Here is a 53424-nt window from a genome sequence, read left to right on the forward strand (position 1 = left end):
ATGTCGCGACGCTGGTGGGGTTGTTGTCCGAGCCGGCGTACCTGCATGGGCACGGGCTGATCGATCCGGAGCTGGCGCGCAGGCTGGCGGCGGACGGGACCTGGCAGGCCCTGCTCACCGAGGCACTCAACCTGGCCGAGGAGCTGGGCCTGATCGCCCACGACGAGGACGCCGCCAGTGATGCCAACGGCAACGGCGACCGTGCGGCCGCAGAAACTGTCAATGACATTGCCCCGGAGCCGGAGCCGGAGCCGGTCGCGGACACCGACGAGAAACCCGAAACCGAAACGCATAGTGAGAAGTCTGTCCACATCAAGGCCGACGCACCCGGCCCCGACACGCCGCCACCACCACTACCGCCGCGGTTCTGCGTGCGCTCATATTTAGCCCGCGGAAGTCGCCGAAAAGCCGGCTACATCCCCGATTTCGGGACGCTTGCTCCACCGCATCCGAGCACTTCACCACCACCGGCCCCGACCAGCATCGGCACCATCACCGACGCGATCCTCGCCGCCATCGATGCCGACCCCACCCTGGCCCGACCGGAACACCCCGACGGACACGGCGGCCTGACCGCCCCACCCGACGGCGCCCTCACCTACCGCCCCGACGCCGCCACCACCGCACTCGTCCACGCCCGCGACGGACACTGCCGATTCCCCGGCTGCACCCGCCCCGCCGCCGGGTGCCAACTCGACCACATCATCGAATACCGGGCCCACGACCCGATCACAGGTGGCTGGACCATCGTCACCAACCTGCACTGCCTCTGCCAGTTCCACCACCAACTCAAAACCCTCGGCCTCTGGACCGTCACCGCACTACCCGGCCACGCAATGCTCTGGACCTCCACCACCGGCACCACCGCCCTCACCCTCCCCACCGGCGCCCACGGCAGCCACACCCTCACCACCCCGACCCCACGCATCACCGGCCGCCGCGGCCACACCCCGCCTCTGAAACCGAAAACACCGCCGTTGCCGCCACCGTTCTGAACGCAAACGTCCCCGCGGCCACCAGCGTGACCACGGGGATGTTCAGCGGTGAGGCTCGCGCGACTACTGCTCGAGCATCGACTTCATCTGGTCGATCTCGTCCTCCTGGCCGGCGATGATCTTCTTCGCGAGCTCCTGGACCTGCTCGCTCTGTCCGTCAGTCAGGATCGCGGACGAGGACTCCACCGCGCCCTGATGGTGGGCGATCATCATCTCCAGCCACGCCCGGTCGAAATCGGCTCCCGAGGCCTGCTCGAGCTGCGTCATCTGCTCCGCTGTCATCATCCCGTCGCCGCCGTCGCCATGGCCCATATCGGCGTGGCTCATGTCGGCTGCCATCGTCGGCACGCCCCACTCGGCGAGCCATCCCGTCATCTGCACGATCTCGGGGTCCTGGGCGGCCTTGATCTGGCCGGCCAGCGCCAGCAGTTCCGCATTCTCGGTGCGGCCCTCGGCCAGCGCCGCCATCTCCACGGCCTGCTGGTGGTGCGGGATCATCATCTGCACCCACATGACATCGGCGTTGTTGTGCGTGCCCGATGACGCGGACTGCTCAGAACTCGAGGACATCGACATCGAGCCCATCGAATCCATCGGGTGGCCGGATCCGGAGTCGTCGTTGGAACAGCCCGCGATCAGGGCGACGGTGGCAGCGGCCGCGGCGATCATGCCGGTGGTCTTGGTACGTGTGTTCATCGTTCTTCCTTGGTCTTTCGAGTGCGGATCAGTGGCCGAACTGCGTCGAGCACGACGCAGTGGCCCTGTCAGACCCGCAGAAGGCACAAGGTGGCAAGGCGATTCGAGGTGGGCGCGGCAAAGGGCGGCCCGCGACCGGTGTAGGTGACCGCGGACCGGCCGCGGCGCATCCGGGTGCCCGCGCCCGTCGGGAGCCCGAACGCGATCAGGGACATCGCCAGCAGCACTGCCGAGAGCAGGACGGCGACGCACGCGTTGAGCATGTGGTGGCCGCCGGTGTGATCGGCCGGCTGCTGGTCCGCGGGCGCGGCATGGGCCGACGTCTCGGGTAGCGACGCCGGCCGATCCGGCGCCATGGCGTTGGACGCGGATCCGGTCATCGCCCCGTGGGCTGCGTTCGGGGTTCCCGCGTCGTGCGTATCCACCGCATGCGCGCTGACCGCAGTCGGCGAGCCGTGAGCCGGCCCGGCGCCCTGCACGGCCGCCGCCACGTGATGCATCGCCAGCAGGCCGAACACCAGCGCGCCGAGCAGCAACGCGCACGAGAGTGCGGCGCGCTGTGGGGCGATGCGGAGCCGGTCCATGCCTAGACCATACCCTGCGGGGGTCAGGTAGTGAGCTCCAGCGGCCACCGCGCGGGTGCGGGACCGAAGGCGTCGCGCGCGTTGTTGATCACGCCCTTGCCGATCACCCGGTTGCCGGTGCCGCCGATCGCGGCGCCGATACCGGCGGGTACCAGCTTGCCCAGGATCAGCGCACTACGGCGGGCCGCGTACTTGGTGACGAATTTGTGGATCAGCTTCCGGTTCATCCCGGTCATGGTCTGCGCCGGGAGCCGGTTGGTGATGAGCGAGCCCCAGTTCTTCGTGGTCGCGCCGACGGCCTTCTCCACGATCTCCATACCCGAGGCGCCCAGCGCCACCGCGAGTACCAGCGCCCGGCGCTGCTCGTGCTGCTGCACCGAGATGCCGTGCACCGAGGCGATCGCCAGTGTCAACAGGGCCGAGGCCTCCAAGAAGAACACCGACTCGGCGCCGACCGCCGCGATGGAGCCGACCGTGCCGATGCCGGGCACCGCCGCGGCCGCGCCCACCGCGCCGCCGCTGCCGGTCACAGCGGTGAGGAAGATCTTCTCCATCCGCTCGACGATCTGCTGAGGGTTCTCGTCGGGGTGGGCGCGGCGAACCCGGTCCACGTACTTCTGGATCGCGGGTCCCTGCAGCTTGGCGCCGTTGTCGAGCAGCGACACTATGACCTTCTCGATGCGTCCCAGCTTGTCCGCCATGGTCTTCCCCTCCGTCACGGCCAGCACCGTTCGCGGCCGAACCTAGGTCCAACGGTCGGCCTCGTCGTGTTTGTTCCTGGCCCGGGCACGTCATCCCTGGATGCGACGCAGATCACTGCCTACGCTGAGTTCATGACCGGGCACTCGGAGGGTAGACGGGCATCGCCCGCGCAGGCCCTGCGCCCGTTCGTCGGTCCCTACGAGGGCTATCGGCTGACCGGGTTCGAGCCCGGCTCGCACCTGGGTCTGCCCTCGCCGTACCTGACGGTGATCATCGCGCTCGACGCCCCGCTCGAACTCGCACGGATGTCCGATCCGCGGCAGCAGCCCGGCGCCTGGGGCACCCTCGCCAGCGGCCTGTCCACTGCGCCGGTCACGATCCGGCACGACGGCAACCAGCACGGTGTCCAGCTCGCCCTCACCCCGGCCGGTTCCAGGGCGCTGCTCGGTGTGCCCGCCGCCGAGCTCGGCGCCTGGGTCGTCGAGCTCGAGGACCTGCTCGGCACCGACTCCGAGGAGTTGAGCGACCGGATCGCCGCGCAGCCCTCCTGGGAGGCCCGCTTCGCGGTGCTCGACGAGGTGCTGTCCCGCCGCCTCGCCGACGCCGAGATCGATCCGCACCTCGAGCACGCGTGGCAGCTCCTGACGGCCGCCGAGGGTGTGGTCCGGGTCGGCCAGGTGGCCCGCGAGATCGGTTGGAGCAGACGGCACCTGGTCGGACGGTTCGCCGCGGAGTTCGGAGTCAGCCCCAAGGAGGCGGCCAAGCTGGCTCGATTCCACCGCTCGCATCAACTCCTGCGGAGCCGGCCGTCCATCTCGCTCGCCGACGCCGCCGCCCGGTGCGGCTTCTACGACCAGGCCCACCTGGCGCGCGATTGGCGGGACATCGTCGGGATCCCGCCCTCGAGGTGGCGGGCCGAGGAGCTGTTCTCATTCATCCAAGCGGACCAGACATCGGAAGGAGCAGTGTCGAGGGCATGAGCACACAGACGACCAACACCACCACGATCTGGCCCACGCTCAGCTACGCGAACGCGCGAGGGGCCATCGCGTTCCTCGTGAACGCCTTCGGATTCGTCGAGACCGCCGTCTACGGCGAGGGGGAGCGGGTCGACCACGCCCAGCTCGACTGGCCGGGCGGCGGCGGCATCATGCTCGGCTCGCAACGCCCGGATTCCGCCGTCGGGGACCTGCCGACGGGGGTCGGCTCGGTGTACATCGTCGTGCCGGACCCCGACGCGCTGTACCGGCGTGCCGTCGATGGCGGGGCCACCATCGTGAAGGGGCTGACCGACGAGGACTACGGCTCCCGCGGGTTCACCTGCCGCGACCCCGAAGGCGTGTACTGGAGCTTCGGAACCTACGCGGGGGAGCCGCCAAGGACCCAGTGATCGGCGGGGACCACCTCGTCGGGCTTCGGTGGATGCGGCGGCGTGCCATCGCCGAACGGTCTGCCGCCCAACGCTTCCCGTCCATGCGGCTCGAGCCAGTTGGCGAGATTCGGTCCCTTGGGGATGATCTGGGTCGGGTTCACGTCGGAGTGCACCACGTAGTAGTGCTTCTTGATCTGCGCGAAGTCGATGGTGTCGCCGAAGCCCGGCGTCTGGAACAGGTCCCGCGCGTAGTCCCACAGCACGTGCATCTCGGTGAGCTTGCTGCGGTTGCACTTGAAGTGCCCGTGGTAGACCGGATCGAACCGGACCAGGGTGGTGAACAGTCGGACGTCCGCCTCGGTGATGGTGTCGCCCACCAGGAATCGCTGCGTCGCCAGCCGGTGGGTCAGCCAGTCCAACCTCGCGAAGAGACGGTCGTAGGCCTCTTCGTACGACTCCTGGGTGCCGGCGAATCCGCAGCGGTACACGCCGTTGTTGACGTCCTTGAACACCAGCTCGGCGACCTCGTCGATCTCCGGTCGCAGCGCCTCCGGGTACAGGTCGGGTGCGCCCTCGCGGTGGAACTGCTTCCACTCGGTCGAGAGATCGAGGGTGATCTGTGGATAGTTGTTGGTCACCACCTGACCGGTCGGGATGTCGACGATCGCGGGCACCGTGATCCCGCGCGGATAGTCCGGGAAGCGGGCCAAGTATGCGTCCTGCAGTCGCGGGATCTTCAGCACCGGGTCCAGTCCGCCCGGATCGAGGTCGAAGGTCCAGCTCCGCTGGTCGTGGGTCGGCCCGCAGATGCCCATCGACAGGACGTCCTCGAGGCCGAGCAGGCGCCGCACGATGATGGCCCGATTCGCCCAGGGGCAGGCCCGCGCGACGACGAGTCGGTAGCGGCCGGGTTCGACCGGGTAGCCGTCGCGGCCGTCCGCGGTGATCCGGGTGTTGATGTAGCGGGTGTCGCGGGTGAACTCCTGGCCCGCTTCGACATACGACCCGGTCGTGCTGTTCTCGTCGGTCACTGTTCATCAACTCCGTCGACGGTGGGCAACAATCACACGGTACTTCGCGGGAGCGTGGCCGCGGTATGGACGCCCAGTTCCTCGTAGCCCAGCGACGCGGCAAGCCGGCGCGAGGCCGTGTTGCCGGGGTGGCTGCGCCACTGCGGGATCAGGCCGACGTCGATCGCGTCGTTCGTCGTCAGCCGGGCCACCACGGCTCCGTGTCCGCGTCGGCGATGGTCCGGCGACGTGAGCGTGCCCATGTGGGCCAGAATGCCCTGCCATTCCGCATACCCGGACGAGGACAACGGCGTGCCGGCGGCATCGACGAGCGTGAACCAGTTCCGCTTGCCGGTGAGGTCGGCCTCCGCCGCGTCGTCGGGCGGGCAGGCCGACTGCAGGGCCAGCACGTGTTCGAGGTCGTGCGAGATCAGTGGGTCCTCGCGGCCGATCTCGGTGCCCACGTCGGCGGCGAACGACAGCAGCCGCGGGCCCGAACATTTGCCGCCGTGGTCCTTGGTGATCGTGAGTATCGTCGCGCCGTCGGTCAGCTCATCGTCGCTGTAGTGCTCCGCCCGCTCGATCGCCCAGTCCGGGCCCACCAGAGCGCTCGCTCCAGCCAGCCGGAGGAACCGGACCCGGTCGGAGCTCTGGTCCACCCGGATATGCCGGGTGCCCGGCCGGGCCAGGCCGAGGTCCGGCAGTCCCAGTTCCCTGGCCCAGGCCAGGGCGATGATGTCGATCTGATGGGCGTCCACCCTCGCCACGGTATCGGTCCCGGCGCGCGGCGCACGCCGGCCACAGCAACGCCGCCCAGCCGACGACGACGAGCACCGCGGCGATCACGTCGCTCGGCCGGTGCCACTGGCAGATCATCACCGCGGACCCGGCGGCGGCGGCCCCACACATCAGCGCGGCCGCCGCCGACCGCGAGCCCGGGGTCAGGACCATCGCCAGCCCGACCGCCAGCGAGGTGATCACGGTGACGTGCCCGCTGGGGAGCGTGTTCTGCGCGCCCCAGCCGAGGTACGGCCGGTCGAGCAGCACCTTGACCGCCTGCGTGGTGAGGTTCGCGCCCGCGATCACCGCAAGCGCGACGACGATCGAGCGCGGTCGACGACGGATCAGCCCGATGAGGACGATCGCGCCGATCACCGCGGCGATGACCGTCGCGTTCACCGCACCGAGCAGGGCGAAGCCCGCCTCGTGCCAGGAGTCGGGTGCGGCGTTCGCGGTGCGCATGAACCGCTGGTCGAGGAGCTGGCCGCCCTCGGTGGTGACGAACACCGAGTGCACGAGCATCAGCGCGATCGCGCACATCGCCGCGATCGTCGCGCCCGGAATGAACCGCGATACGCGGCCACGGGCCTTCGCCTTCGGGGTCCCCATTCGGATCAGGATGCCGCGCCCACATGAGAGCTTCATGAGAAAGCTGTTGCCGACCATCCCTCCGCGCCGTATATTCCATCTGGATTAATTGGTGCGGAATAGGAAGGCGTGAACGTGGCGGCAACGGCGTTGACTCCCCTCGGGATCACGGTGCTTGCGCTGCTGTTCGAGCGGCCCATGCATCCGTACGAGATGTACCAACTGCTCATCCAGCGGCGCGATGATCGGCTGGTGAAGATCCGGCCGGGCTCGCTCTATCACACCGTCGACCGGCTGGAGCGGCAGGAACTCGTCGCAGTGCTCGGCACGGAGCGTGAGGGCAACCGTCCCGAGCGCACCACCTACGCCATCACCGAGGCAGGCCGGGCGGCGCTGACCGTGCGGATCCGCGAGATCCTGGCCACCCCGGTCAGCGAATACCCGCAGTTCCCGGTGGCCCTCGCGGAGGCGCACAATCTCGACGCGGGCACCGTCTGCGAGCTGCTCGGCGAACGGGTGTCCCGGATCGACGAGGACATCCGGGAACTCGAGGGGATGCGGCAGGCGGTGGTGGCCGAGGACATCCCGCGGGTCTTCTGGTTCGGGATGGACTACCTGCGGGCCGTCGCCAAGGCCGAGGCCGACTGGCTGCGGGGTCTGATCGTGGAGATCGAGAGCGGCGAACTGCCTTGGCTCACAGAGGAACTCATCAGTAAGCGCAATCCCCAACTTGCGAAGGATTGACATGCAAACCGAGATCAAGCAATGGCCGGCGCTGTGGGCGCTGTGCCTCGGGTTCTTCATGATCCTGGTGGACTCCACCATCGTCGCGGTCGCGAACCCGGCGATCATGGAGGATCTGCAGACCGACATCAACAGCGTCGTGTGGGTGACCAGTGCCTATCTGTTGGCCTACGCGGTCCCCCTACTCGTCACGGGCAGACTCGGTGACCGATTCGGTCCCAAGAACCTCTACCTGGTCGGGCTCACGCTGTTCACCGCGTCCTCACTCTGGTGCGGTCTGTCCGGCAACATCGAGATGCTCATCGTCGCCCGCGTGTTCCAGGGCTTCGGCGCCGCGCTGATGACCCCGCAGACGATGGCCGTGATCACCCGGATCTTCCCGCCGGACAAGCGCGGTACCGCGATGGGGCTGTGGGGTGCCGTCGCCGGTGTCGCCACCCTGGTCGGCCCGCTCGCGGGCGGCGTCCTGGTCGACGGACTCGGCTGGCAGTGGATCTTCATCGTCAATGTCCCGGTCGGCATCATCGCCTTCTTTGCCGCGTGGCGGTTCGTGCCGTCGCTCGAGACCCATCAGCACCGTTTCGACATCCCCGGCGTGATCCTGAGTGCCGCGGGCATGTTCTTCCTGGTCTTCGGTCTGCAGGAGGGCAACACCTACGACTGGTCCGCGCTGGTCTGGCTGTCGATCGTCGCCGGCATGATCCTGCTCGCGGTCTTCATCTGGTACCAGTCGTGGAACAAGAACGAGCCCCTGCTGCCGCTGGGACTGTTCAAGGACCGCAACTTCTCCCTGGCCAATATCGCGATCACGTCGATGGGCTTCTCGATCACCGCGATGGTGGTGCCGCTGATGTTCTACGCGCAGGCCGTCCGTGGGCTCTCGCCGACCGGTTCGGCGCTGCTGATGGTCCCGATGGCGGTGCTCACCGGCGCGCTGGCGCCGAACGTCGGCAAGCTGGTGGACCGGGTGCACCCGCGCTATATCGCCGCGCCCGGCTTCCTGATGCTCTCCATCTCGCTCGGCTGGCTCGGGTTGGTGATGAAGCCGGACGTCGCGATCTGGGAGCTGCTGCTGCCCATCGCCCTGATGGGCGTCGCGAACGCCTTCATCTGGTCGCCGCTGGCGGCAACCGCCACCAGGAACCTGCCGATGAACGCGGCGGGTGCGGGCTCCGGTGTGTACAACACCACGCGCCAGGTCGGTGCGGTGCTCGGTAGCGCAGGCATCGGTGCCCTGATCACCTCGCGGCTGACCGCCAATGGCGTACCCACCGGTGGTGAGCACGAGGCGGGCGGTGCGATGCCGAGCTTCATCGTGGACGGGTTCAGCACCTCGATGGCGCAGGCGGTGCTGCTGCCCGCGGGCGTGCTGCTGATCGGTTTCGTTGCGTCGCTGTGCTTCTCGAGGCCGATCCGTGAGGGCGACAAGCCCCCGGTCGACGTCGAGCAGCAACGCGTCCAGGCCTAGGCCGCGCGGGCTCGGGTGTGGCAGGCTGACGCCATGACTGCGTCGTTCCCGCCTGCCGGTTCCGAGCCCGCCCAGCCGACCCGGCTGGAGCGCATCACCACGGACGCAGGCGCCGAGATCGCCGTGCTGACCTTCGCGCACGGACCGTTGAACCTGTTCGACCAGGCAATGTTCGACGCGATCACCGCCGACGTGGACGCACTGAGCGCGGCCCCGCCGCGTGCGGTGCTGCTGCGCGCGGAGGGCAAGGTCGTCTCCGGCGGCGTGGACGTGCACGTCTTCGAGGGGTTGAGCACCGAGCAGGGTGCCGAGCTGTGGCGGACCCTGTTCGCGGAGATCATCCACCAGATCGAGGCCCTGCCCTGCCCGGTGGTGTACGCCGCGCACGGGCTGACGCTCACCGCCGCGTTCGAGATCGCGCTCGCCTGCGACATCATCCTCGCCGCGCCCAGGGCCAAGTTCGGTCTCGTCGAGACGGTGGTCGGGTTGACGCCGTCGATGGGCGGGCCGCAGCGGCTCGCCGAGCGCGCCGGTTCGGGCCGGGCCAGGGAACTGGTGATGACCGGCGATCTGTACGACGCCGCGACATTGGCCTCCTGGGGGGTCGTCAACGCGGTGCACGAGGACGTCGACACGGCCGCCCGCGCCCTGGTCTCGCGGCTCGCGGACGGCCCAACCCGTGCGCACCACGCCACCAAGCAGATCATCGAGGCCTGGCGCTCCGGCGGTGTGGCACACGCGGACTCGATCACCCCGGAGGTCTCGGGCCGGCTGTTCGGTACCGAGGACCTCGCGGGCGCGGTCCGTAGCTTCCTCGATGTCGGACCCGGCAAGGCCACCTACACGGGGCGCTGAGCGCGGAGTCGGCTCGCGTCGGCGCGGCAGCGCCTAGGGTGGGCGGCATGTCTGATGAAGTGCTGCTCGAACGTCGTGGCCGCATCCTGGTCATCACCATCAATCGCCCGCAGGCGCGCAACGCGATCAACGCCGCGGTCAGCAATGGGCTCGCGGCCGCGGTCGACGAACTCGACGCCGATCCGGACCTGTCGCTCGCCGTCCTGACCGGCGCCGGGGGCAACTTCTGCGCGGGCATGGATCTCAAGGCGTTCGTCGCGGGCGAGAACGTGATCGCCCCCGGCAAGGGGCTCGGCTTCACCGAGGCGCCGCCCCGCAAGCCGATCATCTCCGCCGTCGAGGGATACGCGCTCGCGGGCGGCACCGAGCTGGTGCTGGCGACGGACCTGGTGGTCGCGTCCTCGGAGGCCAGGTTCGGCATCCCCGAGGTCAAGCGGGGACTGGTCGCCGCCGGTGGCGGCCTGCTGCGGCTGCCGAAGCGGATTCCGTACCAGAAGGCGCTCGAATTGGCGCTCACCGGAGACAGTTTCACCGCCGAGGAGGCGCATGGCTACGGTTTCGTCAACCGGCTGACCGAACCCGGCAAGGCGCTCGACGGCGCGCTGGAGCTCGCCGAGCGGATCACGGCCAACGGCCCGCTCGCGGTCGCCGCCACCAAGGAGGTGATCGTCAAGTCGTCCGGCTGGACCGACGAGGAAGCGTTCACGCGGCAGCTCGAGCTGATGGGACCGGTCTTCGCCTCGGAGGACGCGCAGGAGGGGGCGATCGCCTTCGCACAGAAGCGCGCCCCGGTCTGGAAGGGCCGATAGGAGTGCGCCGACGTCGGGTGGCGGTGCTGTCGACACTCGTGCTGATGGCCGGACTACTCGGCGGGTGCGCCTCGCAGGAACAGGATTCGGCGAAGGCGCCTGCAGACGTCGCGGCCGACGGCTACGTCTACGGCTACGCGCCGATCGCCCTGGCCCGGACCCGGGCCAACATGATCTGCCTGCTGCCGGTCAACCAGCTCTACAGCCAGGCCGCCATGTCGGGGCCGGAGACCAGGGTGGTCGTCGCCCCGAACGCGGACACCCTGTACTCGATCGCCTGGCTCGACCTCCGGTCCGGCCCGGTGCTGCTGACCCATCCGGAGATGGGGGAGCGGTACTTCGATTTCCAGCTGCTCGACATGTACACCAACGTGTTCGGCAACATCGGCACCAGGGAGACCGGGCAGGCGGCGGGCTCGCACGTGATCGTGCCGCCCGGCTGGCACGGCGAGACGCCCGCGGGCGCCGCGGTGATCGAGTCGCCCACCTGGGATGCCTGGATGATCGGGCGCACCCTTGTGGAGTCCGATGCGGACCTCGCCGCGGCTCGCGCCGCCCAGCACCAGTACAAGATGACCGTGCTCGCCTCCCTGATCCCGGACGCGCCGCCGCCGCTGCCCCCGACCGACTGCGGCAACAACCCGGCGCCGCAGGCGATCGCGGGCTCCGGGCCGAAGGTCTTCGACGAACTGTCCGCGGTCCTCGCGGCCAACCCGCCGCCCGCGGCGGACGCACCGATGCTCGAGCAGCTCGCCACCCTCGGCGTGACGCCAGGCGCGACCCCCAGCGGCGGCGAGCCGGACGACGTCGCGGCCCTGGCGGCGGGGGTTGTCCGCGGCGACAAGCAGATCGTCGGGCTCGCGACCACCTCGTTCGGTGGCGACGGGCCGTGGAGCTCGCTGCAGGACGCGGGCCGGTACGGCACCGACTACCTGCACCGCGCGGGGGTCGCGAAGATCGGGCTCGGGGCGAACGTGCCCGAGGAGTCGATGTACTACGTCGCCAGGACCGACTCGGGCGGCGCCGCGTTGCGCGGAGACGGTGGCGGCTATCGGCTGCACTTCCCGGCGGGCGGGCTGCCGCCGATCGACGAGCGCGGCTTCTGGTCCGTCACCCTGTACGGACCGGACATGTTCTTCGTGGCGAACCCGTTGGGCCGCTATGCGATCGGTGACCGCACCCCCGGACTGGTGCGGGGCGCCGACGGCTCGCTCGACCTCTGGATCGGAGACGAGCCGCCCGCGTCCGGTCCGTCCAACTGGTTGCCGGCCCCGCCCGGCGAGTTCGTTCTCATGCTGCGCTCCTACCTGCCGACCGACCAGTCGTGGACGCCGCCGAGTCCGGACCCGGCGCGCTGACGCGGGATACTGGACGCCTGACGACCTCAGGAGGACACCGTGTCGACCCCGCTCGCCGAGCTGCACATGCACATCGAGGGATCCCTCGAACCGGAGCTGATCTTTGCGCTCGCCGAGCGCAACAAGGTGGAGTTGCCCTACCGGGACCTCGATGACCTGCGCGGCCGCTACGAGTTCAGCGACCTGCAGTCCTTCCTGGACCTCTACTTCGCGAACATGGCGGTGTTGCGGACCGAGCAGGACTTCGCCGACCTGGCCCGCGCCTATTTCGCGCGTGCGGCGGCGGGCGGTGTCCGGCACGCGGAGATCTTCTTCAACCCGCAGGCGCACACGGTCCGCGGGGTGCCGCTGCGCGCGGTCCTCGACGGGCTGGCCGATGCCGTCCGCGCCAGCGAGGCCGAGTTCGGGGTGTCCAGCGACCTGATCGCGGCCGTGCTGCGGGACCGGCCGGTGCCCGAGGCCGAGGCGATGCTGGACGAGGTGCTCAGGCTGGACGTCCCGGTCCTCGGTCTCGGCCTTGACTCCGCCGAGGTCGGCTATCCGCCGTCGCTGTTCGTCGACGTGTTCGCGCGGGCGCGGGCGAACGGGCTGCGCACGGTGGCACACGCGGGGGAGGAGGGCCCGCCCGACTACATCTGGCAGGCGCTGGATCTGCTCGAGGTGGAGCGGATCGACCACGGCGTGCGGTGCCTGGAGGACGAGGCCCTGATCGCGCGACTCGTGGACGAGCAGATCCCCCTGACCGTCTGCCCGCTGTCGAACGTGCGGCTGAAGGTGGTCGACACCCTGGCCGAGCATCCGCTGCGCCAGATGCTCGAGGCGGGACTGCTGGTCACGGTGAACTCCGACGACCCCGCCTACTTCGGCGGGTACGTCGACGACAACTTCGCCCGCCTGCAGGCGGAGCTCGGGCTCACCGAGCAGGAACGGGAGACCCTGGCCCGCAATTCCATCCGGGCCTCGTTCGCCTCGCCGGAGCGTAAGGCGGCGCTGCTCGGCTGAACTGTGAGCGATTTGCACCCCAACCGGGGTGCAAATCACTCACAGGCGCGGAGCGCCGTTATCCCAGTACCTGGCGCAGGTAGGCGTTGTCGAACACCCGGGCCGGGTCGTACTTGTCCCGCACCGAACGGAACTCGTCGAAGTGCGCGTAGGTCGGCTGCAGGTCCGCTGCGGTGCGCGAGTGCAGCTTGCCCCAGTGCGGTCGTCCGTCGACGGCGCGGGCGATCGACTCCACGGCGTTGAAGTACTCGCCGTGATCGCGACGGTGGTACTGGTGCACGGCGATGTAGGCGGTGGCGCGGCCGTTCGCGGTCGAGAGCCAGACATCGTCGGCCGCCGCGAAGCGGACCTCGACCGGGAAGGCGACCCGGAAGTCGGACTTCTGCAGCCAGCCGTCGATCTCGCGAAGTGTCTCGGGCAGCGCCTCGGCGGGGATCGCGTACTCCATCTCGCGGAACCGCACCCGGCGCGGGGAGGCGAACACCGCGTAGTTGCGATCGGTGAACTCGCGCGCCGAGAGTGCCCGTGAGGAGAGGTTGTTGATCCGCGGGATCGCGGCCGGGAACCGGGCGGCGACGCGGTTGACGCCCTCGAACAGGGTGTTGGAGAGCAGTTCGTCGTCGATGTAGCCGCGGACCTTGTTGACGGGGGTGAGCGGGGTGTCCCCGGGCAGGCGGGTGTTGTGCTTGGTCAGCACCCGGTCGGTGTGCGGGAACCAGTAGAACTCGAAGTGGTCGACGCCGTGGGCGTGCTCGTCGATCCGTTCCATGGTCTCGCTCAGTCGCGCGGGGGCCTCGACCGCGCGCATGGCGTAGGCGGGCTCGCACAGCAGCGTCATCGACGCGATGACGCCGAGCGCGCCGAGTCCGAGCCGCGCCGCGTTGAACAGCTCGGCGTTCTCCTCCGCGGAGCAGTTCACCACCGACCCGTCCGCCAGCACGATCTGCAGACCGCGGACCTGGGTGGCCAGGCCCCCGAATCGGGCGCCAGTGCCGTGGGTGCCGGTCGAGATCGCGCCCGCGATGGACTGCACGTCGATGTCGCCGAGGTTCGTCATCGCGAGACCCAGAGACCACAATGTGGGATTGAGTTCGTTCAGTCGGGTGCCCGCGAGGACGGTGACGAGGGCGCCCGACGGTTCCACCGGGATCACGGACTGGATCCCCGTAAGGTTGTCCAGGCTGATCTGCACGCCGTCGGTGACCGCGACGGGTGTGAAGGAATGTCCGGCACCAACGCACTTGACGTGCAAGCCTTCCGCTGCGGCGCGGGTGATCTCGTCACTCAGCTCCGCGACAGTCGCGGGTGCAGCGAGGCGAGTGGGCCGTGCGCTGGCGCAGCCGGCCCAGTTCTGCCAGAAATGTGATTCCATTCACTCATAATCTACTGGACGATCGTCCAGGTCAACACCTGATACGGAACTGGCTCCGGCGTTCTAGGATCGGCAGATGCTGAATCGGCTTCCTGCGGACGAACGTCGCGCCCAACTCGTCGAGTCCGCGATGGGTATCGCGGAACGCACCGGGATCAACTCCGTCACCATTCGTGCCGTCGCCGAGGAGGCGGGGGTCTCGCTCGGGGTGGTCCACTACTGCTTCGAGAACAAGGAAGCGCTGGTCGCCGCCATGGGCGAGGCCCTCGTTCTCCAGCTCAGCGCTGCGCTGCGGTACGCATTCGGTACGGCGCAGGGCGAAGGTGACCAGAGCGGCCTGCGTGGCCTGCGCGAGGTGCTGCACAGCGGCCTGTCCAATATGTGGCCGCTCATCGAGATGACGCCGAATCGGCAGCTGCTCACCTACGAGATCACCGCATACGGCCTCAGGCAGCAGGCCGCGGGCGCCGAGCTGGCCGGGTCCATCGCATCGCTGCAGTATCGGACGATGGACATCGAGGCGACCGCCTTCCTCGAGGAGACGGCCCGGTACACGGGGACCACCTGGACCGAACCGGTCGAGCACATCGCCCGCTTCTGCCTCGCGGTGATCGACGGCATCGTGCTGCGGTGGCTTGTCGACCGTGACGGCGAGGCGGTGATCGCCCAGCTCGACGACGCGGTGCAGATGATCGCCATGAAGGCGGTCGAGGCGGAAGCCGAGCAGGCCTAAAACCTGGACACTCGTCCAGTTGGATGGTTGACTCAGGCCATGACCTCGACCCGCGAACGGCTGGACTCCTACGCCATGACCTCCACCCGCGAACGGCTGGACGCCGCAACCCGTGAACTCGATCCGCCGCTGGCCGCGGTGGATCTCGGCACGCTGCGCACCAATGCCGCGGACCTCGTGCGGCGCGCCGGTGGCACCCCGGTCCGGGTGGCCAGCAAGTCGGTTCGCTGCCGGGCGGTGCTCGAGGAGACGCTGGGTTCGGGGCTCACCGCGCAGGGTGGATTCCGGGGCATCATGTCCTACTCGCTGCGCGAGGCGATCTGGCTGGTCCGGCTCGGCGCGCGCGATGTGCTGATGGGATACCCGACCGTCGACCGGGGTGCGCTCGCAGAGCTCGCCTCCGACCCGCTGCTGCTCGAGTCGATCACGCTGATGATCGACAACTCGGGCCAACTCGATGTGCTGCACGACGCGGCGGGCAGCACCTCGGTGCCTGCCCGGGTATGCCTGGACATCGACGCCTCGCTGCGGGTGGGCCCGCTCCATCTCGGCGTCCGTCGGTCGCCGCTGCGGACCCCCGACGAGGCCGCGGTTGTCGCCCGCGAGGCCAAGCGCCGCGGGTTCGTCGTGGTGGGCGTGATGTTCTACGAGGCCCAGATCGCAGGCCTGCCGGACACCAGCGCGCCGGTTCGGCTGGTCAAGCGCGCCTCCGCCGCCGAGCTCGCGACCAGGCGCACGGCGGTCGTGGATGCCGTCACCGCCACCGTCGGGGAGCTGCAGATCGTCAACAGCGGCGGCACCGGCTCGCTCGAGGTCAGCTCCGCCGACAGTTCGGTCACCGAGGTGACGGCCGGTTCCGGGTTGTACGTGCCGACCCTCTTCGACCGGTACAACGCGTTCACCCCGCGCCCGTCGGTGTACTTCGCGCTGTCCGCGGTCCGCAAGCCGACGTCGCGCATCGCCACCCTGTTCGGCGGCGGCTACATCGCGTCCGGCCCCGCGGGCCCCACACGGGTGCCGACCCCCGTCTGGCCCGCGGGTCTCAAGCTCACCAGGAACGAGGGCGCGGGCGAGGTCCAGACCCCGGTGACCGGCGATCCGGCAGCGGCCCTTCGGATCGGGGACCGCGTCTGGTTCCGGCACGCCAAGGCAGGCGAGCTCTGCGAGCGGTTCAACGAGCTGCACCTCGTCGAGGCCGACGGGACCCGCACCCCGGTGCCGACCTTCCGCGGCGAGGGGCAGTGCTTCGGCTAGAGGTGTGTCCGCATGAACGCGCCGAGTTCGGTCAGTCCGGCGGGAGTGGTCGGTAGGTAGTCGGTCAGCCCCGGGGAGCGGACGATCACGGCGCGCCATTTTCCGCGGGAGAGAGCCACGTTGAGTCGGTTCCTGGACAGCAGGAAGCCCATGCCTCGGGGAACCTCGTCGGCCGAGGACGCCGTCATCGACATCAGCACCACCGCGGCCTCCCGGCCCTGGAACTTGTCGACGGTGCCCACGAGGACCTCGTCGAGTCCCGCATCGGCGAGGGTCCGGCGGAGCAGGCTCACCTGGGCATTGAAGGGGGCGACGACGAGGATGTCCGACTGCGCGAGCGGGCGGGTGTCCTCGCCTGCACCGGGTGTCCACGGGGTGCCGAGCAACGCGCGCACCTCCGCCGCGATGGCCTCGGCCTCCTCGACGGACTCCGTCGAGTTGCCGCGGTGCTCGACGTACAGGGCAACAACGCCGGGTTCCACGCCAGCGAGGGCGCGGGCGGTGGTCGCCGACTCCTGCGAGTGCAGCCGTCCGTCGTAGGACAGGTCCGAGACCGCCGCACACACCGCTGGGTGCATCCGCCAGGTCCGGTCCAGGAAGTAGCCGAGCTCAGGTGGCAGCGCGCCGTGACCCTCCGCCAACCAGCCAAGGGCGGAGGTGTCCACCGGCTCCGGATGGGTGCCCTGGCTGACCTGCGGCAGCTGCTGAGGGTCGCCCAGCAGTAGCAGGTTGCGTGCGGAGATCGCCACCGCGACGGTGTTGGCGAGCGAGAACTGGCCGGCCTCGTCGACCACCAATAGGTCCAGGCTGCCTGCGGGAACCCGGGCGGTGTGCGCGAGATCCCATGCGGTCCCGCCGATCACGCAGCCCGTCGGCTCGTGCTCGGTGAGGAAGGCCGCGAGTCCGCTGGACTCGACCTTCGTCCACGCCGGGTTCTCGGCCAGACCGGAACCGGGCTTCTTCGCGACCCACTCGCCGGGCACCCCGGCGCGCACGATCCCGTCGAGCATGTTCTCGACCACCGAATGTGATTGGGCGACAACGCCGATTCGCCAGCCGTGCCGATTCACCAGCTCGGCGACCACCGCGGCGCCGGTGTGGGTCTTGCCGGTTCCGGGTGGCCCCTGCACCGCGAGGTAGGAGTCGTCGAGGTCGCGCAGTGCTGCGACGATCGCGGCGGCCCTGTGGTCCGGGTCGGCGACGGGGAGCGGATTGCCGGCGCGCGTGCGGGGCGGCACCCGGCGCAGCACGTCGACGGCGGCCGAGGCGGGCATCGACGGCAGGGCCGCGGCCATCGCGGCGGCCTGTTCGGCGATCGCGGCTTCGATGGCGACCGTCCGGACCGGCTGGCCGGGGGCCAGGGCCATCGGTAGGACGGCGTGCGGGCCGGTGCCGGTCGGCTCTAGTTCCTCCACGACCGCCACCTCGCGTGGCTCGCCGTCGGGCCCGACCTCCTCCTCGAGCGCGAGGACCGTGACGAGGACGGCGCCGCGGGTACGCGGGTCGTCGGAGCCGATCCCGGTGCCCTGCTCGTAGAGGGCGTACAGCTGGTCGCCGACGCGCACCGTGGTGCCTGCGCCCCAGTGTCCGGCGAGGCGAACATGCCTGCGCTGCTTGCGTTGCCGCGGGGTGCTCTTGTGCCACTCCACGGGCACCTCGGCCCGCTCGGCCACCAGCACGTCGGCGGACTCCGCCCACTCGTCCTCGGGCTGGACGAGCCGGTCGAAGTGCGCCCACCAGAACGGTTTGCGCTCGCGTCGGTGGTAGCCGACCGCGGCGGCCATCAGGGCCGCGGCCCGCTGGTCGTCGGTGCGCTCACCGGGCAGGGCGTCGCCGACATGGTCGCGGAGCGCGGTCTCGGCCGCGCTCGCTTCCTCGACGGGCGCCGAGATCACCTGCTGCGCCGGGTGCGGCTGCACTCCGTGCTCGGCCGCGACGGCCCGCAGCCAGTCCCGCAGCCGCAGCGTGGAGACGCAGTCGTACTCGTTGTAGTCGGCGATCGCCTTCAGGAGGTCCTGTGCCTCGCGCTCGCGCCCCGCGTCGCGCAGCGCGCAGTAGTTCGAGTAGGCGACGATCGAGGCGGCGGCGTTGGTCACGTCGCCGTCGCGTAGCTGCTCGCCCATGTACAGGGGTTCGAGCTTCTTGATCGAGTACGACGAGGCGCCGACCCGGACCGCGCCGCGGACCACCGGGTACAGGTCGACGAGCACGTTCTCCCGCAGCAGCGTATCCACCGATTCCTCGCCGACGCCGTAGCGGCCGGCCAGCCGCAGCAGCGCGGTCTTCTCGTAGGCCGCGTAGTGGTAGACGTGCATGCCGGGGAAACGTGTGCGGCGCTCGGCGACGTAGTCGAGGAAGTCGAGCAGGGCGCGGCGCTCCTGGGCACGATCGTGCGCCCAGAACGGGCGGAAGGTCCCGTCGGTCTCCGTCACGCCGAACAGGTACTCGAGGCCCCAGTCGGTGGACCCGTCCTCCGCCCACAGCGGGTCGCCCTCGAAGTCGAAGAAGATGTCGCCCGGGTCGGGCTCCGGGACGGCGGCGAGCGCGCTCGCTCCGTCGATCACCTCGTACACGGGGGCGTGCGAGCGCTCCTGCCGGACCTGTGCGGCCGCCTGGGCCCGCAGTCCGCCGAAGGTGCGTGCGCTCATGCCCTCGACCGGCCCGGTGTGGTCGGCGAGGGCGTCGAGGTCCGCGACGCCACCGCGAATCAGCTTCTCCCGCTGCGAGAATCGCATACCGGCCACCAGCAGCAGGTCCCGGGTCCGCACGATCTCCGGCGTGCACTGCTCGCACCGGCCGCAACCGCGGTAGCGCGGATCGGACCAGGCCACGGGCGCCTGCTCGCGGTGGTGCCCGTCGAGGATCCGGACCAGCTCGTCGCGACGCTGTCGGAACACCGGCGCGATGTCGCCCAGTGCGAAGTCCGCGGTGCTGTGATCGCCGAGGACCAGCGTGGCGTGCGGCGCGGCGGGGACGCCGTCCGCGGTCAGTGCGTCCGCGTAGGCCGCCAGCTGCAGCAGGGCGGTGACCTTGGCGTGGCGCGAGAGCTTGGTGTCGACCACCACGTACCGGTCGCCCTCACGCACCAGGAAGTCGCAGAAGCCGAGGAAGCGTCCGTCGAAGAAGGTGCCCTGGTAGATCACGTCCGCGCCCGACCGGGCCGCTGCCACCGTGGCCTTGTTCGCCCGGGTCAGCTCCTCCCAGTCCAGGCGCGGTCGGTCGATCCGCACCACGCCGTCCCCGAAGCGCTCGACGTACCGTTCGAGCTGACGCTGTTCGTGCGCGTCGCCGAGCTCGGACGTCCGGGCCAGCATCGGGTCCGTCCGGTCGGCGCCTGCCGGTTCGATCCGCCCCAGCTTCGCGTCGAGCAGGCGCAGCAGCGCGTACTCACACTCCGCGGCCTGGGACAAGTCGCTGGCGCTGAAGATCAACACGTCGTCGAGGAGGAACACGGGGACGACTATCGCAGACGGCACCGACCGAGCCGGGCGAACGCCACCCGGATCCGGGTGCGGGCGGTCGTCAGCCGCGTCCCCCGCAGGCCGCCGAGACCCCGGCCAGGGTCTGGGCCGCCGCCAACTCGGCGTCGAGCGCCGCGTCCGCCAGCACGTCGGGGTCGGCGGGATGGTCGATGCCGAGCACCGTCACCGGGCGGCCGCCGGCCGGGGTCAGCGTCAGTCGGGCGCCGGGCGCGAACCCGGGAGCGGGCTCGGGCGGTACGACGCCCGCCGCGGCCAGCGCGCGCAGCGTTGCGTCCCAGCCGGTCGGGCCGAGCGCGACGATCACCCGCACCCAGCGGCTGACCTCGGCGTACTCCCGATCCAGCCACGACGCGTCGCCGACCGCGGAGACGACCCGGGTCCCGAACAGGTGCTGGCCCGGCGCGCGCAGCCCGGTGGGTCGGGAGGCGACACCGATACGGTGCAGCGACCCGGCGATCCGGTCCTCTGCGGCCGGGTCCGGTGCCGGGTCCACGATCAGCAGCTTGGGCAGGGTGTCGCCGTATCCGGTCACAATCGTCGACATGAGCCCCATTGAACCCGATCCGGCGCTGCTCGACGCGGCCCGCACCGCGGCCCGGGTGGTGATGTTCTCCGGGGCGGGCATGTCCGCGGAGTCCGGCGTGCCCACGTTCCGCGACACGCTCACCGGGCTGTGGCAGCGGTTCGACCCGACCGAGCTGGCCACCCCGCAGGCGTGGGAACGCGATCGCGAGCTGGTCTGGGCCTGGTACCAGTGGCGAAGCGCGCTGGTGCGGCGGGTCCAGCCGAACGCCGGTCACCGCGCAGTGGCGGACTGGGCACGGTTCGCCGAACTGGCGGTGGTCACCCAGAACGTCGACGATCTGCACGAGCGGGCCGGCTCGGACGTCGCCGCGCACCTGCACGGCAGCCTCTTCGCGTCGCGGTGCAGTGCGTGCGGAACGGCGGCGCACGTCGACGTCATGCCGGATCGACTGCCGGTGGAACGTCTTTCGCCACCCAAGTGCGCGGCGTGCGGCGAGGCGGTCCGGCCGGGCGTGGTGTGGTTCGGCGAGCCGTTGCCGCAGGCGGCGTGGGACGCCGCGGAGGATGTCGTCGAGGGCTGCGACCTGATGGTGGTCGTCGGCACCTCGGGGATGGTGTACCCGGCGGCAGAACTCCCTGCGCGGGCGGCCGCGTCGGGTGCGACGGTGGTCGAGATCAATCCGGAGCCAACCGAATTGACCGCCGTGGCAACCCATTGCTGGCGGGCCACCGCGGCCCAGGCGCTGCCTGCGCTGGTGGCGGCCTGCGCTCCGGCCGGGCGCTGAACAGGCAGCTTCGTCCTAGAAGGTCCGAAGCGCCTCACGACTGAGCTGGTAGCCGTGCCCGGAAATGTCGTTGGCGCAGAGCAATCCGCCCTCGGTGCTCAGGCAGCCGAAGTCGCCCATCCGGATGCTGCTGCCGTAGGGCAGCACCTTGCTGCCCCGGGTGACCAGCGGCCTGGGCAGACACACACCTGCGGCGACGCCCTCGTCGGTGATCATCGCGTAGTCGGGGAACCACTGGCACGGTTCCTTCGCATCCGCGGGTTTGGCCGCGGACGGATAGGTGTGGTCGGTGACCTCGCACAGCAGCACGGTCGGCTCCTTCGGCGTCGAGCAGCGGATGTTGCCGCTCGGTGTCGTGAAGTGGAAGCCGATGGTGGGCGCGGCGGGGGAGGAGTCGGTCTCCTTCGCGTCGTGGTAGGTCTCGGGGTCGACCGGGGACCCGGCGTCGATCCGGGTGGCGTCGGTGGCGGCACCGGGATTCGGCGGGCGCGGCGGTGTCGGCATTCCGGAGGTGGCGGGGGTGCCCCAGTCCTTGGCGGCGACCGCAGTCCCCTCGATGCCCGCGCCCCCGCATCCGCTCACCGCCGTGCCGATCGCGACGACGCCGAGGACGCGGAGGAGGGCGGGGGCACATGCGAGGAACCGTCGCGGCATCGGTCGACTATCTCAGATGATTTCGTGCCGCTGCGCGGTGTGCTGACGGCACAATGTCCCGATGCCATTCTTCTCGGGGGTCAGCGGGCAGGTTCACTATCGACATTGGCCGGTGCCAGATCCGGTCGTCGTCGTGGTGTTCCTGCACGGGTTGGGCCAGCACAGCGGTAACTATCACCGGTTCGGACGGGCCATGTCTGCCGAGCACATAGAGGTGTGGGCCCTCGACCACATCGGCCATGGTCTGTCGGAGGGCGACCTCGGGGTGATCGGTCCGCTGCCAGGACTGGGCGACAATGCCCTGCGGTTGGCCGCGATCGCCGAGGAACAGCATCCGGATCTGCCGGTGATCGTGATGGGGCACTCTCTCGGCGCGGCCGCGGCGCTCGCCGCGATCGAGGCGGAGCCGGAGAGGTTTCACGCGGCCGTGCTCAGTGCACTCCCTCGGGTCATCTCCTCGCGGCCGCCGATCGCCATGGGGCTGCCGATCCTGACCCTGCACGGCGTCGACGACAGGATGGCGCCGATCGACCCGGTCCGGTCGTGGGCGGCGGCACTGCCGTCCGCGACGTTGCGCGAATACCCGGACGCCGGTCACGATCTGCTGCACGAACCGGTCCAGCGGGTGGTGGCTTCCGACGTCGCGGCCTTCGTGCTGGGTACCGTTCAGGAATGACACCGGACCAACACCTCGAGACGCTGCGAACCGAGGGGCTGCGGCTCGCCGCGATGCCCGCGGCGGCGCTCGACGCCCATGTCCCCACGGTGCCGGGGTGGACCCTGGAACGGGTCGTGCGGCACACCGGGCGGGTACACCGATGGGTGCGGACGACGCTCGCGGCGGGGCCGGGAGCCGAGTTGGACGGGGCCGCGCAGCCGGAGTCGCTGCCCCGCGGCCCGGACTGCCTGCCTGCGTATCGGGAATCCCTCGAGCAGCTCCTGGCCGAGATCTCCGCCCACGATTTCGGCCGCGGCGCACCGACGTTCGCGGGTCCCGGCACCGTGGGGTTCTGGGCGCGCAGGCAGGCCCACGAGGTGGCGGTGCACCGGGTGGATGCGGCCGATGCGCTGCACGCCGCGGGTGGCCCCCCGCCGGAGGACATTTCCGCGGAGTCGGCCGCGGACGGCGTGGACGAGTGGGCCCGCCTGATGTTGGTCCGCGCCCTGCCAGCCGATCGGATCCCACCGGAGCTGCACGGCAGAACCGTGCACCTGCACGGCACCGACACCGAGGATGCGGAATGGCTGCTGCGGTTCGGACCCGAGGGGGTCACCGTCGCGGCCGGGCACGCCAAGGGCGATGTCGCGGTCCGCGGCACCGCGCAGGAGCTGCTGCTTACGATGTGGCGGCGACGACCGCTCGCGGCGCTCGAGGTGTTCGGCGATGTCACCGTGGCGCAGCGGCTGGTGGACGCGGCCCGGATCTAGCCGAGCGAGCGCGGAGGTGGAACCGCGTCGGGCGCGTGTGCGTCCAACCGGAACAGGGGCACGTAGTCGGGGACGGACGGTTGATCAGGATGCGATGGAATCTCAGCCCGGATGAGTTCGACCACGCCTGGCGCGAGGCCGGACTCGACCGGTTCCCGTACCCGCTGGAGGTGCATCGCACCGTCGACGACGGTGCCGCCCACGCGCGAGCGCTGTCCGATTGGTATGAGGGCTACCGCTCCGCGGAGCTCGACGTGGCCCTGGAGATTCTCGCGAAACCGTCTGTGCGCGTGGAGATATTCGGGGTGGAGGGCGGCGCCGCCATCAGCGATGGCCGGCCTGCCGCGGTCAGCGACGGGCGGCTCGCCGCCGAATGGGATGGTCGACCCGCAGCCGTGGTCCGGGTGCTGGGGTGCGCGAGCGAGCGAACCTCCGTGGTCGTCGCGCAGCGCCCCGGACCCACGGCGGATACGGGCGGGGACCTGGCGATGTGTCTCGGCGGCGTGGACACGCTGGCCCAGCGCATCATGGACATGCTGCCGGGGGCCGAGGCAGGTGGTAGGCGGGCGATGAGGGCTCCGGTGTCCGAGGTCCGCGGCGGACGTCGGTCCTCACTCCTGGTACCGGTGCGCTCGGCGAACACGGCGGCCCGGATCCGAGCGCTGCTCGACCTGCCACGCAACGGCGTGGGACAGGTGACCGTGACCACCGGAGTCGATCAGCCCGCGTCGTCGGCGAGCCGGGCGTTCAGCTGGATCGACGTGAGCGGTGACGGTCGCTACCTGGTGCGGACCGAGTCCGAGGTCGAGATTCGGCCGCTCTCGGTCGCCGACTTCACCGCGGAGTTGCGCACGGATCTGCCGGCGACCTACTGAGTCGGGTCAGGTCATGATGACCGCGTCGGCCGAGCCGAACGCGAGCGCGAGGTTGTTGAAGAAGGTCGTCACCGGGTCGTACACGAGTACGTCCTGCGGGTTGAGCATCTGGCACTCCTCCTTGAAAACGAATGGGTCGTCCCCCCGATCGGAGGGACGACCCATTCACTCATGGCAGGGGATCGCTCAGGTGTAAATGGCCTCGATCGCCGTCGCGAATTCCTGGTGGATGATGTTGCGCTTGAGCTTGAGGGTGGGGGTCAGCTCGCCGGTCTCGACGGTGAAGTCCACATCGAGGATGCGGTACTTCTTGATCTGCTCCGGGTTCGAGACCTTCTTGTTCCCCTCGGCGACCGCGGCGTCGATCTCGGCGACCAGGTCGGGATGCTTGACGATCTCCGAGATCGCGATGTCCGCGGCGATGCCGTTGCGCTCGAGCCAACCCGGCAGGGCCTCGGGGTCGATGGTGATCAGCGCGCCGATGAACGGCTTCGCGTCGCCGACGACCAGGCACTGGCTGATCAGGGCGTGGGCGCGCAGCGCGTCCTCGAGCACGGCCGGGGCGACGTTCTTGCCGCCGGCGGTCACGATGATCTCCTTCTTGCGACCCGTGATCGAGACGAAGCCCTCCGAGTCGATCGAGCCGAGGTCGCCGGTGTGGAACCAGCCGTCGCGGATGGAATCCGCGGTGGCCGCGTCGTTGTGCCAGTAGCCGTTGAACACGACCGGTCCCTTGACAAGCAGCTCGCCATCCTCGGCGATCTTCGCCGCGTGCCCGTTGATCGGCTTGCCGACAGAACCGACCTTCTGGGCGTTCGTGGTGTTCACGGTGATCGCGGCGCTGGTCTCGGTGAGGCCGTAGCCCTCGTAGATCGGGAGGCCGATGCCACGGAAGAAGTGTCCGAGACGCGCGCCGAGCGCCGCGCCGCCGGACACCGCGCGGTCACACTCGCCGCCGAGCGCGGCCCGCAGCTTGCCGTAGACCAGCTTGTCGAACAGCGCGTGCTTGAGCTTGAGCCCGAGGCCCGCTCCGCCGGTGTCCTGGGCCTCGCTCCATGCGATGGCGGTGTCGGCGGCCTTCGCGAAGATCTTGCCCTTGCCGCCGTCCTCGGCCTTCTGCTTGGCCGAGTTGTACACCTTCTCGAACACGCGCGGCACCGAGAGGATGAAGTTCGGCTTGAACGCCGCAAACTGCTCGAGCAGGGTGCTGATGTCGGCGGTGTGGCCGACGGTCACCTTGTTGTCGAAGGCGCCGAAGGAGATGGCGCGGGCGAACACGTGCGCCAGTGGCAGGAACATCAGGGTGCTCTGGCCCTCGTACATCGCGTCGTCCAGCGCGATCTTCACGGCCTTGGACTCGGCGTAGAAGTTCGAGTGGGTGAGCTGGACGCCCTTGGGGCGGCCGGTGGTGCCGGAGGTGTAGATGAGGGTGGCGGGGGAGGCGGCGTTCACCTGCCCGCGACGCTCGTGCAGTTCCTCGTCGGTGATGGCGGCGCCGCGAGCGGTGAGCTCCTCGAGCGCACCCGCCTCGATCTGCAGCATCTCCCGCAGCGCGGGGGCGGCCTCGGCGACGTCCTTGACGGTGGCGGCGTGCTTCGCGGTCTCGACGACAAGCACCGAGGTGGCGGAGTCCTCGAGGATCCACTGCGCCTGGTCGGCGGAGGAGGTCTCGTAGATGGCGACGGTGCAGCCGCCTGCGGTCCAGATGGCGTAGTCCAGCACGACCCACTCGTAGCGGGTGGCGGACAGGATGGCGACGCGATCGCCGAGCGCGATGCCGGAGGCCATCAGACCCTTGGCGACACCCTTGACCTGCGTGGCGAATTCGGCCGCGGTGACGTCGACCCAGGAGCCGTTGACCAGTCGCTTGAAGGGAACGTGCTGGGGGCTCTCCTTTTCGAGGCGGAACACCGTATCGGCCATGGAGATGTCTTCCGGGATGGAAAACGACGCCGGGACTTCGAACTCTCGCACTGTGACCCCTCCAGGTACTACTGACGTGTGGAGTGTGCATTGGATCACATCTGTGGTCGGTATGCACTCTCAAGCTTGTCCGAATTGCGAGGGTTAGCCTCGCTACGGAAAATTACGTGTAACCCCAAGTCTCGTGATCTGCGGGTTTTTCGTCTGGTTGAGGCGAAGATCACGTGGCGAGCAGGTCGGTCACCTCCTGGTCCGTGAGCTGGTGAAAATCCCGGTAGGCGCCGCCGACGCCGCCGAGCCAGCGCGGGACGAGCGGGCAGATCACCTCGTCTGCCTCCTTGGTCAGCCGTGCGACCGCCTCCTCGGAGGAGACCGGCACCGCGACCACCACGCGGGCAGCCCCGTCGGCCCTAGCCACCCGGCACGCGACCGCCGCCGTCGCCCCGGTGGCCATGCCGTCGTCGACGATCACCACGGTCCGGTCTCGCAGCGGGATCCGCCCCCGATCGCCGCGCAGCACCCGCGCACGCCGCTCGAGTTCGCGGCGCTCCCGCGATTCGACGGTGGCCAGCCCGAGTGGACTCATCCCGGTCTGCGCGAGGACGTCGTCGTTGAGCACCCGGACGCCCCCCTCGCCGAGCGCGCCCATCGCCAGCTCCGGCTGCCACGGCACGCCGAGCTTGCGGACGAGGATCACGTCGAGTTCGCCGCCGAGTTCGTGCGCGACCTCGGTCGCGACGGGCACCCCGCCCCTTGGCAGCCCGAGCACGAGCGGATCCGCGTCGCGCAGGTGGCCGAGCGACTCGGCCAACGCGCGACCGGCTTTCGCGCGAGTCTCGTACAGCATCCTGTCTCTGACGCTACGCCGCTCGAGCGCCTCCGGCGCCCGTGTGCGGGACCTAGCGCTCGGTGATGCCGAACCGGCGCAGCGCCAGCGCCGGGTTGGTCGCCCGAACCTGGGCGATCCGCTCGGCGGTGGCCTCGGCGCGCGCGGTTCCGACCTGATCGCCGAGCGACGCGAGCACCACGCCCATCGGGTCGACGATCATCGAGTTGCCTGCCCCGGTCCGGGCGCTCTGGTCGGCGGCCGCGACGTAGATGGTGTTCTCGATCGCCCGCGCACGCACCAGGGTGGTCCAGTGGTCCTCTTTCAGGGGTCCGGGCACCCACTGCGCCGGCAGCAACAGCACGTCCGCTCCCGCGTCCACGATCCGCCGGGTGACCTCTGGGAATCGCAGGTCGTAGCAGGTCTGCATGCCGAAGGTGAGCCCATCCACCTCGAACGTCGCCGGGTCGTCGATCGCCCCGGCGCGGAACACGTCCGACTCCTTGTATCCGAATGCGTCGTACAGGTGCAGCTTGCGGTAGACCGCGGCGATCCGGCCGTCGGGCGCCGCGGCCACCAGGGTGTTGGAGATTCGCGTGTCGTCGTCGAGCGTCTCGTTGACGCCCGCGACGACGTGCACCCCGAACTGCGCAGCGATCTCCAACAGGCCACCGACGAACGGCCCGTCGAGCGGCTCCGCGGAGGCGACGAGCCGCTCGTCGGTGGGCGGCGCGGTGAACATCGAGTACTCGGGAGCAACGACAACCTCGGCACCCCTTGCCGAGGCCTCGCCGACGAGATTGCGCAGGGTGAGGTGGTTTTCGGCTTTATCCATGCCCGGGGCGAACTGGGCCACTGCGATCTCGACCATGGTCCGAGTATGGCGTAGCCCCGCTCACTGTCGAGGAGGCCGCAGCCACCCGCATATCCTAGTGCTAGGATATGCGGGTGGCTGCAGACCTGACCGAATCCGAGGTGACCGTTCTCGGCCTGATCGCCGAGCGTCCGCGCCACGGCTTCGACCTCGAGAAGGTGATCGACGAGCGCGGCATGCGGCAGTGGACCCAGATCGGGTTCTCCTCGATCTATTACCTCCTCGGCAAGCTCGACAAGCGCGGCCTCATCGAGGAGGTGGCGGTGGAAGCGGGTGGACCCGGCAGGCCCCGCCGGGTCTACGCGATCACCCCGGCCGGACGGGCGGCCGCCGCGGAGCGGACCGCGCAGCTCCTCGCCGAGCCGTCCGTGGCGGCCGCGCCGGTGCTGGTCGGGATGGCCAACTGGCCGCTCCTCCCGCCCGCCGAGTCGATCGCCGCGCTGCGTCGGCGCTCGGAGGCGTTGAGCCGCAAGCGGGTAGAGGTGACAGCCGCTCGCGACGCCCAACGACCGCTGCCGGATTTCGTTGATGCCGTCTTCGAGTACTCGGTCGCGATGCTCGACGCGGAACAGAGCTGGGTCGCCCGGACCCTGACATCGCTTGAGAGGAAACGATGACCAAGCTCGATTTCAAGAAGCAGAAGGAGCTCTACGCGCCGGCCACCGGGGACTTCGTCCTGGTGGAGGTTCCCCCGATGTGGTTTCTCATGATCGACGGTCACGGTGACCCGAACGTCTCCGAGGACTATCGGCTGGCGGTGGAGTCTCTGTACGCCGCCTCGTACGCGGTGAAGTTCGCGAGCAAGAAGGGGCACGAGGCCGACTATGTGGTCGGGCCGCTGGAGGGCCGGTGGTGGGCGCCGGATCCCGCGGTCTTCGTCGACCGCAGCAAGTCGGAGTGGAGCTGGACGATGCAGATCCGGCAGCCGGACTGGATGACCACCGCCGAGGTCGCGGCGATCCTGGCCGAGACGGAGTCCAAGAAGAAGCTGCCCGTGGTGGGGGAGTTGCGCCACGAACGGCACGACGAAGGCCTGTCGGTGCAGATCATGCACGTCGGCTCGTACGACGACGAGGCGCCGACCCTCGAGCGGTTGCACGACGAGTTCATCCCCGGTCGCGGTCTCGAATTCAATGGCAAGCACCACGAGATCTACCTCGGGGACCCCAGAAAGTCCGCGCCCGAGAAGCTGCGCACGGTGCTCCGACAGCCCGTCCGAACGGCGTCGGTGAGGGCCGCGGAAAGGGCGTGAACGGGACACCCGGCGGCGACGTACTAAACTCCTGGTGAGATGAGCGACACCGAGCACAACCCCGAGCCGGAAACCGACACCACCACCTTTGCCGACCTCGGCATCGATGAACGGGTGCTGCGGGCACTCTCGGACGTCGGCTACGAGTCGCCGTCGCCGATCCAGGCCGCGACCATCCCGCCGTTGATGTCCGGAAGCGACGTCGTCGGTCTCGCGCAGACCGGCACCGGCAAGACCGCGGCGTTCGCCGTTCCGATCCTGTCCCGCATCGACACCGAGCAGAAGCGGCCGCAGGCCCTGGTGCTGGCGCCGACCCGCGAGCTGGCACTCCAGGTCGCGGAGGCGTTCGGTAAGTACTCGGCGCACATCCCCGGGCTGAGCGTGCTGCCGATCTACGGCGGCCAGGCCTACGGCGTGCAGCTGTCCGGACTTCGGCGCGGCGCACAGATCATCGTCGGTACCCCGGGCCGGGTGATCGATCACCTGGAGAAGGGCACCCTCGACCTCTCGCACCTGGACTACCTGGTGCTCGACGAGGCCGACGAGATGCTCAAGATGGGCTTCCAGGACGACGTCGAGCGGATCTTGGCCGACACCCCCGAGTACAAGCAGGTCGCGCTGTTCTCGGCGACCATGCCGGCTGCGATCCGCAAGATCTCCAAGCAGTACCTGCACGACCCGGTCGAGATCACGGTCAAGACCAAGACGTCGACCGCGCCGAACATCACGCAGCGGTATGTGCAGGTGGCGCACCAGCGCAAGCTCGACGCGCTCACTCGGGTCCTCGAGGTGGAGACCTTCGAGGCGATGATCATCTTCGTCCGCACCAAGCAGGCCACCGAGGATCTCGCCGAACGCCTGCGGGCGCGCGGGTTCTCGGCCGCCGCCATCAACGGCGACATCGTGCAGGCGCAGCGTGAGCGCACCATCGGTCAGCTCAAGAGCGGTGTGCTCGACATCCTCGTCGCCACCGACGTCGCGGCCCGCGGCCTCGACGTCGAGCGCATCTCGCACGTCGTCAACTACGACATCCCGCACGACACCGAGTCCTACGTGCACCGCATCGGCCGTACCGGCCGCGCCGGACGCTCCGGCGAGGCGCTGCTGTTCGTGGCGCCGCGGGAACGGCACCTGCTCAAGGCGATCGAGAAGGCCACGCGCCAGCCCTTGACCGAGATGCAGCTGCCGACCGTCGAGGACGTCAACGCGCAGCGCGTCGCCAAGTTCGGCGACTCGATCACCGAGAGCCTGAACTCCGAAAACCTGGCGCTGTTCCGGACTCTGATCGAGGACTACGAGCGCGAGCACGACGTGCCGCTCGCCGATATCGCGGCGGCCCTGGCCGTGCTCTCGCGCGACGGGGAGACCTTCTTGATGCCGCCCGAGCCGCCGGCGCCGCCGCGCCGCGAGCGCGAGCCGCGCGCGGAGCGCCCGCCCCGCAAGTTCGATGACGAGCCCAAGTTCGGTCGGGAGGGGCAGGAGCTCGCCACCTACCGGATCGCGGTCGGTAAGCGGCACCGGGTGGCGCCAGGCGCGATCGTCGGCGCGATCGCCAACGAGGGCGGCCTTCGGCGAAGCGACTTCGGTCACATCAGCATTCGGCCCGATCACAGCCTGGTGGAGCTTCCGGCGGACCTCGCGAGCGAGACCCTCGAGGCGCTGCGGCGGACCCGGATCTCCGGTGTGCTCATCCAGTTGACCCCGGACCAGGGCCCGCCCGGGCAACGGCCCGCGCGCGACGGCGGCAAGGGCAAGTTCGATCGAAAGCCCAAGCGCGACCGCTACTGACCAACTGACAACGCCCGGCCACAATGTGGCCGGGCGTTGTTTGCTGTGGGGCGGAAGGCTACTTGGCCGGTGCGGCAGGCGCGTCGGGCGCGACGGTGAACATCCCGACGGTCGGCAGCACGACGCAGGTCGCGTCCGCGTATGTGACCGTGCCGAACAGTGCGGCGGCGACGTTGCCGGGGCCCGAGTCCACGACCTTCGACAGCGACGGGGTGCCGAACTCGGTGACACCGTCGATGGGGGCGATGCCGCTGGCGCCGGTGCTGGTGTTGACCCACACGGCGGTCAGGCCGGAGCCCTTCGCCACTCCGGAGACGCGGGGCGAGGCCTGGAACCGGATCTGGCCGGCCTTGAGGTCGCCGCCGCTGCTGGCGGAGGCTCCGGTGAGCGTGATCGGGACGCCGGGGCCGCAACCGAGCGTCGGCGAGGTGAACGCGAACAGGCCGAAGGAGCTCGCAATGTTCGTGGTGACAAGGGGAGAGCCGACCAGGACGTCAACGGCGGCGCTGTTCGCCTCGGAGTTGGCGGCGGCCTTGCGGAGATCCTGGATGCCGTCCGACTGGGGGTCGGCGCCTGCGGTGCCCGCGAACACGAGGGTGGCGGTCGCGCCGATGGCGAATGCGGCGGTGGTGCGACGTGCCAGGTTCTTGCCGTTCACTCAATGCTCCTCGTGTTGTGTGCTGCTCCGAGGAGAAGGTACCGGATAACCGTGCCCCCGGCGAGAGATGATTTCAGCACCCGACCGTCCGTTGTCGGGTTGGACCAGACCACCGAGCCCTCAGGTGTGGGCCGCCGAGGACCGCCTCTCCGACGCGGGCAGGCACAGTCGAGAGGCGAACGAGCGCAGCAGATCGCGGACATCCCGGTCGGTGGGTTCGAGGCGGCCGGTCTTGCCGATCGCCGCGAGGCAGCCGGCGACCCGGCCGTCCGAGGTCCGCACCGGCACGGCGACCGCCGTTCGGCCGACCCGACATTCGTCCATCTCGCCCGCCGCGTCGGCATCGCGGACCCGCCGTAGTTCGGCGGCGAGGGTGCTCGGATCGGTGATGGTGTGCGCGGTCAGCCGGCGCAGGGGGCGTGGCCGGTCGTGCTCCGGGAGCCGGGACAGCAGCAGCTTTCCGATGGCCGAGGCGTGCAGGTGTGCGGTGATCGCGGACTCGGCGGCGAGTTCGTGATCGGGGTCGCGGTCGACAAGGCGGACCCGACCGTCGGCATAGGACGCCAGATAGATGCCGAACCGGACCTGTGACCGCAGCTCTTCGAGGACCCGGCCGCGGTCCGTGTCGGGTTCGGGTGGGGCGGCCGCCCCCGCAAGTTCGCGGGTGCGCCGACCGAGGGCGAACCCCGACAGGTCCTCGACCCGGATCAGGAATCCGTCCGCCACAAGCAGGTTCAGCAGTCGGTAGGCGGTGGCCGGTGGGATTCGGCTCATCGTGGCGATGTCCCGTGCGGCCGCGCCGGGCCCGAGGCTGGCCACCGCTTCGAGCAGTGACAACGCTTTCTGCACCGCCTTCGGTTCGTGCCCGCCGAGCTCGGCGGTCCGGAGTCCCGCCATCAACGCCCGCCGCGGTCCGTACGGTCTGCGCCGACCAATGCGATGGCGCCGCGCGCGTTCGTGCCGAGGGCCCCCGAGCCGGGCAGCACCTCCGCCGACTCGGGGCTGTCGAACACCCCGACAGCGGCGAGGGCGCCGGGACGGCTTCGGCGCAGGTGCCGCTGCCACGCCGCCCCGGCCAGGACCACGGACGCGACCGCCGCACCTGCCCAGTACCGGCCGTCGTACGCATTCAGCCCCACGATGTAGCCGAGGGTTGCCGCCGCGGCCGTGCCGCCGATCCATCCGGCACACACGACTGGGAGGGTCAGCTCGCGGATCCGGTGCAGGAACCTCAGTGATGCGACCGTCACCAGCAGGTACGCGATGATCAGTGCGCAACGCACGCCGACCTTGACGTCGGCGATCACGGCGTCGAATGCCGCGAAGGCCATCGCCGCGGACAGCACCGTCGCGACGATCACCGAGAGCGCCACCCATGGTGTCCGAAGCCGGCTGTGCACGGCCGCCAACGCCCCCGGCAACACCCGTTCGATCCCCATCGAATAGGCCAGCCGAGAGGCGGCATTGGACGAGGCCATCGACGACGCCAGCCAGGAACAGCTCAGTCCGAGGTTGAGCATGATCACCACCGCCGGACTCACTCCGGTGCCGGTGCCATGCAGGTACGCGTTGACCACCGTGTCGGCGCGCCCGGACCAGGCGGCCCAGGCCGCGAAGATGAACATCGCCCCACAGATCATCGGGGTGAGCAGCACGGTGCGGGTCACGGTCACCAACGGTCGCTTCGCCTCCGGCCCGAAGAACGTGGCGCTCTCGAACCCTGCAAGGGCGAACAGCGCGGTCAGCACCACCAACATCACACCGCGGGTGCTGTCGGCGTTGTCGACCATTGCGACCTGATCGCTGGACCCGGAGAGCATCATGAGCCCGGCGATGAACATCAGCGAACACACCTCGACGGTGAGGATGGCGAGGGCCGCGAACCGGACCCCGCGGACCAGTGCCGCGAGGATGACGGCGGCCACCGTGAGGTAGACGGCCGCCACCCACGGCCCCCGTGGCTGGAGGCCGAGTTCGGCGAGCAACGCGATGAGCGCCTGACCGCCGTGGTACATCGTCAGGGCGCCGCTGCCGAGGTATTTCGCCAGCATTGCGACGCCGGTGGTGAGTGCGGCGCGGGTCCCCAAGCCCTGGAACACGAAGCTGTAGAGCCCGCCTGCGGCCGCCAGCCTGCGGGTGAACTGGGATACGCATGCCGCGATCAGCGAGACGGCCACCGTGGCGACGACGATGGTGATCAGCCCCGCGAGCAGGGTCTCGTGGGTCAGCATCGTGACGGGGAGCAGCACCATCGAGGCCGCGGGGGCGGTCGTCGCGATGGCCTGAGCCAGCACCTCGGTGCCGGAGAGCCTGCGGCGTCCGAGAGCGCGCAGCGGTGAGACCGCGGGCCGCTCCGGTTCCACCGCCGAGAAGGACCGCGCGATCGCGTCAGCCAAGGCAGTCATCGCACCTCCACACCGTCCGGCCCCCGGGAGGCACCGGTCCGGCGACGGTATCCGGGGCGTGTTTCGCGAACGTTGCGGTCATGAGTCCGGGGTCGCTCGGCGAGTGAGAAACCGAGCGCGCCCGTTCTCACTCGACGCACCGCGAATTTCTCGTTCGCGTAGCTGTCGCGACTCACGGCCACCACAGGATTGGCGGCGAACATCCACCTCGGCCAGCCGAGAGCACGAATGGGAGCGCGAATTGGCAGTCACCAGAAGATCATTCATGCAGGGACTCGGTGTCACCGGCGGCGTCGGCCTGGCGTACGGGGCGATGTCGACCCTCGGTCTTGCCCCGGCGACCGCGGCCGCGCCCCGCCGCTTCCAAGCCCCGGCGATGGGCGACCTGATCGGCCAGGCGCCCGGCTCGCAGTCCATCGTGATCCTCGGCGGCGGGCCGGCGGGCCTGTGCTCGGCCTACGAGCTGCGCAAGGCGGGCTACGACGTCACGGTGCTCGAGGCGCGGACCCGTCCGGGCGGCCGGGTGTACTCGGTGCGCGGCGGCACGACCGAGACCGACCTGAACGGTGAGACGCAGACCTGCACCTTCTCGGAGGGGCACTTCTACAACCTCGGCGCCACCCGGATCCCGCAGAGCCACATCACCCTCGACTACTGCCGCGAGCTGGGAGTCGAGATTCAGCCGTTCGGCAACCAGAACGCGAACACCGTCGTGCACTACAAGAGCGACACCTCGATCTCGGGCCAGTCCGTCCAGTACCGCGCGGCCAAGGCGGACACCTTCGGGTACATGTCGGAGCTGCTCAACAAGGCCGCATCGATGGGTGCGCTCGACGACGTCCTCTCGCCGCAGGACAAGGAGGCGCTGGCATCCTTCCTCAGTGATTTCGGCGACCTGTCCAGCGACGGTCGCTATCTCGGATCCTCCCGGCGCGGTTACGAATCCGAGCCGGGCGCGGGGCTGAACTTCGGCTCCGAGACCAAGCCCTTCGCGATGTCGGAGGTGATCCGCGGCGGGCTCGGGCGCAACTTCAGCTTCGAGTTCGGGTACGACCAGGCCACGATGATGATGACCCCGGTCGGCGGCATGGATCGCATCTATTACGCCTTCCAGGAGGCGATCGGAACCGATCGGATCCGATACGGCGCCGAGGTGACGGCGATGAGGAACGTGCCCGACGGCGTCACCGTCGAGTACACCCAGGACGGCAGGGCGCGGTCGATCACCGCCGACTACTGCATCTGCACGGTGCCGCCGAACCTGGTGGGCCGCTTCGCGAACAACCTGCCTGCGGACGTGCTGACCGCGCTCGAGGCGGCCATCCCGGTTTCCTCCGGCAAGCTCGGCATCGAGTACTCCCGGCGGTGGTGGGAGACGGAGGACCGCATCTACGGCGGCGCCAGCAACACCGACAAGGACATCTCTCAGATCATGTTCCCGTACGACCACTTCGGCTCCGACCGGGGCGTGGTGGTCGGGTACTACAACACCGGCAAACGACATCTCGCCTTCGAATCGCTCACGCACCGACAGCGTCTGGCCAAGGCCGTCGCGGAGGGCACGGCGATCCACGGCGACAAGTACGGACGCGACATCACCTCGTCCTTCTCCGGGAGCTGGCGCCGGTCCCGGTACTCGGAGGGCGCCTGGGTCGGGTGGAAGGGGGCGGGGGACTCGCACGGCGGCGCCGCCACCCCCGAGTACACCAAGCTGCTCGAACCGGTGGAGCGGATCTACTTCGCAGGCGACCACCTGTCCAACGCGATCGCCTGGCAACACGGTGCCTTCACCTCCGCCCGCGACGTCGTCACGGCGCTGCACCAGCGCGTCGCGCTCAGCTGACCTCCCCTCGACACAAGGAGAAACGAACGATGCAGAACCGCATGCGATTCACCGCTGCCACCGCCGCCGCTGCGGCAGGGATCATCGTCCTGGCCGGCTGCTCCTCCGATACGGAGGAACCCGCGGTGCCCGCGGAGTCGGCGGCCTCGACGTCGGTGCTCGAACCGGGCGAGGCGAACCCGATGATCGCCCAGGGCGTCACCATCGCCGGCGACAGCGCCGTATACAAGACGAGTGGGCTCGGGCCGTCCGCGATGAACAAGGCGGCGCCGGAGGGCAGCCCGGAGTCCTATGTCGACACCGCGCAATTCTCCGGCGGGGTGCTCCCGCCGGGGGTGACCGTCACCGAGGCCCAGGGCATCGGGGTGCTCAAGAAGATCCGCGAGAGCCTGGAGGCGCAGGGCCTGACCCTCGGGGACGTCACCACCATGCGGGTGTTCCTCGACAATGCGCCGGGCACCGACCGCGCCGACTACGCCGGCTGGAACCGGGCCTACCGCCAGTTCTTCGCGAACACGAATCTCGAGACCGGGGACACCGAGTTGGTGGCGATGGGGACCGCGGAGCCGGCCGCGCCGCTCGAGCGGAACGAGGCGCGCCCCACTCGGTTTGCGCTCGAGGTGGGCAGCCTGCCGGTGCCGGGCTGGCTGGTGGAGGTCGAGGTGGACGCGGTGTACCCGGCGGGGAAGGGCCCGCAGTAGCGGTCGGGGCGGTACCCGGCGCGGTTCACCGGCCCCTGGTGCCGCCCCGTTCAGCGCGCAGGCGTGAGCGGCTGCTCCCCGAGTGACTCCCGGATCGCACCGATCAGTGCGGACTTCTTGTCGGTGTACCGGATCCGGAACGCGTCCTGGTCGGTGACGCCGTCGATGGTGGAGTCGGTGACGAATCCGAAGAGGGCGACGGTCGCGTCGACCACCGGTCCGGGGGCGCAGATCCGGAGTTCGTTTGCGATCGAGTCCATCTCGACGATGGACCGGGCCAGGGCCTTCAGTTGCGGGTCGTCGGACTCGAGCGACTCCTCGAGGTCCGCCTCGGCGAGCACGGCGTGGTCGACCTCGACGATGCTGTTGTGTGCCCGGTCGGCCGCGGCGAGGAAGCGCACGTAGGTCGATCGGGCCTGCGGGTCGGAGGTGTTGGTGCGGACCGGTTCCGGTGTCGATGCCGATCTGCCGCGCCGGACGGCGAACACGCCGAGCAGGATCCCGAGGATCATCGACAGCGGTACCGCCCACCAGGGTGCGGTATCGGAGCTGAGGGCCTCGACCAGCGAGTTCACTTGCCGATCCTAACAATTGGCGACCCGAATTCCCGGTAGCGACGGGCGGCGACACGCGCCCCCATAGTGCAACCATGGGGTTGCACCAGCTGAGGAATAGTGCAACCATTGAGTTGCAGCTATCGCGGGCAACCCACAGGAGGAGATCGAGATGACGTCGACAGGTCAGGCAACAGTGGACGAGGGGCGCTACACCGTGAGCCGCACCGTGGTCATCAACGCGACGCGCGATCGGGTGTGGGAGGCGCTGACCGATCCGGAGCACATCGCAAAGTGGTTCGGCCAGCGTGCGGTCATCGACTCGCTCACCGTCGGGGCCAGGGGCGTCTTCAGCTGGGACGAGCACGGCGACATGCCGCTCGAGATCATCGAGGTCGACGAGCCCGACCGCTTCGGGTACCGCTGGGGCCAGGCCGATGACCCCGACCTGATCCGCGGCACGGACGTGCGATTTGTGCTCCGCGAGCTCGGTGGCTCGACCGAGCTCACCGTCGTCGAGACCGGGTTCGACCGGGTCAGCGACGTGGAGTCCGCTCGTCGCGACGCGCTCGAGGGCAACCGGCAGGGCTGGAACGCCGAACTGGACGAGCTCGTGGCCTACCTCGAGGCGAAGGCGGCATGACCGGAGGGGTCCCGGCACCGACCCGCGTGTTCGCCGCGCTCGCCGACGACACCCGCTGGGACATCCTCGTGCTGCTCGGCGAGGCGGACCTGTCGGCATCCGCGCTCGCCGATCGCCTGCCCGTCAGCAGGCAGGCGATCGCGAAGCACCTCGCGGCGCTGGAGGCCGCCGGGCTCGTCGAACGCGTCCCGGCGGGCCGGGAGGTGCGATACCGCGCGATCGGCGCCACCCTCAGCGCGGTCGGTCGCAGGCTCGAGGCGATCGGCGCGCGATGGGACGCGCGACTCGACGAGATCAAGCGGATCGCCGAGGCGCTGTAAGCGGAATCGGCTCAGGCGTTGCCGACGGCCTCGCGCAGGTAGGCGAGGTCGTCGGCGAGGCCGTCCGCCGGGGTCTCCAGGATGACCGGGGCCTGCGCGGCGAGCACGACTGCCGCGAGCACCTCCGGGTCGATGGTGCCGTCGGTCAGGTTTGCGTGCCGGTCCCGCGCGGAGTTGAACTCGTCGCGGGAATTGTTCAGGTGCACCAGGTCGATGCGCCCGGTGATCGCCTTGATCCGCTCCACCACGCCGACCAGATCCTCGCCACCGGCCCACGCATGGCAGGTGTCGAGGCAGAAGCCGGCGCCGAACTCGCCGACCTGGTCCCACAGCCGGGCGATGTCGTCGAACCGCCGGGCCATCGACGATTCCCCGCCCGCGGTGTTCTCGATCAGGATCGGCACCTCGAAGCCACCCTTGTCGGCCTGCCGTTCGAACAGCTTGCGCCAGTTGTCGAACCCCGCGGCGGGGTCCTCGCCGTCGCGGACGTGCCCGCCGTGCACCACCAGGCCGATCGCGCCGAGGTCCGCCGCGGCCTTCGCCTGCTCGGCAACCGACTTGCGGGAGGGGATCCGGATCCGGTTGTTCAGGCTGGCCACGTTGATGACGTACGACGAGTGGACCACGACGTCGATCGCGCTCTCGCGGATCTGCTCGGCCCTCGGATGCGGGGTCAGCTTGTTCCACTTCTGCGGATCGGTGAGGAACAGCTGCACCACCTCCGCGCCGAGCCGCTCACCTGCCCCGATGGGATCGTCGTCCTCGCGTACGTGTGCTCCGATGCGCATGGTTACCAGGGTAGGGCCTGGGTCGGACAGACGACTTCGAGAACCCGCCACCTGCTTCGTCGGGGTAGCGGAGATCAATACGGGCAGGGTGGCCAGGGGCATACCTGTTTTCGGATCAGATGGACGGATCTCCCGCGAAAGCCCTGTAGAAACTGGATGACCTCACGGTCATCGATCACGGCATCACCCACTTCACGTAGGAGATTTGCATGTTCGCCAAGGCCGGAAGGCTCGCCCTCTCCGCTGCAGCCGCCGCTTCAGTCGCTGTGCTGATTCCCGGGATCGCCCACGCCGGCTGGGGGCAGACTCCAGGAAACTATGCATCCTGGTCCGCGCCTGCGAACCCGACATCGTTCACCATCCCGATGACTCTGCAAGTCGATCCGGGTAACTACAACGCCTACTGGTCCACCCAGTTCGAGTTCGCCGGAGTGGACGCGTCCGGCTACTTCGGCTTCCAGACCCATCGCGACGGCGGCGGAATGTTCCTGGCCTCGGTGTGGAATGGGGTTTCCGGTACCGCCGGATCGACGGGAACATACTGCAAACCCTTCGCCGAGGACGGTACCGGCAAGACCTGTCGGTGGGATGCTCGCCCGCAGCTCGGGCATGTGTACGAGCTGACGGTTGCCCGTGACTCGAGCGGCACGGGCTGGACATTCACTGTCGACGACCGCACGACCGGCGCATCGACGGTCTTGGGAACGATCACACTCGCAGGAACCGCCACGCTGGAGAAGAACTCCTTCATCTCCTGGACGGAGTACTACGACTGGAACAACCCGAATACCGTGTGCGCGGACGCCAAATACTCCAAGATGCTGTTCGGAATCCCCAGCACCAGCGAGGGGCAGGGAAACTACACGAACAGCTGGAAGTCCAAGACCTGTCAGGAGCTGTCGGAAGTCACCGTGAGTCCGGCCGGCGCCACCGAAGAGAACGGGCCTCGGCCCCTGGTTCCCCCGGTTCCCCTGGTGCCCCCGGTGCCCCCGGCAGTCTCGACCGGGAGCCTCGGCAGCTGACTTCGAGCATCCCGCCCACCCCGAGCAAAAGATCAGGGTGGTCCCTGATGGCGCTCGCATATCGGCTCCGGCAAGACTGGTGCGGTCGCAGTGTCAGCCCAGCCCCAGGACGAAAGGCAGTCATGAGCTCGCATGCCCTCGGCGCCGTCGCGGTGTCAACCGAAACGCCGGCCCCCACCCCCGTCGCCGCCCGCGCGCAGAACCTGAACAAGACGTACGGCTCCGGGGACACCCAGGTCCGCGCGCTGGACGGGGTGTCGGCCGACTTCGCGCGCGGCGAGTTCACCGCGATCATGGGGCCCTCGGGGTCCGGTAAGTCGACGCTGATGCACTGCCTGGCCGGGCTGGACTCCGCCACCTCGGGATCGGTCATGATCGGGGACACCGAGCTGACGACCCTGTCGGACAAGCAGATGACTCAGCTGCGGCGCGACCGGATCGGTTTCGTCTTCCAGGCGTTCAACCTGGTACCGACGCTCACGGCGCTGGAGAACATCACCCTCCCGCTCGACATCGCGGGCCGCAAGGCCGACCCGTCCTGGCTCGACAACGTGCTCACCCGGCTCGGGCTCAAGGACCGGCTCGACCATCGGCCGAGCGAGCTGTCCGGCGGCCAGCAGCAGCGTGTCGCCTGCGCGCGGGCGTTGGCCGGTCAGCCGGAGATCATCTTCGGCGACGAGCCCACCGGCAACCTGGACTCGCGCTCCTCCGGCGAGGTGCTGGCCATCCTGCGGGCCGCTGTCGACGAGTTCGGCCAGACCGTCGTGATCGTCACGCACGATCCGCGGGCCGCGAGCTACGCGGACCGGGTGGTGTTCCTCGCCGACGGCCACATCGTCGACGAGTTGCGTGACCCGACCGCCGAGACCGTCCTGGACCGGATGAAGCGGCTCGACACCGTCGACACCGTCTCCGTCGACGGACAGGGCTGAGACATGTCCTCACCCATGCGCAAGGTGTCGCTGCGAAACCTCGCGGCGCACAAGGTCCGGCTCGCGCTGACCGTGCTGTCCGTCGTCCTCGGCACCGCCTTCGTGGCCGGGTCGTTCGTGTTCACCGACACGCTGCAGAAGACGTTCGACGGGCTGTTCGCGGACGCGGCGAAGGGCGTCGACGTCCGGGTCAGCGGACTGGAGGAGGGGTCGAGCGGGGTACCGCTGACCGAGCTCCCGACGCTCGAGGCGGTCGACGGGGTGCGCGCGGTCGTGCCTGCCGTCGACGGTCCGATCGTGCTGCTCGGCGCCGACAAGAAGCCGCTGCAGTCCGGCGGCGCGCCCAGCATCGGGCTGTCGTACACCCCGCCGGAGCAGGCGCTCGGCGATCCCGACGTGATGGTCGCGGGGGCGCCGCCTGCCGCTCCTGGCCAGATCGCGCTCAACGAGGGCGCGGCACGCAAGGCCGGTCTCGCGGTGGGGGACCGCACCCAGGTGCTGGTACCCACGAGCGGCGTCATCGACGTCACGGTCAACGGGATCTACCAGACACCGTCCGACTCCGGCGGATTCGTCGGCGCGCAGTTCGACGGTGCGCAGGCGCGCGAGCTCTTCACCGACGGCAGCCACGTGGACTACATCGACGTCGCGGGCACCGGGGTCTCGCAGTCCGAGCTGCGCGACCGTGTCGCGGCCGCCCTCCCGGATCTCAAGGTGGACACCGGCGATCAGGTCCGCGAGGACGTGAAGGCGGAGGTGAACTCGGCGCTCAGCTTCATGAACTACTTCCTGCTCGCGTTCGGCGCGATCGCGCTGCTGGTCGGAACGTTCATCATCTACAACACCTTCTCGATGATCGTGGCACAGCGGCTGCGCGAGCTCGCGCTGCTGCGGGCGATCGGCGCCAGCCGCAAGCAGGTGGGGCGTTCGGTGGTGCTCGAGGCGCTCATCGTCGGCCTCCTCGGCAGCGCGCTCGGCATCGCAGCGGGCGTCGGCCTCGCCTACGGGCTGCGTGCGATGCTCAACGGCTTCGATGTCGGGTTGCCGTCCGGGCCGTTGCAACTGGAGCCGCGCACCGTCATCGTCGCGCTCCTCGTCGGCGTGCTCGTCACGGTGGTCAGTGCCTACGCGCCCGCGCGCCGGGCGGCCAAGGTGCCGCCGGTGGCGGCGATGCGGGAGGAGTTCTCCTCCACCGGTGACTCGCTGCGGGTGCGGACGCTGGTCGGCGCGGTCGCCGCGGTGGTCGGCGGCGCGCTGCTGCTGGTCGGCTCGCGCGGCACCGGCGGCGGGGCGGCCACGACGGTCGGCCTCGGTGCGGCCGCGTTGATCGTCGCGGTCCTGCTCGCGGCCCCGGCGCTCTCGCGCCCGGTGGTGGGCGCGCTCGGCGCGGTGTTCGCCAAGCCGTTCGGTCCGGTGGGCCGGCTGGCCCGCACCAACGCCGTGCGCAACCCCCGCCGCACCGCGGCGACCGCGTTCGCGTTGACCCTCGGGCTGATGCTGGTATCGGTGATCGGTGTGTTCGGGGCGTCCGCGAAGGAGAGCGTGAACTCCCTGGTGGACAACGGTGTTCGCGCCGACTACATCCTCGCGGGCCCGGATTCGATGGGTGTTCCCCTCGGCGCGGCGGCCGCGGTCGAGGACGTGCCAGGGGTTGCGGATGCTGTCGAACTGCACGGCGTTGCGGTCAAGATCGACGACGAGGAACAGTTCGGCACCGCCCTCAGCGGACAGCTCGACGGTGTCCTCGACTACACCCTCGAGGAGGGTTCGGCCGAGCTGGCAGGCACCAACATGTTGGTCTCCCGGACGACCGCCGCAGAGAAGGGATGGCGGATCGGTACGCCGGTCGTCCTGACCGACCGCGACGGCGAGCAGGTGACCACCAATGTCACCGGCATCTACGCCGACTCCCAGCTCCTCGGCGACTGGATGGTGCCCGAATCGGTGTACGAGCAGGTGACCCCGGCTGCGGTCAGGGCGGTCTGGGCGGTGCTGATCGAGGCCCAGCCCGGCGCCGACCTGGCGGCGATGCGCGGAGATCTGGCGGCGGCGACGGACAAGTTCCTGGTCGTACAGGTCAAGGACCGTGAGGAGTTCAAGGGCAGCCAGGGCAAGCAGATCGACACCCTGCTGGCTGTGCTCTACGGGCTGCTCGCGTTGGCCATCGTGATCGCGATTCTCGGGATCATCAACACCCTCGCGCTGTCGGTGGTGGAGCGGCGCCGCGAGATCGGAATGCTCAGGGCCGTCGGCATGCAACGGCCGCAGGTGCGTCGCACCATTTACCTCGAGTCGGTGCTCATCGCGGTCTTCGGTGCGGCGGTCGGTGTGCTGCTCGGAGTCGCGTTCGGCTGGGGCTTCGTCAGCACGCTGGCGGATGAGGGCCTCGACGTGATCGCGGTGCCGTGGGGGCAGGTGGTCGCCATGCTGCTCGGCTCCGCGGTGGTCGGCGTGCTGGCCGCGCTGTGGCCGGCCGCGCGGGCCGCGCGCACCAAGCCGCTGGAGGCGATCGCCGGGGTGTGATCGCTGTGCCGCCGGGCTGGTCGTCGACGTCAGTGCTCGATGTCGACGACCAGCCTGGTCGGGTTGTTCAGGGTTGACACCGTGAACGGATGCCCGCCGGACTCGAGCCCGATGAACGACTGGGTCGTCCCCTCGAACACGCCGGAGATCCGGGTCTCGGTGACCAATTCGGAACCCTCGCCCGGTAACGGGTTCGGTCCGTCGTACTCGGCGACGCCCGTGTCGAACGGATAGCCGCTGCCGGTGATGAGGACCTCGAGGATCGCATCGCCTGCCATCGGGATCACCTCCCCGCTGCCCTCCTGCACGGCGAGGTCGGCGTAGCGGACCGACCAGCCGGGAACGCCGGTGCCGCCCAGTTCGTAGACCACGCGGTCATAGCCGTCGTGGCCGCCGACGCGCAGGCCGGTGACCGTCAGGCGCGCGTCGTCGGACGCGTCGGCCCGCTGGGGGTCGGTGCTCCAGGCGGTGTTCGGGGTGGTCGACATGAGCGTGGCGCCCGAGCCGGACGTGGGGGAGTCGACCGGCGCCGCGCTGACCGACCCCGAGGTGGTCGCGAGGCCGTCGCTGCCGTCGCCGCAGCCGGTCAGCGCGAGCACCCCGCCCACCGTCAGCACGCCACAGAGCGCGACGAGCCGAGTGCGGGGTGTGGTCGGGCGGTTCATGATTCCGGCATCTCGGAGGAGTGGTGGTTCACGATCAGCCATTCGCCGTCCCTCTTCTCGTATACGAATGTGTAGCGGGCATCGACGATCTCCGGGCCCTCCGGCTTGTTCATGGTGAATCGGTAGACGCCGGTGTCGATCGCGTTGTCCGCGTCGAGCACGTTGACGACGGACTGCTCGATCACCGCGCTCGGCTTGTTGGGCAGGAATCCGGTGAAGTAGTCGACGATGCCCGCGCGGTCGGTGCGCACCTCATTGGACACCGTCGGGAGGAGCACCGCGTCCGGGGCGTACAGGTCGGCGACGGCCTCGGGGTCGCCGGTGGCCAGCGTCTCGTTCCAGGTGTCGAACAGCTCGGCGACCTGTTCCGGCGACGGCGGATCATCCTGCGCGACTCCGGAGATCGGGTCCGCGCATGCCGTGAGGGCCGCGATGGCGCCCGCGGTCAGTGCGATGGATCGAACGGTGGGCTTGTGCATCGCGGCACCTGATTTCCTCGGTTGTCGTTCGATGGGTTCGACGGTGCTACCTCACCACCAGATCGTGGTCGGTCGCGCTGAGGGTGATCGCGGCGATCTGCCTGCCCCGCATCCAGTCCCGGACGAAGCCGTCGAGCGCGGGATCGTCGCCGCGCGTGTCGAAGGCGTCGCGGGGGATCTCGACGGCGCCGACGAGATGGCGCGGCTCCCCGTCGAGACCGGGGGCGCGGGGGCCGAGGCGCAGTCCGTCCGCGGTGTGCAGGATCACCGGGATCTCGGCGCCGTCGGGCGCGGTCACCGTCGCCGCCCTGCTGGTGGCCGCCGGGTCGAAGTGCGACACCGAGATGCGGTAACCCGATGGCGCGGCGTGTGATCCGACCGCGTCGAGCAGCCGTGGGTCGACCACCGAGTAGGGGAGCCCGATGTCGATCAGGGTCTGGCCGTCGATGCTGCCGTCGCGGGCGGGCAGGTTCCCCGACAGGTGCCAGGGTGCGGGCGGGGCCAGGGTGTCGTTCGACCTGTCTGCCGACGGGTTGTCCACAGGGACGCCAAGGCGCGCCGCGTCAGTGCGGGTGAATTCCCATTCGGGCGTGGTCGGGGTCTTGTGCCAGAACCCGGTGGCGCCGTCGCGGCGGCCCTCGACCCGCAGTTCGCGCTGGCCCGGGCCCGGCCCGGTTGAGTTGACGCTGATCGCCGAGGTGATCTCGCCGGGGACCTTGGGCTGATGGACCCAGTCGGGCGCGGGCAGCTGGATGGCGGCGGTGCTGCGATCGAGCAGTTCGGCGAAGATGTTGGGCGCGGTTGGCTTACCGGCTTGGCTGTCCCAGCTGTACCGGAAGAAGACCGAGTCCGAGCCCGACGAGTCGAAATCGAAACTGCGGGTGTACATGTCGCCGTACCTGTTCATCACGAAGGTCGTCGACCCGGCCGCGGACAGCGAGATCGACTGGAACCGGCCACCGAGCGGGCCGCCGATCTCGTAGCTGTCGTCGTTCGGCAGCCACGGATCGGCGAAGGTGATGCGGCTGCCGTCGCCGGTCAGCGCGGGCAGCATCGTCATCTTCCCCAGCCCCACGTAGTGGATTCGCCCCGCGATGTCCGTGAAGGTCTGGTTGTCCCACGGGGAGGAGACGCTCAGCGCCCAGCCGTTCCCGTTCTCGCCCGGAAGTTGTTGTCCAGGAGCGAACCACAGAGGCGAGCCCCACGCGGACGTCCAGTTCCAGAGGATCGGGTCCTGAGAGGCGTTGTCCATCGTGTAGATCCAGCCGTTGTCGTCGACGGCGGCCAACTCGTCGTCGTCCACGGAGATCCCGATCAGGCGGTCTCGCAGGCACTCGGGCATCGGGACGTAGCGCCACGGTTCGGCGTTGGCGCCGCCTGCCGTTCGGGGACGGGTGAGCAGGTCGTGGCCGACCAGTGCGAAATCGGAGAACCGGTTGAACTGCGTGGTCGGCGTGCGTAGTTCGACGCTGGCCGGAGCGGAGTGTCCGGTGAACACCGGCAGGTTCGTCAACCCGAGCCTGCCACCGCCGGACGGGACTCCCGGCGGCAGCTGCGCGGTCCCGAACGGCACGCAGGCGGCGGTCTGGCTCGGCGGTGCCTGTGCCGCGGCGACGGGTACCGGCAAGAGCAGGCCAACCGCCGCGATGCCCCACAACCGCAGCAGTGATGGACGGATCCGGCGTCTGTTTCCGCGTTCGGGTGATTGCGTCACCACCCGAGTTTCCCATCCCGGGTGTGCAAGATCCACGACACGGTCGCGGCGCGTTCCCCGGATTTCTGGAACAGTGGAGTCCTGGAACTCGAGGAGGCTCGATGTCGGATGACCCGCAGGTCCCGGGCGATTACGAGACCGCGGCGCAGCGCCGCGAGCGGATCTCGCTGCAGGTGCGACGGTGGACCGAGGGGGCGTGGGTCGAGGCGCGGCTGCCGGTGTTGTCCGACGAGGCGGCCGTGCTGATCGCGGCCGGACACGTCGATGTCGCCACGCGCGAGACCCTGGCCGAGCGTCGGCGGACGGGCCGGACCATCCCGTCGATCGGGGGCTTCGGTGCGCTCCGACGACTCACCGACGAGCAGGCCCGGCTCGCGAGTCGGGCGGCGGAGCTGCGGCCGGGGCCCGTGCAGGCGGTTTTCACCTTCCGGGCGGCGGAGGCTGCCAAGCGGCTCGATCACCTGCGGTCTGCCATGGTGCTGTCCGCCACGCATTACGCGAGCGGGGTCCGTGCGATCCGGCGGGAGCGCCGCGACGGGGTGCACCTCGAACCAGACCAGCGGGAGGCGTTGTTCGCCGCGCTGCAGCGGACCCCGGTGCCCGTCACCTCGGGCGATCGCCCCGTCGACCAGGTGCGGAACGCGACCCTCGGCGCCGCCGCCGAGCGGGTGGCCGCGCTCACCGAGAGCACCCCGCTGGCAGGCGTCGGTCGCCGGGCCGCCGAGGCCCTCGCCCAGGGCGCCGCGCCCGAGGGTGAGCGGTTCGCGGACCGCTACGACACCCTGCTCTACCTGGCGGGCACGCTGTACGACCGGATCGACGGGTCGTCGGCCTGGCATTCGGAGCACTTCCTCATCCAGCGGGCCCAGCTGGACCTGGCGGACGAGCTGATCCAGATCGCGGCCGACACGGTGGCGCTGCGGGGGATCACCGCCGAGCTCGCCGCGGCCATGCGATCCACGCGGGGCGAGGGTGCCCGCGTCCAGATCACGGCGCGGCAGACGGCGCTGGCGCCGGTGTGGCACCAGCTGGTCGATCGGGTCGCGGCGCTGGCCCGCATCGGTGACCTGTTGTCCCAGGCGGAGGAGCAGTTGCAGGCGATCGCCGCGGTGCAGCGGACGATGAGCCTCGATTCGAGGATCGACGACCTCATCGCGCGCTCGGGCAACCGGGAACTCTCGGCGGAGAACACCCATCACGTCGGCGACCAGTTCGGTGGGGTCGAGGAGCTGATGGGGACCTATCAGAGCGTCCTGTACCGGGACATCCTGGCGCTCACGTCGCGCGCGGAACCGGGCCGCGGGCGGGACTGACGGTCAGGCGGTCGCCGCGACGAGGCGAAGGGCCAGTTCGGAATACAGCTCCGCGACCCGATCCGGTTCGGTGAAGCCGCCACCGGGGAACCATCGGCACACGTCGACGCAGAGCGAGGTGATCGCGAGGGTCACGCCCTCGACGTCCGGCACGACGAACGAACCGTCCGCTGCGCCCGCCTTGACGATCCTCTTGACGATCCGGTTCACGTCGCGGCGGAGGCCGATGATCGTGCGGTAGTGCTCGGGGGAGAGTGCGGTCAGCTCGTACTGCACCACCCGTCCGCGGGCGTGGTGCGTGGCATGCCAGCGGGTGAAGGCGCCGACGACCGCGCGCAGCCTCGCGGTGGGTGGCGAGTCGACGGGATCGGCGTCGGTGAGCAGTTCGACGCACCGCTGGTGGCCCTCGTAGCTGATCGCGTAGAGCAGCTCTTCCTTGGACTTGTAGTGCGGGTACATCGCGGCGGGGCTCAGGCCGAGGCGGGCGGCGATGTCGCGGGTGGTGGTCCCGCCGTAGCCGTTCTCGGCGAACGCCTCCACGGCCGCGGCCCGGATCCGCGCGGCGGCCTTGGAGCTGCTCACCACGCCGGGTGTCTCCGCCGCCACCGATTCGCTCACCCTTCGCCTCCGCTTCACGTTCTGCACCTTGACAACACCCGCCAACGGGACCAGTATAAGCATGCGCTTAGGAAATGAGCGTGCGCTTAGTTCTGCGGGTGCGCGCTCTCGGCTCGCCCCGTCCGGTTCGGCCGGCCGGGGTTCGGCGATCTGACACAGAAAGCACACAATGAACCTGAAACTCACCGACGAGGAACTCGCCTTTCGCGACGAGATGCGCACGTTCTTCACCACCCAGGTCCCGGCCGAGATCCGTGAGCGCGCCGCGCGCGGCGGCGAGCTGACCGCCCAGGACTTCAAGACCACCCAGGCGATCCTCAACGCCTGCGGGCTCGCGGTGCCGAACTGGCCGGTCGAGTGGGGCGGTCGCGACTGGACGCCGGTGCAGCGTCACATCTGGCTGGACGAGATGCAGCTGGCCTCCGTGCCGGACCCGCTGGCGTTCAACGCCGACATGGTCGGACCGGTCATCGCGGCCTTCGGTTCGCAGGAGCAGAAGGAGCGGTTCCTGCCCGCGACCGCGAACCTCGACATCTGGTGGTGCCAGGGCTTCTCCGAGCCGGAGGCGGGTTCCGACCTGGCCTCGCTCAAGACCCGCGCCGTCCGGGACGGCGACGACTACATCGTCAACGGCCAGAAGACGTGGACCACGTTGGCGCAGCACGCGGACTGGATCTTCTGCCTGGTCCGGACCGACCCCAACGCCCCGAAGCGGCAGGCGGGCATCTCGTTCCTGCTCATCGACATGAAGACCCCCGGCGTCACCGTCCGCCCGATCAAGCTGATCGACGGCAGTTACGAGGTCAACGAGGTGTGGTTCGAGGACGTCCGCGTCCCGGCCGAGAACCTCGTGGGCGAGGAGAACGCCGGCTGGGGATACGCGAAGTTCCTGCTCGGCAACGAGCGCACCGGCGTCACCCGGGTCGGCACCTCCAAGGTGCGCCTGGCGCAGGCCAAGGAGCTGGCGGCCCAGACCAAGGTCGGCGACGGCACGCTGCTGCAGGACCCGCTGTTCGCGGCGCGTCTCGCGGAGCTCGAGAACGAGCTGCTCGCGCTCGAGCTGACCCAGCTGCGGGTGGTCGCCGGCTCGGCGGACGGCAAGCCCAACCCGGCGTCGTCGTTGCTCAAGCTGCGCGGCTCGGAGCTGCAGCAGGCCTCCACCGAGATCCTCATGGACGTCGCGGGCCCCGATTCGCTGCCGTTCGGCGCGGCCGACATCGACTCGCCGTCCTGGGCGCAGCACGCCGCCCCGACCTACCTGAACTACCGAAAGGTATCCATCTACAGCGGATCGAGCGAGGTGCAGCGCACCATCATCGCCTCTTCGATCCTCGGATTGTGAGGCGCCGCAATGGACTTCGAACTCAATGACGAACAGGTCATGCTGCGCGACACGACCCGTGAGCTGCTCGCCCGCAGCTACGACGCCGAGAAGCGCAACGCCGTCACCGCCACCGACCTCGGCTGGAGCCGGGACGTGTGGAAGAGCTTCGCCGAGATCGGCCTGCTCGGGCTGCCGTTCGCCGAGGAGGACGGCGGGATGGGCGCCGGACCGGTCGAGACGATGGCCGTGATGAACGAGATCGGCCGGGCGCTGGCGCCGGAGCCGTACCTCGCCGTCCTGCTCGCCGGTGGGCTGATCGCGGACGCGGGTTCGGCCGACCAGCGCGCGCGCTACCTGCCTCGGGTCGCCGAGGGCACCGTGCTGCCGGCGTTCGCGCATGCCGAGCCCGGTAGCCGGTGGCCCGCGAGCGAGGTCTCGACGACAGCCACCGCGCGGGGCGACGGCTGGGTCCTCACCGGCCGCAAGAACCCGGTCCTGCACGGCGACTGCGCCGACAGCCTGGTCGTCAGCGCGACCCTGCCCGGCGGGGGAGTGGGCCTGTTCCTGGTCGACGCCGCCGCCGAGGGCGTGACGCGACGCGGCTACGCCACCCACGACGGGCTCCGCGGCGCCCAGATCGAGTTCGCCGACGCGCCTGCCGAGCAGCTCGGTGACGGCGGCGACGTCACCGCCGCGATCACCGCCTCCGAGGTGCGCGCGCAGGCCGCGCTGTGCGCCGAGGCGGTCGGTGCGATGGCGGAGACGCTGCGGCTGACCACGGAATACCTCAAGCAGCGCAAGCAGTTCGGTGTTCCGCTGGCGAAGTTCCAGACCCTGACCCAGCGCGCGGCGGACATGTACGTCTCGCTCGAGTTGGCGAGCAGCATGAGCCTGTACGCCACGATGTCCCTTGCGGACGGCGTGAAGGACCCGACGATCGCCTCGCGGGCCAAGCTGCAGATCGGGCGGGCCTCGCGGCACATCGGTCAGGAGGCCATCCAGATGCACGGCGGCATCGGCATGACCGCCGAGTATCCGGTGGGGCACTACCTCTCCCGGCTCGTCGCGATCGAGCACACGCTCGGCAGCGCCGACGACCACCTGCGCGTGCTGGCGGGCACCGTCGCCGACCACGAGATGGTCAACGTCTCGCAGTAACCCGCAGCGGCCGAGAGCCCCGCCGACCCGTGCGGTCGGCGGGGCTCTCGGCCGTCGGGGGTCAGCGGCTGAGCTTGGTGCGCATGATCATCACGTTGTAGTCGGACCAGGTCGTGGCCAGGAAGTACAGGTTCTCGCCCTCCGACCAGGGATGCATGTATGCGCCGTAGAGGCCGGGCACGGTGGCGCTGCTGATCAGCGTTTCCGGTGCGCTCCACGGCCCGGTCAGCACCGGTGCGGTCCGCATGATCAGCGCGTTCGATTCGTTGGAGTACAGCGCGATGAACTTGCCCAGGTAGGCGCTGTACTGGACGGACAGCTCGCTGACGCTGCCGTCCAGCACCGGCGCCGCGACCGCCGGGTTGCCGACCACCCAGCCGTGGCCGTCCCAGTACTCGTAGCCGGCGACGTTCAGGATGGAGGCCTCCGGGGTGCGGGAGAGCCGGGCCTGCCCGGAACGACCCGAGGGCGTGCCGAAGTTGTAGATGAAGCCGTCGTGCTTGACGAAGGCGCCCATCTGGAAATTCTGATTTCCCGACGCCGGGAGATTCGCCCGGGAGAGGGCGTCGTCGAGGACATTCAGTCGCACCGATTCCGGCCGCGGCGTCCACGTCTCACCATTGTCGGTGGAGGTTGCGATCTGGGAGTAATTGGTGACCCATTCGCCGGGCGCCGCCCAGCTGCGGATGGACATGTAATTGATGTATTGCACCCCGTTGACGGAGATTCCGGTGGTCGGGATGACGGTGTGTTCGACGCCGGGGATCTTCTTGCTCGGGAGGAATTCCTTCGAATGGTTCGGCCGGTCAAGGGGCGAGCTGTCGATGCTCATCCCGTCGCCGAGTTCGCGGTCGGAGCTGCGGAAGAGCACGTTGCTCCGCCAGTCGCCCACCAGGCCCTCGCACAGCGGGGCCTGGCTGAGCCCGGTGGTGTCGCCGAACGCGGTGAGGACCTGGCCGGCGCCGTTGTCCCACATGATGCCGAGATCGGTACCGACCACGTTGAACCGCCTGGCGGTGTCGTTGGGGCCGTTGAGGCCGGTGACATGCTCGACCGCCTGGGTCTTGCCCTTCAGGTTGGGGAGCCGCCCGTCCTGACCGTTCAACCACGGGATCGGGTTGCCCGCGCCGCCGGTGCTTCCGAACCCGCTGCTCCCGCCGCTGCCGGTACCGCCGCAGAACGGATCCGCCGTGGCGGAGGGTGCGGAGACGGCGAGCACCGCAGTCGACGCCATCGTCGCGGCGAGGGACAGCATCAAGAACTGGGGGGTACGGGTCATCGGTTGGGCCTTCCCTCTCGATTCTGCGTAGCGGCCGAACAGCAATCGCGGCCGCTGACAATCTAACGAAGCGGGAGAAAAGGGGCCGTGTGCTTGGATAACCGTTCGGACAAGACTTCGAATTGCCTCCGAAGGCGGCAAAGGTCTCGATTTGGATAACGACGCCGCGCCTATCCGGATTGTCGGCATCGTGCCGCTAGCGTTTCGGGCGGAAATGCGGCTCAGGAGTCTTACGCACCCGAGAGGCGTAATTCTCGACGATGCAGATACCAAGCCGGCGGCTCGCGTGCGAGGCGCCGAAGAACTTCCGAGTAGGTGTTCGAGCATGACCACAATCGCCCCGCCCGCCGTCAAGACCCTCAGTGCCTGCGTCTTCGTGACCGGGCTCGTCGGCGCCGCCATCGGCATATACGGCCTGGATGTCGAGGTCGCCGTGCTGTGGCTCATCGTCGCGTCCGTCTCCGGTCTCTACCTTCTGAAACTGCGGGCCGAGTCGCACGGTCGGCTCGAGCGACCCGCGCGCTCCCGAAGCACGACCGCCTAGCCGCCCACGCGAAGGTGCGCGCACCTAGCCTCGTGTGATGCGAACGGTGGGTGTGGACCTTGCGGCGGAGCCGGGGAAGACCGCGGTAGCGGTGATCGCGTGGTCCGAAGGTGCGGCGAAGGTCGAGAGCCTGCGGTTGGGCGTCGGCAACGCGGAGATCGTCGAGGCTGCCCGCGGCGCCGAGCGAGCGGGGATCGACTCGCCGTTCGGGTGGCCCGAGGCGTTCGTCCGCTTCCTGAACGAACACGACAGTGACAGGCTGCCTGTTCCCAACGGACTGGAGAGCAGGGACGGCCGCAGGCCGTTGGCGATGAGACGCACCGACCTCCTCGTCCGAGCGTCGACCGGTCTGTCCCCGCTCAGCGTCTCCGCCGATCGCATCGCGCACGTCGCGTTCCGCTGCGCGGGACTGCTCGCCGAGCTTCGGGACAGTGGTGTCGAGGCCGGCCGGGTCTCGGGCCGCGCGGTCGAGGTGTACCCGGCCGCCGCGCTTCTCGGGTGGGGCCTGCCCGCACGTGGCTACAAGGGACTGGTGAACCGGGCGGCACTGATCGAACTCGTGACCGGGTTCGGTGAGGCGGCGCCGTGGCTGGACCTCGGAGCGGGGGAGAGGTTGTGTCGGGAATCCGACGACGCCTTCGATGCAGTGGTGGCCGCCGTGGTGTCCCGCGCCGCCGCGCTGGGCCGGACGGAGCTGCCCGGGGCCCAGGATCGGGCGGTGGCGGAGCGGGAGGGGTGGATTCACCTACCGAATTCGCCTCTCGAAACGCTGCGAGGCACGCAATTGTGAGGACCGGAAGCCGATTACCGCGTCCGACCAGGCGTTTTGGTGTTCTGAGGTTTGTCGCGTAACTTTTGTCGAGTCAGAGCGACACGGACACCGACCCGGCCGAGAGGCGCGGGACACGAGGTTGGACGTCAGGCGCCTGGCAATCCCGAAGTTTAGAGCCGGTTTCGACCGGGTTTGTCTTCGACTGCCTCCTCAGTGTGGCAGGGCCGGTTTTGACCGGGTCTGCTCGATGAGATAGGCTGGAACAGTTGCCCCGGAACGGCCGAGAATAACTCTTTCTGATGTTAGAGCTTGGTGGTGATGGTGTGTGCGTGTTCTTTGAGAACTCAACAGTGTGCCGATGAATGTCAGTGCCAAATTTTGGTACTCCACACCATTTGGTGTGGGTATTTGCTGGCTCTTTTCCTTCTTCCGTCG

At 69.5% G+C, this 53424-nt stretch carries 54 protein-coding genes; 30 read left to right on the forward strand and 24 right to left on the reverse strand.

Features of this window, described 5'->3' with window-relative positions; genetic code table 11:
* The coding region (locus FCG67_RS25120; protein ID WP_246045262.1) for an HNH endonuclease signature motif containing protein at positions 1–995 on the forward strand (995 nt) is incomplete at its 5' end.
* Between the two features lie 63 nt (positions 996–1058).
* Here the strand turns inward: FCG67_RS25120 and FCG67_RS24070 are convergent.
* The 3 genes from FCG67_RS24070 to FCG67_RS24080 form a co-directional block, all read right to left on the reverse strand.
* The gene (locus FCG67_RS24070) at positions 1059–1691 is read right to left on the reverse strand and encodes a DUF305 domain-containing protein (RefSeq protein WP_136912100.1); all 633 of its coding nucleotides are present in this window, start codon (positions 1689–1691) and stop codon (positions 1059–1061) included.
* Positions 1692–1759: 68 nt separating this feature from the next.
* Positions 1760–2275 (reverse strand): hypothetical protein, encoded by a 516-nt coding sequence (locus FCG67_RS24075; RefSeq protein WP_136912101.1) that lies wholly within the window; start codon positions 2273–2275, stop codon positions 1760–1762.
* Between the two features lie 23 nt (positions 2276–2298).
* Positions 2299–2976 (reverse strand): hypothetical protein, encoded by a 678-nt coding sequence (locus FCG67_RS24080; RefSeq protein ID WP_136912143.1) that lies wholly within the window; start codon positions 2974–2976, stop codon positions 2299–2301.
* A gap of 132 nt (positions 2977–3108) precedes the next feature.
* On the opposite strand from FCG67_RS24080, the gene FCG67_RS24085 reads away from it, so the two are divergent.
* Both FCG67_RS24085 and FCG67_RS24090 read left to right on the forward strand, forming a co-directional pair.
* Entirely contained in the window at positions 3109–3957 is an 849-nt protein-coding gene (locus tag FCG67_RS24085; RefSeq protein ID WP_136912102.1) for an AraC family transcriptional regulator, read from the forward strand.
* Positions 3954–4367 (forward strand): VOC family protein, encoded by a 414-nt coding sequence (locus tag FCG67_RS24090; RefSeq protein ID WP_136912103.1) that lies wholly within the window; start codon positions 3954–3956, stop codon positions 4365–4367. The genes FCG67_RS24085 and FCG67_RS24090 overlap by 4 nt, the downstream gene beginning before the upstream one ends.
* Here the strand turns inward: FCG67_RS24090 and FCG67_RS24095 are convergent.
* Genes FCG67_RS24095 through FCG67_RS25640 form a run of 3 tightly spaced genes read right to left on the reverse strand, consistent with a single transcriptional unit; the run spans position 4337 to position 6748 of the window.
* Positions 4337–5380 carry a glutathione S-transferase family protein gene (locus FCG67_RS24095; RefSeq protein ID WP_136912104.1) on the reverse strand — a complete coding sequence of 348 codons (1044 nt, stop codon included), beginning with the start codon at positions 5378–5380 and terminating at the stop codon, positions 4337–4339. The two genes, FCG67_RS24090 and FCG67_RS24095, sit on opposite strands and share 31 nt — an antisense overlap.
* Before the next feature lie 32 nt (positions 5381–5412).
* Positions 5413–5961 (reverse strand): GNAT family N-acetyltransferase, encoded by a 549-nt coding sequence (locus FCG67_RS24100; RefSeq protein ID WP_342775508.1) that lies wholly within the window; start codon positions 5959–5961, stop codon positions 5413–5415.
* Positions 5912–6748 carry a phosphatase PAP2 family protein gene (locus tag FCG67_RS25640; RefSeq protein ID WP_342775509.1) on the reverse strand — a complete coding sequence of 279 codons (837 nt, stop codon included), beginning with the start codon at positions 6746–6748 and terminating at the stop codon, positions 5912–5914. Before FCG67_RS25640 ends, FCG67_RS24100 begins: the two co-directional genes overlap by 50 nt.
* A 114-nt stretch (positions 6749–6862) precedes the next feature.
* Between FCG67_RS25640 and FCG67_RS24105 the strand changes: the two genes are divergently transcribed.
* Genes FCG67_RS24105 through FCG67_RS24130 form a run of 6 tightly spaced genes read left to right on the forward strand, consistent with a single transcriptional unit; the run spans position 6863 to position 12963 of the window.
* Positions 6863–7471, forward strand: coding sequence for a PadR family transcriptional regulator (locus tag FCG67_RS24105; RefSeq protein WP_136912144.1), 609 nt, complete (start codon positions 6863–6865; stop codon positions 7469–7471).
* A gap of 1 nt (position 7472) precedes the next feature.
* Positions 7473–8939, forward strand: a complete 1467-nt coding sequence (locus tag FCG67_RS24110) for an MFS transporter (protein ID WP_136912106.1) — start codon at positions 7473–7475, stop codon at positions 8937–8939.
* A gap of 33 nt (positions 8940–8972) precedes the next feature.
* Positions 8973–9794, forward strand: a complete 822-nt coding sequence (locus FCG67_RS24115; RefSeq protein WP_136912107.1) for an enoyl-CoA hydratase/isomerase family protein — start codon at positions 8973–8975, stop codon at positions 9792–9794.
* Between the two features lie 47 nt (positions 9795–9841).
* Entirely contained in the window at positions 9842–10603 is a 762-nt protein-coding gene (locus FCG67_RS24120; protein ID WP_136912108.1) for a crotonase/enoyl-CoA hydratase family protein, read from the forward strand.
* 17 nt (positions 10604–10620) lie between these two features.
* Positions 10621–11961, forward strand: a complete 1341-nt coding sequence (locus FCG67_RS24125; RefSeq protein ID WP_246045263.1) for a DUF1254 domain-containing protein — start codon at positions 10621–10623, stop codon at positions 11959–11961.
* A gap of 39 nt (positions 11962–12000) precedes the next feature.
* On the forward strand, positions 12001–12963 hold the full coding sequence (locus tag FCG67_RS24130) for an adenosine deaminase (protein WP_136912109.1): 963 nt from the start codon (positions 12001–12003) through the stop codon (positions 12961–12963).
* A gap of 58 nt (positions 12964–13021) precedes the next feature.
* Here FCG67_RS24130 and FCG67_RS24135 read toward each other — a convergent pair whose 3' ends face one another.
* Positions 13022–14335 carry a D-arabinono-1,4-lactone oxidase gene (locus tag FCG67_RS24135; protein WP_136912110.1) on the reverse strand — a complete coding sequence of 438 codons (1314 nt, stop codon included), beginning with the start codon at positions 14333–14335 and terminating at the stop codon, positions 13022–13024.
* 76 nt (positions 14336–14411) lie between these two features.
* On the opposite strand from FCG67_RS24135, the gene FCG67_RS24140 reads away from it, so the two are divergent.
* The gene (locus FCG67_RS24140; RefSeq protein ID WP_077042399.1) at positions 14412–15068 is read left to right on the forward strand and encodes a TetR/AcrR family transcriptional regulator; all 657 of its coding nucleotides are present in this window, start codon (positions 14412–14414) and stop codon (positions 15066–15068) included.
* Positions 15069–15143: 75 nt separating this feature from the next.
* Positions 15144–16322, forward strand: a complete 1179-nt coding sequence (locus FCG67_RS24145) for an amino acid deaminase/aldolase (RefSeq protein WP_136912146.1) — start codon at positions 15144–15146, stop codon at positions 16320–16322.
* Here the strand turns inward: FCG67_RS24145 and FCG67_RS24150 are convergent.
* Together FCG67_RS24150 and FCG67_RS24155 are read right to left on the reverse strand one after the other, a co-directional pair.
* Positions 16319–19774 carry a TM0106 family RecB-like putative nuclease gene (locus FCG67_RS24150; RefSeq protein WP_136912111.1) on the reverse strand — a complete coding sequence of 1152 codons (3456 nt, stop codon included), beginning with the start codon at positions 19772–19774 and terminating at the stop codon, positions 16319–16321. The two genes, FCG67_RS24145 and FCG67_RS24150, sit on opposite strands and share 4 nt — an antisense overlap.
* Positions 19775–19844: 70 nt before the next feature.
* Entirely contained in the window at positions 19845–20348 is a 504-nt protein-coding gene (locus tag FCG67_RS24155) for a uracil-DNA glycosylase family protein (protein WP_136912112.1), read from the reverse strand.
* On the opposite strand from FCG67_RS24155, the gene FCG67_RS24160 reads away from it, so the two are divergent.
* Entirely contained in the window at positions 20347–21114 is a 768-nt protein-coding gene (locus FCG67_RS24160) for an SIR2 family NAD-dependent protein deacylase (protein ID WP_136912113.1), read from the forward strand. The genes FCG67_RS24155 and FCG67_RS24160 overlap by 2 nt on opposite strands.
* 15 nt (positions 21115–21129) lie before the next feature.
* Here the strand turns inward: FCG67_RS24160 and FCG67_RS24165 are convergent, their stop codons facing one another.
* Positions 21130–21768, reverse strand: a complete 639-nt coding sequence (locus FCG67_RS24165) for a hypothetical protein (protein WP_136912114.1) — start codon at positions 21766–21768, stop codon at positions 21130–21132.
* A 61-nt stretch (positions 21769–21829) separates the two neighbouring features.
* Here FCG67_RS24165 and FCG67_RS24170 point away from each other — a divergent pair, with 61 nt between their 5' ends.
* The 3 genes from FCG67_RS24170 to FCG67_RS24180 all read left to right on the forward strand — a co-directional run bounded on the left by FCG67_RS24170 (position 21830) and on the right by FCG67_RS24180 (position 24071).
* Complete coding sequence (locus FCG67_RS24170; protein ID WP_136912115.1) at positions 21830–22444, forward strand: alpha/beta hydrolase; 615 nt, start codon at positions 21830–21832, stop codon at positions 22442–22444.
* On the forward strand, positions 22441–23196 hold the full coding sequence (locus FCG67_RS24175) for a maleylpyruvate isomerase N-terminal domain-containing protein (RefSeq protein WP_136912116.1): 756 nt from the start codon (positions 22441–22443) through the stop codon (positions 23194–23196). Before FCG67_RS24170 ends, FCG67_RS24175 begins: the two co-directional genes overlap by 4 nt.
* An 89-nt stretch (positions 23197–23285) precedes the next feature.
* The gene (locus FCG67_RS24180) at positions 23286–24071 is read left to right on the forward strand and encodes an ESX secretion-associated protein EspG (RefSeq protein WP_136912117.1); all 786 of its coding nucleotides are present in this window, start codon (positions 23286–23288) and stop codon (positions 24069–24071) included.
* A gap of 186 nt (positions 24072–24257) precedes the next feature.
* On the opposite strand, the gene FCG67_RS24185 is transcribed toward FCG67_RS24180, so the two are convergent.
* From FCG67_RS24185 to FCG67_RS24195, 3 genes are all read right to left on the reverse strand, one after another.
* Complete coding sequence (locus FCG67_RS24185) at positions 24258–26045, reverse strand: AMP-dependent synthetase/ligase (RefSeq protein WP_136912118.1); 1788 nt, start codon at positions 26043–26045, stop codon at positions 24258–24260.
* 169 nt (positions 26046–26214) lie between these two features.
* Positions 26215–26841 carry a phosphoribosyltransferase gene (locus FCG67_RS24190; RefSeq protein WP_136912119.1) on the reverse strand — a complete coding sequence of 209 codons (627 nt, stop codon included), beginning with the start codon at positions 26839–26841 and terminating at the stop codon, positions 26215–26217.
* A 52-nt stretch (positions 26842–26893) separates the two neighbouring features.
* On the reverse strand, positions 26894–27691 hold the full coding sequence (locus tag FCG67_RS24195; protein ID WP_136912120.1) for a carbon-nitrogen hydrolase family protein: 798 nt from the start codon (positions 27689–27691) through the stop codon (positions 26894–26896).
* Positions 27692–27768: 77 nt separating this feature from the next.
* Between FCG67_RS24195 and FCG67_RS24200 the strand changes: the two genes are divergently transcribed.
* Genes FCG67_RS24200 through FCG67_RS24210 form a run of 3 tightly spaced genes read left to right on the forward strand, consistent with a single transcriptional unit; the run spans position 27769 to position 30734 of the window.
* Positions 27769–28311, forward strand: a complete 543-nt coding sequence (locus FCG67_RS24200; protein WP_211243312.1) for a PadR family transcriptional regulator — start codon at positions 27769–27771, stop codon at positions 28309–28311.
* On the forward strand, positions 28308–28946 hold the full coding sequence (locus FCG67_RS24205) for a GyrI-like domain-containing protein (protein ID WP_136912122.1): 639 nt from the start codon (positions 28308–28310) through the stop codon (positions 28944–28946). Before FCG67_RS24200 ends, FCG67_RS24205 begins: the two co-directional genes overlap by 4 nt.
* Positions 28947–28985: 39 nt before the next feature.
* Positions 28986–30734, forward strand: a complete 1749-nt coding sequence (locus FCG67_RS24210; protein ID WP_136912123.1) for a DEAD/DEAH box helicase — start codon at positions 28986–28988, stop codon at positions 30732–30734.
* Between the two features lie 58 nt (positions 30735–30792).
* On the opposite strand, the gene FCG67_RS24215 is transcribed toward FCG67_RS24210, so the two are convergent.
* From FCG67_RS24215 to FCG67_RS24225, 3 genes are all read right to left on the reverse strand, one after another.
* Positions 30793–31392, reverse strand: a complete 600-nt coding sequence (locus tag FCG67_RS24215; protein ID WP_136912124.1) for a hypothetical protein — start codon at positions 31390–31392, stop codon at positions 30793–30795.
* A gap of 120 nt (positions 31393–31512) precedes the next feature.
* Entirely contained in the window at positions 31513–32289 is a 777-nt protein-coding gene (locus tag FCG67_RS24220) for an IclR family transcriptional regulator (RefSeq protein WP_136912125.1), read from the reverse strand.
* Entirely contained in the window at positions 32289–33797 is a 1509-nt protein-coding gene (locus FCG67_RS24225) for an APC family permease (protein ID WP_136912126.1), read from the reverse strand. The genes FCG67_RS24220 and FCG67_RS24225 overlap by 1 nt, the downstream gene beginning before the upstream one ends.
* 265 nt (positions 33798–34062) lie before the next feature.
* Between FCG67_RS24225 and FCG67_RS24230 the strand changes: the two genes are divergently transcribed.
* Positions 34063–35640, forward strand: a complete 1578-nt coding sequence (locus tag FCG67_RS24230) for a flavin monoamine oxidase family protein (protein ID WP_136912127.1) — start codon at positions 34063–34065, stop codon at positions 35638–35640.
* Positions 35641–35669: 29 nt separating this feature from the next.
* Positions 35670–36341 carry a Rid family hydrolase gene (locus tag FCG67_RS24235; RefSeq protein WP_136912128.1) on the forward strand — a complete coding sequence of 224 codons (672 nt, stop codon included), beginning with the start codon at positions 35670–35672 and terminating at the stop codon, positions 36339–36341.
* Between the two features lie 50 nt (positions 36342–36391).
* On the opposite strand, the gene FCG67_RS24240 is transcribed toward FCG67_RS24235, so the two are convergent.
* Positions 36392–36916, reverse strand: coding sequence for a hypothetical protein (locus FCG67_RS24240; protein ID WP_136912129.1), 525 nt, complete (start codon positions 36914–36916; stop codon positions 36392–36394).
* A 151-nt stretch (positions 36917–37067) separates the two neighbouring features.
* Between FCG67_RS24240 and FCG67_RS24245 the strand changes: the two genes are divergently transcribed.
* Both FCG67_RS24245 and FCG67_RS24250 read left to right on the forward strand, forming a co-directional pair.
* Positions 37068–37538: an SRPBCC family protein gene (locus FCG67_RS24245; RefSeq protein ID WP_136912130.1), complete on the forward strand. Its 471-nt coding sequence runs from the start codon at positions 37068–37070 to the stop codon at positions 37536–37538.
* On the forward strand, positions 37535–37858 hold the full coding sequence (locus FCG67_RS24250) for an ArsR/SmtB family transcription factor (RefSeq protein ID WP_136912131.1): 324 nt from the start codon (positions 37535–37537) through the stop codon (positions 37856–37858). The genes FCG67_RS24245 and FCG67_RS24250 overlap by 4 nt, the downstream gene beginning before the upstream one ends.
* Before the next feature lie 11 nt (positions 37859–37869).
* Here the strand turns inward: FCG67_RS24250 and FCG67_RS24255 are convergent, their stop codons facing one another.
* Entirely contained in the window at positions 37870–38646 is a 777-nt protein-coding gene (locus tag FCG67_RS24255) for a deoxyribonuclease IV (RefSeq protein ID WP_136912132.1), read from the reverse strand.
* Positions 38647–38855: 209 nt separating this feature from the next.
* Between FCG67_RS24255 and FCG67_RS24260 the strand changes: the two genes are divergently transcribed.
* The 3 genes from FCG67_RS24260 (at position 38856) to FCG67_RS24270 (ending at position 43123) form a co-directional block, all read left to right on the forward strand.
* The gene (locus tag FCG67_RS24260; RefSeq protein ID WP_136912133.1) at positions 38856–39668 is read left to right on the forward strand and encodes a DUF3472 domain-containing protein; all 813 of its coding nucleotides are present in this window, start codon (positions 38856–38858) and stop codon (positions 39666–39668) included.
* A gap of 122 nt (positions 39669–39790) precedes the next feature.
* The gene (locus FCG67_RS24265; protein WP_077042384.1) at positions 39791–40600 is read left to right on the forward strand and encodes an ABC transporter ATP-binding protein; all 810 of its coding nucleotides are present in this window, start codon (positions 39791–39793) and stop codon (positions 40598–40600) included.
* Positions 40601–40603: 3 nt separating this feature from the next.
* Positions 40604–43123: an ABC transporter permease gene (locus FCG67_RS24270; RefSeq protein ID WP_246045264.1), complete on the forward strand. Its 2520-nt coding sequence runs from the start codon at positions 40604–40606 to the stop codon at positions 43121–43123.
* A 29-nt stretch (positions 43124–43152) separates the two neighbouring features.
* Here the strand turns inward: FCG67_RS24270 and FCG67_RS24275 are convergent, their stop codons facing one another.
* Genes FCG67_RS24275 through FCG67_RS24285 form a run of 3 tightly spaced genes read right to left on the reverse strand, consistent with a single transcriptional unit; the run spans position 43153 to position 45945 of the window.
* Positions 43153–43788, reverse strand: coding sequence for an AMIN-like domain-containing (lipo)protein (locus tag FCG67_RS24275; RefSeq protein WP_136912134.1), 636 nt, complete (start codon positions 43786–43788; stop codon positions 43153–43155).
* Complete coding sequence (locus FCG67_RS24280; protein ID WP_136912135.1) at positions 43785–44267, reverse strand: SgcJ/EcaC family oxidoreductase; 483 nt, start codon at positions 44265–44267, stop codon at positions 43785–43787. The genes FCG67_RS24275 and FCG67_RS24280 overlap by 4 nt, the downstream gene beginning before the upstream one ends.
* A 46-nt stretch (positions 44268–44313) precedes the next feature.
* Complete coding sequence (locus FCG67_RS24285; protein WP_425467884.1) at positions 44314–45945, reverse strand: hypothetical protein; 1632 nt, start codon at positions 45943–45945, stop codon at positions 44314–44316.
* Positions 45946–46082: 137 nt separating this feature from the next.
* On the opposite strand from FCG67_RS24285, the gene FCG67_RS24290 reads away from it, so the two are divergent.
* Positions 46083–47294: a hypothetical protein gene (locus FCG67_RS24290; protein ID WP_136912136.1), complete on the forward strand. Its 1212-nt coding sequence runs from the start codon at positions 46083–46085 to the stop codon at positions 47292–47294.
* 3 nt (positions 47295–47297) lie between these two features.
* Here the strand turns inward: FCG67_RS24290 and FCG67_RS24295 are convergent, their stop codons facing one another.
* On the reverse strand, positions 47298–47912 hold the full coding sequence (locus tag FCG67_RS24295) for a TetR/AcrR family transcriptional regulator (protein ID WP_246045265.1): 615 nt from the start codon (positions 47910–47912) through the stop codon (positions 47298–47300).
* Positions 47913–48081: 169 nt separating this feature from the next.
* Here FCG67_RS24295 and FCG67_RS24300 point away from each other — a divergent pair, with 169 nt between their 5' ends.
* On the forward strand, positions 48082–49254 hold the full coding sequence (locus FCG67_RS24300) for an acyl-CoA dehydrogenase family protein (RefSeq protein WP_136912138.1): 1173 nt from the start codon (positions 48082–48084) through the stop codon (positions 49252–49254).
* Between the two features lie 9 nt (positions 49255–49263).
* Positions 49264–50394 carry an acyl-CoA dehydrogenase family protein gene (locus tag FCG67_RS24305; RefSeq protein WP_136912139.1) on the forward strand — a complete coding sequence of 377 codons (1131 nt, stop codon included), beginning with the start codon at positions 49264–49266 and terminating at the stop codon, positions 50392–50394.
* Positions 50395–50455: 61 nt separating this feature from the next.
* Here the strand turns inward: FCG67_RS24305 and FCG67_RS24310 are convergent, their stop codons facing one another.
* On the reverse strand, positions 50456–51673 hold the full coding sequence (locus FCG67_RS24310; protein ID WP_136912140.1) for a glycoside hydrolase family 183 protein: 1218 nt from the start codon (positions 51671–51673) through the stop codon (positions 50456–50458).
* A gap of 325 nt (positions 51674–51998) precedes the next feature.
* Here FCG67_RS24310 and FCG67_RS24315 point away from each other — a divergent pair, with 325 nt between their 5' ends.
* Together FCG67_RS24315 and FCG67_RS24320 are read left to right on the forward strand one after the other, a co-directional pair.
* Entirely contained in the window at positions 51999–52217 is a 219-nt protein-coding gene (locus tag FCG67_RS24315; RefSeq protein ID WP_136912141.1) for a hypothetical protein, read from the forward strand.
* Between the two features lie 37 nt (positions 52218–52254).
* Entirely contained in the window at positions 52255–53007 is a 753-nt protein-coding gene (locus FCG67_RS24320) for a DUF429 domain-containing protein (RefSeq protein WP_136912142.1), read from the forward strand.
* 192 nt (positions 53008–53199) lie between these two features.
* Here FCG67_RS24320 and FCG67_RS25275 read toward each other — a convergent pair.
* Positions 53200–53424: hypothetical protein (locus tag FCG67_RS25275; protein WP_211243313.1), on the reverse strand; the 225-nt coding region annotated here is incomplete at its 5' end.

It is taken from the genome of Rhodococcus oryzae (assembly GCF_005049235.1).
Taxonomy (GTDB): Bacteria; Actinomycetota; Actinomycetes; order Mycobacteriales; family Mycobacteriaceae; genus Rhodococcus_G; species Rhodococcus_G oryzae.

Coding starts and splice junctions, on each gene's coding strand:
- FCG67_RS24070 (WP_136912100.1), bottom strand. CDS start 1,691: ATGAACACACGTACCAAGACCACCGGCATGATCGCCGCGGCCGCTGCC.
- FCG67_RS24075 (WP_136912101.1), bottom strand. CDS start 2,275: ATGGACCGGCTCCGCATCGCCCCACAGCGCGCCGCACTCTCGTGCGCG.
- FCG67_RS24080 (WP_136912143.1), bottom strand. CDS start 2,976: ATGGCGGACAAGCTGGGACGCATCGAGAAGGTCATAGTGTCGCTGCTC.
- FCG67_RS24085 (WP_136912102.1), top strand. CDS start 3,109: ATGACCGGGCACTCGGAGGGTAGACGGGCATCGCCCGCGCAGGCCCTG.
- FCG67_RS24090 (WP_136912103.1), top strand. CDS start 3,954: ATGAGCACACAGACGACCAACACCACCACGATCTGGCCCACGCTCAGC.
- FCG67_RS25640 (WP_342775509.1), bottom strand. CDS start 6,748: ATGGGGACCCCGAAGGCGAAGGCCCGTGGCCGCGTATCGCGGTTCATT.
- FCG67_RS24110 (WP_136912106.1), top strand. CDS start 7,473: ATGCAAACCGAGATCAAGCAATGGCCGGCGCTGTGGGCGCTGTGCCTC.
- FCG67_RS24115 (WP_136912107.1), top strand. CDS start 8,973: ATGACTGCGTCGTTCCCGCCTGCCGGTTCCGAGCCCGCCCAGCCGACC.
- FCG67_RS24120 (WP_136912108.1), top strand. CDS start 9,842: ATGTCTGATGAAGTGCTGCTCGAACGTCGTGGCCGCATCCTGGTCATC.
- FCG67_RS24135 (WP_136912110.1), bottom strand. CDS start 14,335: ATGGAATCACATTTCTGGCAGAACTGGGCCGGCTGCGCCAGCGCACGG.
- FCG67_RS24140 (WP_077042399.1), top strand. CDS start 14,412: ATGCTGAATCGGCTTCCTGCGGACGAACGTCGCGCCCAACTCGTCGAG.
- FCG67_RS24145 (WP_136912146.1), top strand. CDS start 15,144: ATGACCTCCACCCGCGAACGGCTGGACGCCGCAACCCGTGAACTCGAT.
- FCG67_RS24160 (WP_136912113.1), top strand. CDS start 20,347: ATGAGCCCCATTGAACCCGATCCGGCGCTGCTCGACGCGGCCCGCACC.
- FCG67_RS24155 (WP_136912112.1), bottom strand. CDS start 20,348: ATGTCGACGATTGTGACCGGATACGGCGACACCCTGCCCAAGCTGCTG.
- FCG67_RS24165 (WP_136912114.1), bottom strand. CDS start 21,768: ATGCCGCGACGGTTCCTCGCATGTGCCCCCGCCCTCCTCCGCGTCCTC.
- FCG67_RS24170 (WP_136912115.1), top strand. CDS start 21,830: ATGCCATTCTTCTCGGGGGTCAGCGGGCAGGTTCACTATCGACATTGG.
- FCG67_RS24175 (WP_136912116.1), top strand. CDS start 22,441: ATGACACCGGACCAACACCTCGAGACGCTGCGAACCGAGGGGCTGCGG.
- FCG67_RS24180 (WP_136912117.1), top strand. CDS start 23,286: ATGCGATGGAATCTCAGCCCGGATGAGTTCGACCACGCCTGGCGCGAG.
- FCG67_RS24190 (WP_136912119.1), bottom strand. CDS start 26,841: ATGCTGTACGAGACTCGCGCGAAAGCCGGTCGCGCGTTGGCCGAGTCG.
- FCG67_RS24195 (WP_136912120.1), bottom strand. CDS start 27,691: ATGGTCGAGATCGCAGTGGCCCAGTTCGCCCCGGGCATGGATAAAGCC.
- FCG67_RS24205 (WP_136912122.1), top strand. CDS start 28,308: ATGACCAAGCTCGATTTCAAGAAGCAGAAGGAGCTCTACGCGCCGGCC.
- FCG67_RS24210 (WP_136912123.1), top strand. CDS start 28,986: ATGAGCGACACCGAGCACAACCCCGAGCCGGAAACCGACACCACCACC.
- FCG67_RS24220 (WP_136912125.1), bottom strand. CDS start 32,289: ATGGCGGGACTCCGGACCGCCGAGCTCGGCGGGCACGAACCGAAGGCG.
- FCG67_RS24225 (WP_136912126.1), bottom strand. CDS start 33,797: ATGACTGCCTTGGCTGACGCGATCGCGCGGTCCTTCTCGGCGGTGGAA.
- FCG67_RS24230 (WP_136912127.1), top strand. CDS start 34,063: ATGCAGGGACTCGGTGTCACCGGCGGCGTCGGCCTGGCGTACGGGGCG.
- FCG67_RS24235 (WP_136912128.1), top strand. CDS start 35,670: ATGCAGAACCGCATGCGATTCACCGCTGCCACCGCCGCCGCTGCGGCA.
- FCG67_RS24245 (WP_136912130.1), top strand. CDS start 37,068: ATGACGTCGACAGGTCAGGCAACAGTGGACGAGGGGCGCTACACCGTG.
- FCG67_RS24250 (WP_136912131.1), top strand. CDS start 37,535: ATGACCGGAGGGGTCCCGGCACCGACCCGCGTGTTCGCCGCGCTCGCC.
- FCG67_RS24255 (WP_136912132.1), bottom strand. CDS start 38,646: ATGCGCATCGGAGCACACGTACGCGAGGACGACGATCCCATCGGGGCA.
- FCG67_RS24260 (WP_136912133.1), top strand. CDS start 38,856: ATGTTCGCCAAGGCCGGAAGGCTCGCCCTCTCCGCTGCAGCCGCCGCT.
- FCG67_RS24265 (WP_077042384.1), top strand. CDS start 39,791: ATGAGCTCGCATGCCCTCGGCGCCGTCGCGGTGTCAACCGAAACGCCG.
- FCG67_RS24270 (WP_246045264.1), top strand. CDS start 40,604: ATGTCCTCACCCATGCGCAAGGTGTCGCTGCGAAACCTCGCGGCGCAC.
- FCG67_RS24275 (WP_136912134.1), bottom strand. CDS start 43,788: ATGAACCGCCCGACCACACCCCGCACTCGGCTCGTCGCGCTCTGTGGC.
- FCG67_RS24280 (WP_136912135.1), bottom strand. CDS start 44,267: ATGCACAAGCCCACCGTTCGATCCATCGCACTGACCGCGGGCGCCATC.
- FCG67_RS24290 (WP_136912136.1), top strand. CDS start 46,083: ATGTCGGATGACCCGCAGGTCCCGGGCGATTACGAGACCGCGGCGCAG.
- FCG67_RS24300 (WP_136912138.1), top strand. CDS start 48,082: ATGAACCTGAAACTCACCGACGAGGAACTCGCCTTTCGCGACGAGATG.
- FCG67_RS24305 (WP_136912139.1), top strand. CDS start 49,264: ATGGACTTCGAACTCAATGACGAACAGGTCATGCTGCGCGACACGACC.
- FCG67_RS24310 (WP_136912140.1), bottom strand. CDS start 51,673: ATGACCCGTACCCCCCAGTTCTTGATGCTGTCCCTCGCCGCGACGATG.
- FCG67_RS24315 (WP_136912141.1), top strand. CDS start 51,999: ATGACCACAATCGCCCCGCCCGCCGTCAAGACCCTCAGTGCCTGCGTC.
- FCG67_RS24320 (WP_136912142.1), top strand. CDS start 52,255: ATGCGAACGGTGGGTGTGGACCTTGCGGCGGAGCCGGGGAAGACCGCG.